Below are 56,077 nucleotides of genomic sequence, written 5' to 3' on the forward strand. Positions count from 1 at the left end.
CGTGGAAACGAGGCAGGGTCACTTCGCCCAGCTACAGCCATTGGGTGCTGGCAGTGGGTGTGATGTATGCCGATGGCAAGCCACATTCCTTGCTGGTGCTCGACCCCTTGATGGACGGTGTGCCGCTCACTCCCTGGAATGCCTTGCTGGAGCATTGGGGTAGCAAAAAGCTGCGCAACACCAACGCCCGCTGGTCAGAAAAAGCCACCTTGGACAAGGTGGTGCAAGTTGGTTTGCGCAGCCGCCGTGGCACGACCATCGCGCTGGCTTGAGTTTCAGTTTCTCGCTCTCTTTCTTCTGATTTCCCTTTGTGCACGTTGTGCGCCTGGTGCTTGGCTTTGGAAGCTGCACCCAGGTGCCGTAGCGGCGTGCCTGTTTTGAAAGTTTGACCATGCACCCTTATCACTTGAGGTGGTACCGCTACCGACGTTTGTTGGCGGCGGTGATGACATTGCCTGCACTGGATATCTCAACGCCTGTTCCGCATGAATTCAGTGGGCAGTGGCCGTGCTGCTTAAATGGCTGTGCCGAAGCTGGGCGCTATGTACATGCAGCAAGGCCATGCATGGAGCCGCAATCGGCCATGGTGCTGGAACTGGCCGATGCGGCGTTGCAGTCGGTTGAGCCAATCAGCCAGCGCACCGCTGCATGGCAGGCATTTGCACGGTGTGCCGTGCCTCAGTTGGGCTTGGGCAGCTTTGCACGGCTGGTGGCACTGCTGCAGCAATACGGGTCTGATGACGATGCCGAACTGGCCCTTTTGTTGTGGCAAGGTGAAATCACCCAACAAGCAGCCGTACTCAAGGCCGTGCAGCGTTTGCGCAGCCTGGTCGCATTCTTGCAAAGCCAGGGCATCGCGGATGCAGCCCGTTGGTTGCAGTGGCGGGATTCGGCAGATGCGCAAGCGGTTGTGCACGGTGCACCGCATCAGGCACCAGAAACGATCAACGCTTTGCTGTGGCACTTGGACAGCGTGCGCTGTGATGTGCCCTGGGTGCTGATGTTTGCCAAACGTGTGTTGGGGCAGGCTCCTGCGCATGGTCACGTCATGTTGGCTATGCAAGAAATGGCTGAGGCTATGAACCTGAGTGCCAAGGCTTTAGCCAGGCGTATTGCTTGGCATGAGCGGCTGTTTCAAGCTTTGGGCGATGTGCCCGAATTTCGACTGGCGTGGTGGCGATGCGTGAAGCGCACTTTGCAAGTGCAATTAACCAACGCTACAGCGGTCAAACTGCAAGTGCAGGGAGTCAAAGAGCCTTTGCCGCTGTCCTTGGCCGTGCACCTGCGCCAGGGACAACCCATGCTGACGATTCAGTTGCCCCGTGCATTTGGTGCGGCACCCGCATGGCCCAACTTGACCATGGTGCAGTTAAGGCAAGAAGGCTGGGGAGCTGGACTTAGGCTACGCTTGCTGCTGCAAGGCGAAGGCGTGTTGCCAGCTCAGCTGCAGTTGGACATCGCCAAGCGCTGGAAAGCGGCGCAGCTGCAGCCACCAGTGTTTGAGCGCATCAGTGCGACCAAGTGGGAAATCAGCTGCTGTTGGTGCGATGGGCTGTGGAAGCCCTCAAACCTAGATCAGGCTGAAGTTTCGACTTGGGCCATCGACACGGCGCTGCAGGTGATGGAATATGTGCTGGTGCTCAAGGGCATGTTCGGCGAGCTTCAGGCAACAAAAAAGCCCTGACCGGTTGTGTTCAGGGCTTTGAGTGCAGGGTAGCCAAGGAGTGATTGCTTATATTTTATGCAAACAATTCCGTATAACCAAGCGTATAACGATATGTTGATTTTTTGAAATTCCGTTATAAATCAATAACTTACACTGGATATTGGCGGAGGCTGTGAGATTCGAACTCACGGACGGTTGCCCGTCGGCAGTTTTCAAGACTGCTGGTTTAAACCACTCACCCAAACCTCCGAAGCTGCGTATTCTAGCCGGGCTTATGCCGCTCCTGCCGGGGCCGGGGGCGTAAAAAAGGCGCCCCTGTGAAGGGGCGCCTTTTTTGGGTGCGGCGCGGATCAGCCGCGGGCAGCGATGGCCTGGGCTGCGGCCAGGGCCGTCATGTTGACCACGCGGCGCACGGTGGCGGAGGGGGTCAGCACGTGTGCTGCCGCGGCGCCGCCCAGCAGGATGGGGCCGATGGTCGTGCCGTGGCCGCCCGTGGTCTTGAGCACGTTGAACAGGATGTTCGCGGCGTCGAGGTTGGGGCAGATCAGCACGTTGGCCTCGCCGTGCAGCGAGGACTCGAGCAGGGCGCGGTCGCGGATGGCTTCGGACAGGGCGGAGTCGCCGTGCATTTCGCCATCGCATTCCACGTCGGGGTTGGCGGCGGCGAACAGGTCGCGCGCAGCGCGCATCTTCAGCGCCGAGGGGCGGCTGGACGAGCCGTAGTTGCTGTGCGACAGGAAGGCCACCTTGGGCGGCAGGCCGAAGCGGGCCACTTCCTCGGCCGCCAGGCGGGCGATGTCGGCCAGCTCGGTGGCGTTGGGCGCCTCGTTGATGTAGGTGTCGGCGATGAACAGCGTGCCGCTGTCCAGCATCACGGCGTTGACGGTGGCGAACTCGCCAGCGCCTTGCTTGAGGCCGAGCACGTCGCGCACATGGGCCAGGTGGCTGTCGAACTTGCCGACCAGGCCGCAGAGCATGGCGTCGGCATCGCCCAGGTGGACCATGAGCGCGGCGATCAGCGTGTTGGAGCGGCGCACGGCGGCCTTGGCGGTCTCGGGCGTGACGCCGTTGCGGCCCATCAGGCGGTGGTAGGTTTCCCAGTACTGGCGGAAGCGCGGATCGTCCTCGGGGTTGCAGATCTCAACGTCCTTGCCCAGCACCAGGCGCAGGCCGGCCTTGGCGATGCGGGCCTCGATCACGGCGGGGCGGCCGATCAGGATGGGCTTGGCCAGGCCGTCATCGACAGCCACCTGGGCGGCGCGCAGCACGCGCTCGTCTTCGCCTTCGGCATAGGCCACGCGCTGCTGGTTGGCCTTGGCAGCGGCGAACACCGGACGCATGAACATGCTGGTCTGGTAGACGAAGCGGGTCAGGCTCTCGCGGTAGGCGTCGTAGTCGGCGATGGGGCGGGTGGCGACGCCGGACTCTTCGGCAGCCTTGGCCACGGCCGGCGCGATGCGCAGGATCAGGCGGGTGTCGAAGGGCGTGGGGATCAGGTAGTCGGGGCCGAACTTCAGCTCCTTGCCCTGGTAGGCGGCGGCGACTTCATCGCTGACGTCCTGCTTGGCCAGTGCGGCGATTTCGCGCACGCAGGCCAGCTTCATGGCTTCGGTGATCTTGGTGGCGCCGCAGTCCAGCGCGCCACGGAAGATGTAGGGGAAGCACAGGACGTTGTTGACCTGGTTGGGGTAGTCCGACCGGCCCGTGGCCATGATGCAGTCCGGGCGCACGGCCTTGGCCAGCTCGGGGCGGATCTCGGGTTCGGGGTTGGCCAGGGCCAGGATGATGGGCTTGTCGGCCATGGTCTTGACCATGTCGGCAGTGAGCACGCCGGGAGCCGAGCAGCCCAGGAAGACGTCGGCATCCTTGACGGCATCGGCCAGGGTGCGGGCGTCCGTCTTTTGCGCGTACTGGGCCTTGGAGGCGTCCAGGCCACCGGGGCGGCCTTCGTAGATCACGCCCTTGGAGTCGCACATGAAGACGTTTTCGCGCTTGACGCCCAGGCCCACCATCACGTTCACGCAGGCGATGGCGGCGGCGCCGGCACCGGAGACGGCGATCTTGACGTTGCCGATCTGCTTGTCCACCAGCTCCAGGCCGTTGAGCAGGGCGGCGCTGGAGATGATGGCCGTGCCGTGCTGGTCGTCATGGAACACGGGGATGTTCATGCGCTTGGACAGCTCCTGCTCGATGTAGAAGCACTCGGGCGCCTTGATGTCCTCGAGGTTGATGCCGCCCAGCGTGGGTTCGAGCGAGGCGATGATGTCGATCAGCTTGTCCGGATCGCGCTCGGCCAGTTCGATGTCGAACACGTCGACGCCGGCGAACTTCTTGAACAGGCAGCCCTTGCCTTCCATCACCGGCTTGCCGGCCAGCGGGCCGATGTCACCCAGGCCCAGCACGGCCGTGCCGTTGGTGATGACGCCGACCAGGTTGCCGCGCGCCGTGTATTCGGCGGCCAGCGAGGGGTCGGCCTGGATGTCCAGGCAGGGGTAGGCCACGCCGGGCGAATAGGCCAGCGACAGGTCGCGCTGGTTGGACAAGGGCTTGGTGGGCGTGACGGAGATCTTGCCCTTGTTGGGGCTGCGATGGTATTCGCGGGCTGCGTCGCGCAGGGCTTGTTCGGCGTTGGACAGGTTTTGGGTCATACAGGAATTCTCTGCAAATGCTCTCGGAGCTTACCGGATAGCTACAGCCTATGAGGGTCAGGACAGTTTTGCCTCAGGGATTTCGACAACAAGCCCCCTGGCGCCTATGGACGGCAGGGGGCGCACAGCCCGGCGGGTAGGCCGGGCGATTGTTGGGCGTGCCCGCCAGGGCGGGCACTGTTTCATCAGTGGGCGTCTGCCTGGCGTGCGGCCCGGACGGCAGCAGAGGTATCGCTGCTGGCTCCGTTGAAGAAAATGTTCAATGCCACCGCGGTAATCGAGGCCAGCAGGATACCGGATTCGATCAACGGATGAATGCCGTGGGGCATCCATTGGCGGAAATTCGGCGCTACCAGCGGAATCATGCCCACGCCGATGGACACGGCAACGATCATGGCGTTGTTGCGATTGGTCTGGAAATCCACGTTGCTCAGGATGCGGATGCCGGTGGAGGCCACCATGCCGAACATCACCAGGCCCGCGCCGCCCAGCACCACGGTGGGCAGGGACTCGACCAGGGCGCCCATCTTGGGCAGCACGCCCAGCACGATCAGGATCACGCCGCCGGCGACGCAGACCCAGCGGCTCTTGACGCCGGTGACGGCGACCAGGCCCACGTTCTGCGAGAAGCTGGTGTAGGGGAAGGTGTTGAAGATGCCACCGATCAGCGTGCCCAGGCCGTCGGTGCGCAGGCCGCGCGTCAGCTCGTCCTGGCTGATCTTGCGATCGGTCATGTCGCCCAGGGCCAGGAACATGCCGGTGGACTCGATCATCACCACCACCATCACCAGACTCATGGTGAGGATGAGGATGGGGTCGAACACCGGCGTGGCGATCTCGAAGGGCAGCACCATCGTGAACCATTCGGCCTTGGCGACCTTGCTGAAGTCCATCAGGCCCATGGCCACGGACAGCACGCCGCCGATCAGGATGCCCATGAGCACCGAGACGTTGGCCAGGAAGCCCTTGGCAAAGCGCGCGATCAGCAGAATGGACAGCAGCACGATGGCCGAGATGCCCACGCCGGTCAGGTCGCCGTACTTGGGGTTGGGAATGGTGGGCACCACCGCGAAGCCCTTGGGCACGGGCGGCAGCGAGGAGCCCGGCGCGCCGGCCGTGGCCTGGGCGTCGGCCAGCCATTTCAGGTGCTCGGGGTTGGGCACGCTGGGAGCGGTGGGGCCGACGGGGTTGCCGAAGATCCAGTTCACGCCCACGCGCATCAGGCTGATGCCGATGACGGCAATGATGGTGCCGGTCACCACGGGCGGGAAAAAGCGCAGCATGCGGCTGATCAGCGGGGCGATGAGGATGGACACGATCCCCGCCCCGATCACCGAGCCGAAGATCAGCCCCGCCCCCGCCGAGCCGCCCGTGCTCTGCGCCATGGACACCATGGGCGCCACGCTGGCGAAGGTCACGCCCATCATCACGGGCAGCTTGATGCCGAACCACTGGGTGGCTCCCATGGCCTGGATCAGCGTGATCAGGCCGCAGCAAAACAGGTCGGCCGAGATCAGGTGGGCCACCTGCTCGGGCGGCAGGTTGAGTGCGCGGCCGACGATCAGGGGCACGGCCACGGCGCCCGCATACATCACGAGAACGTGCTGCAGGCCCAGCGCCGTGAGCTTGCCTGCGGGCAGCATCTCATCGACGGGATGAACGGAAGATTGCATGGGGATTTGTCTCCTCGGGATTTATGGGAACGGACGCCGGCGTGGCAGGGTTCGGCGCCAACATCCATACAAAAAGTGTATACAGATCATGGGAAATTTCTGCTCCCGGTAAACCCTGTTGCGGCAGTCGCGCCAACCCGTTTTGGTGCGCGTCGCCTGCCAGGGCGGGAGTGCCATGGTGCATTGCAAGATGGATGCCAGCCGCTTGGCAAGCACCAGGCACCGTGCTGGTGCCTGGTGGCCGCTGCCGCGCGGCTTGGGCGCGGTTCGTGCGTGGCTCGTGCGCGGCTCTGGCGCACGGCATGGGCTGCGGCGGTGCATGTGCCCCGATGCGGTGCCCGGGCGCAAAAAAGCCCGGCGGCGCCGGGCTTGGGTGTCATGCCTTGATGCGGGCCGTCAGGCGGTCAGGCCGTCAGGTCGCACAGCATGCGCGCAATGACCTTGGTGGCGCGGCGCAGGTCCTCCAGCACCAGGCGCTCGTCGGCGCGCTTGGCATGGGACTCCAGCACGGTGCGCGGGCCGGCGCCGTAGATCACGCCGGGAATGCCGCGCTCCACGTACAGGCGCACGTCGGTGTACAGCGGCGTGCCCACGGCCGGAGGCTTTTCGCCGAACACGGCTTCGCCATGGGCCTGGATGGCGTCCACCAGGGGCTTGTTGCCCGCCAGCGGCGTCATGGCATTGGCCAGCAGCAGGCGCTTGATGTCCACGCGCACGGCATCCTCGCCCGTGTAGCCGCCCTTGGCATTGAAGTCGGCAATGGCCTGGGCGATGACAGCGCGGATGCTGGCCTCGACCTCGGCCGGGTTCTCCTCGGGGATCATGCGGCGGTCGATCTTGAGCACGACCTTGCCGGGCACCACGTTGGTGTTGGTGCCGCCTTCGATGCGGCCGATGTTCAGGTAGGGGTGCTTGATGCCCGGCACCTTGGAGGTCACCTGCTGGTACTTGGTGTTCTCGGCGTACAGCGCATTCATCAGCACCACGGCGGCCTGCAGCGCGTCCACGCCCGTGTGGGGCACGGCGGCGTGGGCCATCTTGCCCTGCACGGTCACTTCCATCTGCAGGCAGCCGTTGTGGGCGGTGACGACTTCGTAGCTGAAGCCGGCCGCGACCATCAGGTCGGGCTTGGTGAGGTTGTTGGCCAGCAGCCAGCCGGGGCCCAGGATGCCGCCGAATTCCTCGTCATAGGTGAAGTGCAGTTCCACCGCGCCCTTGGAGGGCCGGGCCACGGCTTCAAGCGCACGCACGGCGTAGGTGAAGGTGGCGAAGTCGCTCTTGCTCACGGCGGCGGCGCGGCCGTAGAGCTTGCCGTCCTCGATGGCGGCGCCATAGGGGTCCTGGGTCCAGCCTTCACCGGGCGGCACCACGTCGCCGTGGGCGTTCAGCGCGATGGTCAGGCCGCCGCCGGCGTCACCTGCGCTGCCGTAGGGGCGGCGCACGATCAGGTTGGTGATGGACTCCATGCCGTAGGCCTTGACGTCGGCCTCGGGCACGGTGTGCTTCTCGGCCTCGTAGCCCAGGGTCTTGAGCAGCTCGGCCGTGCGCTCGGCGTGGGGGGCGTTGTTGCCCGGCGGGGTGTCGGTCGGAACCTGGACCAGGGCCTGCAGGAATTGCACCTCTTCATCGAAATGCTGGTCGATCCAGGCGTCCAGGGCGGCGTAGGTGGCTTGCTTGTCTTGGTTCATGTCGGTCATTGCTGCTCTTGGGCCAGCTGGTTCAGTACGTGGGAGAAGGCATCGACGGACAGTTGCATGTCGTCGGCGGTGGAGCTTTCCAGCGGGTTGTGGCTGATGCCGGCGTTCAGGCCGCGCACGAACAGCATGGCCTGGGGCATGATTTCGTGCAGCTTCATGGCGTCGTGGCCGGCGCCGCTGGGCATGCGGTACAGGGGCACGCCCAGGGCGTCCACGGCGGCTTCCCAGCGCTGCTGCCATTCGGGGGCGCTGGGAGCGGCGGCGGCCTTCATGGCCAGCTCGGTGCTGTAGCGCAGGCCACGGCGCTGGGCGATGGCCTCGATCTCGGCCAGGATGTCGGCCACCATGGCGTCGCGCTGCTCGTTGGTGGGCGCGCGCAGGTCCAGGCTGAACTGGCAGCGGCCGGGAACCACGTTGACCGAGCCGCTGGGCACATTGAGCTGGCCCATGGTGGCCACCGAGGTGCCGTCGCGCGCGGCGCGCTTTTCGATGTACAGCGCCAGCTCGGCCACGCCGCAGGCGGCATCGCGGCGGCGGTCCATGGGCGTGGTGCCGGCGTGGCTGGCCATGCCGATCATCTCGCAGATGTAGCGCGCGCTGCCGTTGATGGAGGTGACGATGCCTAGCGGGATGTCCAGCTCGTTGAGCACCGGGCCCTGTTCGATGTGCACTTCGATGAAGCCCAGGTAGCGGGCCGGATCGCGCTGCAGCTTCGGAATGTCGTCAATGCACAGGCCGGCGTGCTGCATGGCCTCGCGCAGGGTGATGCCGTCGGCATCCTTTTGCTCCAGCCATTCCTGCCTGAAGTCGCCGATCAGTGCGCCCGAACCCAGGAAGGTGGCCTTGTAGCGCTGGCCTTCCTCTTCGGAAAAGCCCACGACCTCGATGTGGAACGGCAGGCGCTTGCCCTGGCGGTGCAGCTCGCGCACGCAGGCCATGGGCACGAAGATGCCCAGGCGGCCGTCGTACTTGCCGCCGTTGCGCACGGTGTCGTAGTGGCTGCCGGTCAGCAGGGTCTTGGCATCGTCGGTGGCCGCCTTGTAGCGGCCCACGACGTTGCCCACGGCGTCGATCTCGACCTCGTCGAAGCCGCAGTCGCGCATCCAGTGGCTGATGCGCTGGGCGCAGGCGCGGTGGGCATCGGTCAGGTAGGTGACGGTGAGCTGGCCCTTTTCGGCATAGCCGGGGTCGCTGTGCTGGGCCAGCTTTTCCTGCCAGTCCCAGACATCGTTGCCCAGCTCGGGCGTGTAGCCGAACTTGTCGTTCAGGCGGATCTCGGCAATGCGGTGGATGTTGCGCAGCGCCTCGCCCAGCTCGAAGTCGGGGTGGTTGTGCAGGCGGCGCTCGAAGGTCTCGATGATCTCGGCCTTGGCCAGACCCGCGCCGCGCGGACCGCGCACGGCCAGGATGAAGGGAAAGCCGAAGCGCTTGCCGTACTCGGCATTGAGCTTGCGGATGTGCTCCAGCTCCTCGGGCGTGCAGCGCGTCAGGCCGGCCTTGTTCTGCTCGTTGGTGGATTCGGCCGTGAGCGTATTGGTCTCCATGGCCTTGCCGGCCAGCTCCGGGTGGGCGCGGATCAGGTCGAGCTTGGCCTGCACCGGCGCCTTGTCCAGCACCTGGGCCATGGCGTACTTGATCTGTGCCAGCGAGCGGAAGGGGCGCTGGGCCAGCGCGGCCTCGGCAATCCAGGGCGAGTGTTCGTAGAGGCCGTCGAGCAGACTGGCGGCGGTGGCCAGGTCGGCGGCGTTGAGTTGTTCCAGCGTCAGAGCCATGCTGCGTTATTCCTTGTCGGGATGGTGGTGCGCCCAGTGGCGCGCGAGGTCGATGCGGCGGCAGACCCAGACCTTGTCATGCCGCTGAATGTGGTCCAGAAAGCGCTGCAGTGCCGTGATGCGGCCGGGGCGGCCCAGCAGGCGGCAGTGCATGCCAATGCTCATCATCTTGGGGGAGTCATCGCCGGCCGGATCGCCCTCGGCGTAGAGGGCGTCGAACGTGTCCTTCAGGTATTGGAAGAACGGGTCGGCGTGCGAGTAGCCCTGGGGCAGGGCGAAGCGCATGTCGTTGCAGTCCAGCGTGTAGGGCACGATGAGCTGGCTGCGGGTGCTGCCGTCGCTCTTGCCGACCTTCATCCAGAAGGGCAGGTCGTCGCCGTAGTAGTCGCTGTCGTAGGCGAAGCGGCCGTCGTCGGCCACCAGGCGGTGGGTGTTGGGGCTGTCGCGGCCCGTGTACCAGCCGAGGCCGTGGTCGCCATCGTGGCCGTACAGCTCGCCGAAGATCTCCATGCACTGCTGCATGTGGGCGCGCTCGACCTCGGCGGGAATGTTCTGATAGTGGATCCACTTGAGGCCGTGGCAGGCCACTTCATGGCCCAGCTCGTCGAAGGCCTGGGCCAGCTCACGGTGCTTTTGCAGGGCCGTGGCCACGCCGAACACGGTCAGCGGCAGGCCGCGCTTCTCGAACTCGCGCAGGATGCGCCAGACGCCTGCGCGCGAGCCGTATTCATAGATGCCTTCCATGCTCATGTGGCGCTCGGGGTAGGCGGCCGGGTTGAACATTTCGGACAGGAACTGCTCGCTGGCGGCATCGCCGTGCAGCACGCAGTTCTCGCCGCCCTCTTCATAGTTGAGGACGAACTGCACGGCCACGCGGGCCTGGCCTGGCCAGCGGGCGTGGGGGGGCGTGCGACCGTAGCCGATCAGGTCGCGGGGATAGGGGGCAGTGGCGTCGTAGGTCATGCGGATACGGAGGAAAGGGCCATCGAAAGATCGCTGGTCGGCATGTCGCGGTCGAAGGTCAGGCCGGCTTCCACGTGGTCCAGGTGCTGCTGCATGAGCTGCACGGCATGGTCGGCGTCGCCGCCGGCCAGGGCCGTGACGATTTCGGCATGCTCGTCATGGGAATGCTCGGCGGCCGTGCTGGACTGGTACATCAGCGTGATCAGCGCGCAGCGCGAGATCAGTTCGCCCAGCAACTGGGCCAGCACCTCGTTGCCCATGAGCTCGGCCATGCGCACGTGGAAGTCGCCCAGCAGCTCGGTACGCTGGCCGACGTCGTTGCCGTCCATGGCCTTTTTCTCGGCCGCCACGTGCTGCCGCAGCGCGCGGATCTTGGCCGGCGTGCTCTGGGCGATGAAGGCGCGCACCATCTCGGCTTCGAGCATGCGGCGCACGGCGAAGACCTGGCGCGCCTCGTCCACCGAGGGCGTGGCCACGAAGGCCCCGCGCGCGGGTTCGAGCCGGATCAGGCGGTTTTGCGACAGCTGGAACAGCGCCTGGCGCACCAGGGTGCGCGAGACGCCGAAATGGTCTGCCAATTTCTGCTCGGCCAGCTTGGTGCCGGGCAGAAGACGGTGTTCGACGATGGCCCGGGTCAGGCTCTCGACAATGAAACTGGTGGTGGAAGTCTCCATTCAGCCATCATAGCGGCTGGTCACAAGAGTTGTATACAGTTTCTGTCTACTGCTTATTGGCGTTTCCCCGCATACGGCATGCCTTTTCAGAAACCGGGCGCGGCCGTATCGAAGTGCCGTGCCAGGTGCTCGACAAAGCGCTGCACGCGCTGGGTTGCCGCATGCCGCTGCGGATAGACCACATGGATGTCGGCCGGCGCCGTGGCATGGTCGGCCAGCACCTGCACCAGGCGGCCGCTGCGCAGGTAGCGGGCGACATCCCATTCGGCGCGCATGACGATGCCCAGGCCGGCCAGGGCCCAGCCCACGGCGATCTCGCCATCGTTGGTGCTCAGGCTGTCGCGCAGGCGGATGGCCTCGGTCTTGCGGCCGGGGCCGTTGTGGGTGAAACGCCAGACGCCGTGGGTGTCGTCGCCCTGACGGATGTCGATGCAGTCGTGCTGCATCAGCTCGCGCGGGGTGGCCGGCGTGCCGCGCCGTGCCAGGTAGGCGGCAGACGCGCACAGCAGCCGCCGGTTGGGCGCCAGGCGCCGCGCGATGACGCGCGCGTCCGGCGGCTCGCCAAAGCGTATGCACAGGTCGAAGCTGTCATCGACCAGGGGCGGCGGCGAGGCCGACAGCTGCAGCTGCACCTGGATCTGCGGGTGCTTGCGCACGAAGCTGGCGATCAGGGGCGCGATATGGCTGCGCCCGAATCCCAGCGTGGCATTGATGCGCAGCAGGCCCTGCGGCTGCCCGGGCATGCCGGCCACGGCCTGCTCCATGGCGGCAATGTCGTCCAGGATGCGCCGCGCATGGGCCAGGTAGGTCTGGCCCTCATCGGTCAGGCCCAGGCGCCGCGTCGTGCGGCTGACCAGTTGCACGCCCAGCCGCGCCTCCATCTGGGACAGGCGCTTGCTGGCCGCCGGCGTGGTGATGCCCAGCTCGCGGGCCGTGGCCGACAGGCTGGCGCTGCGGGCCAGCAGGCAGAAGAAGGCCATCTCCGATGGCGCTGAGACGGGTGTGCTCATTGTTAAATCAAAGTGAACGATGCCATCACTCTAGAGGCGCGCGCGGCGTTGTTCCATCGATAGATTCACGGACAAGGCCATGGATCCGCATGGCGCTTCATCCACCGCAATCCAAGGAGCCCTCATGACAAAGACATACCGCATCGCCTGCATTCCCGGCGATGGCATCGGCAAGGAAGTGGTGCCCGCAGGGCAGGAGGTGCTGCAGGCGCTGGCCGAAACCCAGCCCGGCCTGGGCTTTGCCTTCACCAGTTTCGGCTGGGGCGGCGACTGGTACCGCGCGCACGGCGAGATGATGCCGGCCGACGGGCTGGACGCGCTGCGCGGCCAGGACGCCATCCTGTTCGGCTCGGCCGGCGACCCGCACATTCCCGACCATGTCACGCTGTGGGGCCTGCGCCTGAAGATCTGCCAGGGGTTCGATCAGTACGCCAATGTGCGGCCCACGCGCATCCTGCCCGGCATCGATGCGCCGCTCAAGCGCTGCGCACGCGAGGACCTGGACTGGGTCATCGTGCGCGAGAACTCCGAAGGCGAATACGCGGGCGTGGGCGGCCGCGCCCACCAGGGCCATCCCATCGAGGTGGCCACCGACGTGAGCATGATGACCCGTGCGGGCGTGGAGCGCATCATGCGCTTCGCCTTCCGCCTGGCGCAGTCGCGGCCGCGCAAGCTGCTGACGGTGATCACCAAGTCCAACGCCCAGCGCCACGCCATGGTGATGTGGGACGAGATTGCGGTGCAGGTGGCCGCCGAGTTCCCCGACGTGCGCTGGGACAAGGAGCTGGTGGACGCGGCCACGGCGCGCATGGTCAACCGCCCGGCCTCGCTGGACACCCTGGTCGCCACCAACCTGCATGCCGACATCCTCAGCGACCTGGCGGCCGCGCTGGCCGGCAGCCTGGGCATTGCGCCCACGGGCAACATCGACCCGGAGCGCCGCTATCCCAGCATGTTCGAGCCCATCCACGGATCGGCCTTCGACATCATGGGCCAGGGCCTGGCCAACCCCGTGGGCACCTTCTGGAGCTGCGTGATGCTGCTGGAGCACCTGGGCGAGCACAGCGCCGCGCAGCGGCTGATGCAGGCCGTGGAGCAGGTGACGGCCGATGCCGCGCTGCACACGCGCGACCTGGGCGGCAAGGCCACCACGCGCCAGGTCACCGACGCGGTCTGCGCACGGCTGCGCGCGCAGACCGCCGAGGTCCAGGCCGAGCCCGTGCCTGCCTGAGCGTGCGCTGCATGGTCCGATAACCCACAAAAGAACAGACAGGAGACAAACCATGAACCGCATCACCAGGGTTGCCGCAGCGTGCGCGCTGGCCGCCGCCACCATTGCAGCCGCCATGTCTTCGGCCTGGGCCCAGACCTGGCCGGCGCGTCCCGTCAACCTCATCGTGCCGTTTCCCGCAGGCGGCACCACCGATGTGCTGGCACGTGCGCTGGGCCAGGAGCTGTCCAAAAGTCTGGGCCAGCCCGTGGTCGTGGAAAACCGCCCCGGCGCGGGCGCCACCCTGGGCGCCGACCATGTGGCCAAGGCGAAACCTGACGGCTACACCCTGCTCATGGGCGCCGTGCACCACACCATTGCCACCAGCGTCTACCGCAGGCTGGGCTATGACTTCCAGAAGGACCTGGCGCCCATCACCGTGGTGGCCGTGGTCCCCAATGTGCTGGTGGTCAATCCGCAGGTGCCCGCCAAAACCGTGCAGGAGCTGCTGGCCCAGGCCCGCGCCCAGCCCGGCAAGCTGGCCTATGGTTCCAATGGCGCGGGCACGGGCCAGCACCTGATCGGCGCGCAGTTCGAGTCCATGGGCGGCGTGGAGCTGCTGCACGTGCCCTACAAGGGCAGCGGGCCGCTGACCACGGATCTGCTGGGCGGGCAGATTGCCATGTCCTTCGATACCGTCACGCCTGTGCTGCCCCACATCAAGGCCGGCAAGCTGCGCGCGCTGGCCGTGACCACGGCCAGGCGCTCGGTGGCCCTGCCCGATGTGCCCACGCTGGACGAGGCCGGCCTCAAGGGCTTCGACATGGGCACCTGGTTCGGCGTGCTGGCACCGGCCGCCACGCCCCGCGAGGTACTGGCGCGGCTGGGCGCGGACATGAACCGCATCATCGAGTCCCCGCAGTTCCGCAGGAAGATGGAAGAGATAGGCGCCGAGCCCATCGGCGGATCGCCCGAGCAGATGGCGCGCCAGATCCGCGACGACACCGACCGCTTTGCCAGGCTGGTGAAGGATGCCAAGGTGGCCCTGGATTGAGTTGAGTTGGCGCGAGGAACGAGGCCGGGCGAATCAGTTGTGACTTGACCGCATGCCACCGCCGGTGCAGGAAATTCCATAATGCCCGGCGGAGACAACACACCATGACCAGCACCACGGACCTGCACCTCACCGATCCCCAAGCCTTTCTGCTCGACCTCTACCGCGCTGCGGTCAAGGATGCGCAGCCCCTGTACAGCATGGCCCAATGCCTGCCAAAGCCTCCCAAGGGCCGCACCCTGGTGCTGGGCGCGGGCAAGGCCGGCGGCTCCATGGCCCAGGCGCTGGAGGCGCTGTGGCCAGCGGACGCGCCGCTGTCCGGCCTCGTGGTCACGCGCTACCACCACATCCCGCCGCGCCCCGAAGGGCTGGCGCAGCGCATCGAGGTGGTCGAGGCCGCCCACCCCGTGCCCGACGCGGCAGGCCTGGCCGCCGCCGAGCGCATCCTCGCGCTGACCGAAGGGCTGACCGAGGACGACCTCGTGCTGTGCCTGATCTCGGGCGGCGGCTCGGCCCTGCTGACCCTGCCGGCCGAAGGCATCGACCTGGAGGAAAAGCAGCGCATCAACCGCGCGCTGCTGGAAAGCGGAGCCGCCATCGGCGAGATGAACTGCGTGCGCAAGCACCTGTCGCGCATCAAGGGCGGGCGCCTGGGCGCGGCCTGCGCACCTGCGCGCGTTGTCACGCTGACCATCAGCGACGTGCCGGGCGACGACCCCTCCATCATCGCCAGCGGCCCCACCGTGCCCGATGCCAGCAGCTGCGCCGACGCGCTGGCCATCCTCGCGCGCTACCGCATCGACGTGCCCGAATCCGTGCGCCGCGCGCTGGAGGCGGGCGAGCTGGAAACACCCAAGCCCGGCGACGCGCGCTTTGCGGGCCACGAGGTCCACATGATCGCCACGCCCCAGCACTCGCTGGAGGCAGCCGCACGCGTGGCCGAGGCCGCAGGCCTGCGCACCCACGTGCTGTCCGACGAGATCGAGGGCGAATCGCGCGAAGTCGCCAAGGTCCACGCCGCCCTGGCGCGCGCCGTGTCCCGCCACGGCCAGCCGTTTGCAAAGCCCTGCGTGATCCTGTCCGGCGGCGAGACCACGGTCACGATCCGGCAGCGCCCGGCCGGCACGCCCAAGGGGCGCGGCGGGCGCGCGGGCGAGTTCTGCATGGGCCTGGCCCAGGCCCTGCAGGGGCAGGACAAGGTCTGGGCGCTGGCGGCCGATACCGATGGCATCGATGGTGTGGAGGACAACGCGGGGGCGCGCGTGTCACCGGATACGTTGGCGCGGGCACAGGCCCAGGGCATGCGGATTGCCGAGTACCTGGATCGCAATGATGCGTATGGGTTCTTTGATGCGTTGGGGGATCTGGTGGTGACCGGGCCCACGCATACCAACGTGAATGACTTCCGGGCGATTCTGGTTCTTTGAGAAGATCCGGGCCGTAGCCATTAGGGGCGTTGGCGTTCGCTTTTACCTTTTCTGGCTATGGCCGAAGTCGACGGTCTCCCCGGCATTCAGGCAGTTCTGAACATGGTTCATGACTGACTGAATGCCGACTTTCTGCGCCTCGGGATGGCCCGGCATCTGCGAGGCCAGGCGGGTCGCTGCTGCATGCACGGTCTTGTATGCCGCTTCCAGCTCGGGATGCTCGCTCAACGCTTCCCGCTCGTTCAGTTGCTCAAAGGCCACTGCGCGGCTCGGACGTACTGCGTCGCGCAGCAAGTCGGGCAGGGCGGGATGGACTTTCAGCCGGTCCTGCGTGCGCAGGATTTTTCGCATGGTATTTTCGTGCTGCACGTGCGGCTTCGCCAGCTCGTTCACGCTGCGGTCGCGTGCGATATAGAGAAGATCACGCCCGGTCTCACTGTGTCCGAATCGTGCCCAATCGACCTCATATCCAGCTTCCCTGGCGAGCTGCCTGGTGAAGGTGCGAAGCGTTCGGCTGTTGCCATCGCTGAATGGATGGGCGTAGTCCAACTCGATGTACATCCTGGCAAGCCGTGCCGTGAATTCCGTGGTCTTCAGGCCGCGCAGCTCGTCGGGGCTGGCTTCTTCGAGGGCCTTGTCGAGTCTGGCCATGGCCGCGTCGTCCATGCGTGAATAGACGACATGGAAAGTGCCTCCCATGGTCGATAGGCCGCGCTGCTTCATCCAGTCCTGGCCATGGGGCACCTGTGTTCTGAATTCGCCAGGCGTGACCTCGTGGAAGCCGGCGTCCGGCAAGTCCTGGAAGATGCGATGGTGGACTGCCTTCAGGTGGGCAGCGTCGAAGCTGCCGCGCACAGGCTCCAGCTCCAGCTCGACAAGCCGTTTGAATGTGTGATCGGCTTCGAGTTGCTGACGCTGCGCTGCAGTCAACGTGCTCGCGGATGCAGGCGGGACCTCATCGCGCATTGACCTTCACCTGGACGAAATCGGCAAGCTGGATATCACCCCGGATAAATTGGCGTGCGCCGGTCTCAGCAGCTTCGGAAGGCGTGAAGCCTTCCAGTCCGATGGACGCGCGGGCGAAGTTGACGGCTGCTTCGCGCCGACGTTTCTCCGTTGCGGAACTGGCGGCGTTCACAGGGCCGCTGACGCGCTCACGCGACTGGTTGACATAGGCGCGCATCAACTCGCGCAGCACCTGTGCTGCGGGGCGGTTTTCCAGCAAGGCAGCGTCGGCAAACTCTGAGCGCAGTTCGGGCTCGACACGAAATGTCATTTGCACTTCTTTGGACATGGCGGGCACCTCGCAAGACGGAAATCAGACATGCCGTTCGGGCGGCATTCTTCTCAATGTACATACATTGCATTGCCAATGCGCAGCGCCTGGCCTCACGCCCCGCGCGGCAGCGTCTCCCACCATTCGGCATCGAACCGCCCCTGCAGGAAGGCAATGAAGGACTGCACCTTCTGCGGCACCAGGCGCGGTGAGGGGTAGACGGCGTGGATTTCCTGCTCGGGCAGGCGGCAGGTCTTGAGGACTTCGACCACGCGGCCGGCTTCCAGGGAGTCATGGGCCACGTAGCGGGGCAGGGCGGCGATGCCCATGTGCGAGCGTGAGGCCGCCAGCAGGGCCGAGAGGTTGTTGGAGCGCAGCCGGCCCGTGACCGCCACCGAGACCGGCTCTCCGCTGGCGTTGCGCAGGCGCCAGATGTCGTTGCCCTGCACGCTGCTGTAGATCAGCGTGGCATGTTCCTTGAGGTCGGAGGGGCGGCGCGGCGTGCCGCGCTTGCGCAGGTAGGTGGGCGAGGCCACCAGCACCCAGGGGTTCACGCCCAGCGTGCGTGCGCCCAGGCTGGAGTCGGCCAGCTTGCCCAGGCGCAGGGCCACGTCGATGCCGTTGGCCACCAGGTCGGTGTAGCGGTCCTCGAAGCTCAGGTCGACCTGCACCTGGGGGTTGTGCGCCATGAATTCCAGCGCCAGCGGTATCAGCACGCGCCGGCCAAAGGCCACCGAGCTGCCAATGCGCAGCTGGCCCTGCACCTGGGTCTGGCGCACCTGGACCACCTTGTCCGCCTCGGCCACGTCGTTGACGATGGCCTTGCATTTCTCGTAGTACAGCGCGCCCGCTTCGGTCAGGCTCACGCCGCGCGTGTTGCGGTTGAGCAGGCGCACCTTCAGGCGCGCTTCCATGGCTGCGATCTGCTTGGTGACCGTGGGCTGCGTGGTGGCGAATTCGTGCGCGACCTTGGTGAAGCTGCTGGTCTCCACCACGCGCACGAACATGTGCATGGCATCGAGTCTGTCCATGGTGCTGTCTCCTTTTTCATTGGTAGTTATTCCTGTACGGAATAAATTTTATGGTCTGCGCAGGCGTTCCGCCAATCGGCCTGTCTGCCTAGAGTTGACTCCAATTTGAAGGAGACCTCCCATGGCAAAAATGAAAGCAATCGAAGCCGCAGTCCGCGTGCTGGAAAAAGAAGGCGTGACCGTCGCATTCGGCGTTCCCGGTGCCGCCATCAACCCGCTGTACGCAGCGCTCAAGGACCATGGCGGCATCGGCCATATCCTGGCGCGCCACGTCGAAGGCGCAAGCCACATGGCCGAGGGCTACACCCGCGCCGTGGCCGGCAACATCGGCGTGTGCATCGGCACCAGCGGCCCGGCCGGCACGGACATGATCACGGGCCTGTACTCGGCCAGCGCGGATTCGATACCGATTCTCTGCATCACGGGCCAGGCGCCGCGCTCGCGTCTGCACAAGGAAGATTTCCAGGCCGTGGACATTGCCTCCATCGCCAAGACCGTGACCAAGTGGGCCACCACGGTGCTGGAGCCGGCCCAGGTGCCGCGCGCCTTCCAGCAGGCCTTCCACCTGATGCGCTCGGGCCGCCCCGGCCCCGTGCTGATCGACCTGCCCATCGACGTGCAGCTGGCCGAGATCGAGTTCGACATCGACACCTACGAGCCCCTGCCTGTCTACAAGCCGGCTGCCACGCGCAAGCAGGTGGAAAAAGCCATCGCCATGCTCAACGAGTCCGAGCGTCCGCTGCTGGTCTCGGGCGGCGGCGTGATCAATGCCGATGCCTCCGAGCTGCTGGTGGAGTTCGCCGAACTGCTGGACGTGCCCGTGATTCCCACCCTGATGGGCTGGGGCACCATTCCCGATGACCACCGCCTGATGGCCGGCATGTGCGGCCTGCAGACCAGCCACCGCTACGGCAATGCCACCATGCTGGCCTCCGACTTCGTGCTGGGCATTGGCAACCGCTGGGCCAACCGCCACACGGGCTCGGTCGAGGTCTACACCAAGGGCCGCAAGTTCGTGCACGTGGACATCGAGCCCACGCAGATCGGCCGCGTGTTCGCGCCCGACTACGGCATCGTCTCGGACGCGGGCGCTGCGCTCAAGCTCTTCGTCGAGGTGGCGCGCGAGTGGAAGGCGGCTGGCCGCCTGAAGGACCGCAGCGGCTGGGTGGCCGAATGCCAGGCCCGCAAGAACAATGTGGAGTACCTGCGCAAGACCAATTTCGACAACGTGCCCATGAAGCCGCAGCGTGTCTACCAGTGCATGAACCGCAGCCTGGACAAGGACACCTGCTACGTCTCCACCATCGGCCTGTCGCAGATTGCCGGTGCGCAGTTCCTGCATGTCTACAAGCCGCGCAACTGGATCAACTGCGGCCAGGCCGGCCCGCTGGGCTGGACCGTGCCGGCCGCCCTGGGCGTGCGCGTGGCCGACCCGGCCCGCAAGATCGTGGCGCTGTCGGGCGACTATGACTTCCAGTTCATGATCGAGGAACTGGCCGTGGGTGCGCAGTTCAAGCTGCCCTACATCCATGTGCTGGTCAACAACAGCTACCTGGGCCTGATCCGCCAGGCGCAGCGCGCCTTCTCCATCGACTACTGCGTGCAACTGGCCTTCGACAACATCAATGTCGACGACAAGGAAGAGTCCAAAGGCTATGGCGTGGACCACGTCAAAGTGGTCGAGGGCCTGGGCTGCAAGGCCATCCGCGTGCACCGTCCCGAGGACTTCGCGCCCGCCATGCAGCAGGCCGAGGCCTGGATGGCAGAGCACTGCACGCCGGTCGTCGTCGAGGTCATCCTGGAGCGCGTGACCAACATCTCCATGGGCGCCGAGATCGACAACGTGATCGAGTTCGAAGATCTGGCCGCAGCGCCTGCCGACGTGCCCAGCGCGCTCGCACTGCTGGATTGACCGGCCCGCCACGGCACATCGCACGGCATTGCACTGCACTGCTTTTTCTATCGGCGGGGCGCCTTGCGCGCCCTGCCGCCACCCACCCACCAAACGACTACCGGAGACTTCTGACATGCCCCGTTTTGCTGCCAACCTCAGCATGCTGTTCACCGAGGTGCCCTTCCTCGACCGCTTCGAGCGCGCGGCGCGCGCCGGCTTCGAGGCCGTGGAATTCCTGTTTCCCTACGCTCATACGGTCGAAGAGATCAAGGAGCGCGTGGACGCCCACGGCCTGCAGATCGTGCTGCACAACCTGCCGGCCGGCGACTGGGATGCGGGCGAGCGCGGCATTGCCTGCCACCCCGACCGCGTGGACGAGTTCCGCGCCGGCGTGGCCAAGGCCGTGACCTATGGCCATGCATTGGGCGTGCCCCAGCTCAACTGCCTGGCCGGCAAGGCGCCTGCCGGTGCCGATGCCGCGCTGCTGCGCCGCACCTTCGTGGACAACCTGCGCTTTGCCGCATCGGCGCTGAGCGCGGCCAATCTGCGCCTGCTGATCGAGCCCATCAACCCCTTCGACATTCCCGGCTTCTATCTGAACCGCACGGACGAGGCCCTGTCCATCCTCGACGAGGTGGGTGCGCCCAACGCCTTCGTGCAGTACGACATCTACCACGCGCAGCGCACCGAGGGCGAACTGGCGGCCACGCTGCAAAAGCATCTGGCGCGCATCGGCCATGTGCAACTGGCCGACAACCCGGGCCGCAACGAGCCGGGCACGGGCGAGATCAACTACCCCTTCCTGTTCGCGCACCTGGACCGCATCGGCTACCAGGGCTGGGTGGGCTGCGAGTACAAGCCTGCGCGCGATACCGAATCGGGCCTGGGCTGGATCGAGGCCCACGCCGCAGTCGCCGCCTGAGCGGCCGTAGAACATCTTCGGATTTACCGAATTTCCCAAAAACGACAAGGAGTACACAGCATGAATGCATCCTCTCTCAAGCTTGGTTTCGTGGGCCTGGGCATCATGGGCGCGCCCATGGCGGGCCACCTGCTCACGGCAGGCCACCAGCTGTTCGTGAACACCCTGGGCAAGATCCCCGCGCAGATCGCCGAGAGCAGCGCCACCCAGTGCACCACCGCGCGCGGCGTGGCCGAGCGGGCCGACATCATCTTCCTGATGCTGCCCGACACGCCCGATGTCGAGAAGGTGCTGTTCGGCGAGGACGGCGTGGCCGCCGGCCTCAAGGGCAGCAGCGGCAAGGTGGTGGTGGACATGAGCTCCATCTCGCCCGTGGCCACCAAGGACTTCGCTCGCCGCATCGAGGCCATCGGCGCCCAGTACCTGGATGCGCCGGTCTCCGGCGGCGAGGTGGGCGCCAAGAACGCCACGCTGTCCATCATGGTCGGCGGCCCCGAGGACGTGTTCGCGCGCGTCAAGCCGCTGTTCGAGCGCCTGGGCAAGAACATCACCCTGGTGGGCGGCAACGGCGACGGCCAGACCGCCAAGGTGGCCAACCAGATCATCGTGGCGCTGAACATCGAGGCCGTGGCCGAGGCCCTGCTGTTCGCGTCGCGCGCCGGTGCCGACCCGGCCCGCGTGCGCGAGGCGCTGCTGGGCGGCTTTGCCTCGTCCAAGATCCTGGAAGTACATGCCGAGCGCATGATCAAGCGCACGTTCGACCCGGGCTTCCGCATCTCGCTGCACCAGAAGGACCTGAACCTGGCCCTGAGCAGCGCGCGCCAGCTCGGCGTGTCCCTGCCCAACACCGCCCAGGCCCAGGAGCTGTTCAACAGCTGCGTGGCCCACGGCGGCGCGAACTGGGATCACTCGGGCATGGTGCGTGCGCTGGAGATCCAGGCCAACTTCGAAGTGGGCCAGAAGGTCCAGGACTGATGGCCGGCCTTTGAGACAACGATTGGTGGGAGGGCGGCCTTGCGCCGCCCTGTTGTGAAAAGCCGCGCTCGGCAACGGGCGCGGCTTTTTCTTGCTTCAATATCCCAGTGTCTGCCCGTCGGGGTTGCGCGGGTCGGAGGCGCCGTAGAGCATGCCGTCGCGCAGCTCGATGGTCTGGGTGCGGCCCATCGACGCCTTCACGGCAACGTTGTGGCCGCGCGACTTGAGCAGGGCCACGGTGTCGGGGCTGATGCCCTTTTCCACGCGCAGCTCATCGGGCGTCCACTGGTGGTGAAAGCGCGGCGTGGCGGCGGCCTCGGCCGGGTTCATGCCGAAGTCGATGGTGTTGACCACGGTCTGCAGCACGGTGGTGATGATGCGTGCGCCGCCGGGGCTGCCGGTGACCAGCACGGGCTTGCCGCCCTTGAGCACCATGGTCGGCGTCATCGACGACAGCGGGCGCTTGCCTGCGGCCACCGCGTTGGCATCGCCGCCGACCAGTCCATACGCGTTGGCCACTCCGGGCTTGGCCGAGAAATCGTCCATCTCGTTGTTGAGCAGGATGCCCGTGCCCTTGGCCACGATGCCGCTGCCGAAGTTGGTGTTCAGCGTATAGGTCACGGCCACGGCGTTGCCCGCCTTGTCCACCACCGAGTAGTGCGTGGTCTGGTCGCTCTCGTAGGGCTGGGGCTTGCCGGGCCGGATGTCCTTGCCGGCGCGCGCCTGGTAGGGGTCGATGCCGGCGGCCAGTGCCTCGGCATAGCGCTTGGAGGTCAGGCCCTTGAGCGGCACGGTCACGAAGTCGGGATCACCCAGGTATTCGGCACGGTCGGCATAGGCCAGCTTCATGCTTTCCGCCATGTAGTGGATGCTCTGCGCGCTGTTGACGCCCCACTGGTTCATGGGCCAGCGTTCCATCATGTTGAGGATCTGGATCAGGTGGGCGCCGCCGGAGGACGGAGGCGGCATGGTCACGATCTCGTAGCCGCGGTAGGTGCCGCGCAGTGGCTCGCGCTCGGCGACCTTGTAGCTCTTGAGGTCCTGCAGCGAGAGGGCGCCTGCATGCGGCGCCATCTCGGCCGCGATCTTGCGGGCGATGGAGCCTTCGTAGAACACCTTGGAGCCCTGCTGGCCGATCAGGCGCAGCGACTGCGCCAGGTCCTTTTGCACCAGGCGGTCGCCGCGCTTGAGGGGCTCGCCGTTGCGCCAGAAGATGGCCTGGGTGGCGGGCCACTGGCCCATGTTCTTCTTTTCCTGCTGCAGGATCTGGGCCAGGGTCTCGCTGACGGGGAAGCCCTTGTCGGCCAGCTTTGCGGCCGGCGCAATCAACGTGGACAAAGGCAGCGATCCCCATTTCTTCAATGCATGCTCCATGCCGGCCACGGTGCCGGGCACGCCCACGGCGTAGTGGGTGTAGAGCGATTTGCCATCGATGACCTTGCCATCCGCACCCACGTACATGTCGCGCGTGGCCTTGGAGGGCGCGACCTCACGGAAGTCCAGCGCAATGTTCTTGCCGCTCTTGGCGTCATGCACCACCATGAAGCCGCCGCCGCCGATGTTGCCTGCGTTGGGCAGGGCCACGGCCAGCGCAAAGCCCATGGCCACGGCGGCGTCCACCGCATTGCCGCCGGACTTCAGGATCTGCAGGCCGATGCGCGAGGCCAGCTCCTGCTCGCTGGCCACCATGCCGCTCCTGCCCACGACGGGATGGAACACATCCATGTCGAAGTCATAGGCGGCGCTGGCGGCCTGGGCCGCGTTGCTCTGCGTGATGGGCGCCGTTGCCGGGGCAGGCGCTGCGGCCACGGGGGCTGGCGCCGCCGAAGCCGCGGGCGGCTGCGTGCTGCTGCAGGCGGCCAGGCTGGCAATGGCCAGCGCCAGGCTGGTTGCAAGCAAGGGGGAGCGAAGTTGCATCGGTATCTCCTTGGCAGATGAAACAGTGGAACAGTGGAAAAAGAGCGCGAGTCCTGTGCCGCCCTGTGTGCGCCGGCCGGAGGGTCCTGCGGCCAGGGCGGCGGCGGACCACAGTGTAGAAGCATGGCGTCGGCAGCCTTCCCGCGCGCCGGCCCGGGCACCGAAAGTGCGGGTATCTGCCTAGGTGTCGGCCGTGCAACGCCCTTCAAGGGCGTACAAAAACTGTATACACTTTGAGCATGCCGGGCAGGGCCGCGAGTGCTGTCGCGCGCCGCGCTCCGTGCATTGACCAACCAATGACAACCGGGCGGGCCAGCTCCCGCCGCACAGGAGATTTCCATGGGCCTGAGCACCCACGTCCTCGACACCATGAATGGCTGCCCCGCAGCCGGCATGGCTGTCGCGCTGTATTCCATCGATGGCGACCAGGCCACGCTGATCAAGAGCCTGGTGCTCAACCACGACGGCCGCACCGATGCGCCGCTGTTCGACAACAACAGCCTCAGGACCGGCACCTACCGCCTGACCTTCGACGTGGCGGCCTACTTCAAGGCCCGTGGCGTGCAACTGCCCGAGCCCAACTTCCTCAACAAGGTGAGCCTGGACTTCGGCGTGGCCCATGCCGACCAGCACTACCACGTGCCCCTGCTGGTCAGCCCCTGGAGCTATTCCACGTACCGGGGCTCCTGAGTCCTGTTGCAGGCAGGCTGTCGGGGGATGGCCTGGAGTGAGCCCTGAAACGAAGAACGGCCCGCATTGCGGGCCGTTGCTTTTGCTGCTTGAGCAAGAGGGCGGGCTACTTGCCCTTGGCGTGCCCCATGGCCACGACCAGGGCCGTGATGAAGAAGAAGGCCTGCAGCTCCAGCGCCCAGCCTCCCGAGCTGTGCAGCTGCATCACCTGGCCCGTGTGCACCAGCGCAAAGGCCACGACCATGTTGATCGCAATCACCAGCGCCGCAGGCACCACCCACAGGCCGACCAGCAGCAGCAGCGGCGCCACCACCTCACCCAGATAGACCGCATAGGCCAGCCAGCCCGGTGCGCCCGTGGACTCCACCATGCGCTCGATGCTGCCTATGCCGTAGCGCAGCTTGGCCCAGCCGTGAAAAAGCAACAGGACCGCGAGCGTGACGCGCAGCAGCACCATGGCTGCCTGGGGATGGTGAAAGTGGCTCCAGAACTTCATGAACTCCCTCGGTGTGGATAGGCCCGGTGGGCCGGGTGTTGCTGTGGGTGCATTCTGGCATCAGCGCGCTTTCGGTGTCGGCTGTGGCAGCCCGGCACGGGATTTTCAGACATTTCCTGCGGGCCTGTAGTCCTATGGCGCAACTTGTGACATGTCTCATCACAAGTACCGCAAAGCGGCCTAGCATCATCCCCAGCCTGTCTCAGAAACGGTTTGCGAGCACTGGAAGGGGTGCCCGGGACCGGGAGGCAAGGTGATCAATCCAATGAACCGATGGGGTCTCCCCAAAACGTCCAATCAAGAAAGGCAGGTTTTCCCATGCGTCAGTTTTCTTTGCGTACCGTCGTGATGGCCACTGCACTGGCGGCCGGCAGCATTGCCATGGTCGGCTGCACCACCACCAAGCCGGAAACCCAGTCCGCGCCGCGCGCTGATGCCACCACCGTCAATGCACGCGCCAACGCTGCGCTGGAGCGGCTGTACCAGACGGCGCCAGGCTCCAAGGAAATGGTGGCCCGCTCCAAGGGCGTGCTGATCTTCCCCTCGGTGATCGGCGGCAGCTTCGTCATCGGTGTCGAGCATGGCCGCGGCGTGCTGCGCGTCGGCGGCCAGAACAAGGGCTACTACAGCACGACCGGCGCCTCGGTGGGCTGGCAGGCCGGTGGCCAGTCCAAGGCTGTGATCTATGTGTTCAACACCCAGGAAGCGCTCGACAAGTTCCTGGCCAGCGAGGGCTGGTCCGTGGGCGCCGATGCCACGGTGGCTGCAGGCAAGGTAGGCGCCAATGGCAGCGTGGACACCACGACCGCCCAGGGCCCCGTGACCAGCTATGTGCTGACCAATGCGGGCCTGGAAGCCGGCGTGTCGCTGCAGGGCTCGAAGATCACCAAGGTGGTCGAGTGATCCAGGCCCTGAGGGGCCTTTGAACGAAACCGGCCTGCGGGCCGGTTTTTCTTTGTGCGGTCGTCTCAGTCGGTGCCAGCGGCGCCGTCTTCATTGGCGCTGCCCGGCGCAGCGGGCGGGAGCACGGCCTGCTCTATGCGTTCGAGGCGCTTTTCGATGCGCTCCACGGCTTCGGCGCTCATCTTGATGTCGTAGATGCTCACGGGCTCCTCGCATTCCAGCGCAGGGTCCGTCGCGGCCGACAGGCGGCCGAGCAGAGGTGCCTCGAACGTGGTCTGCAGCCGGGCCACGACTTCGGCGTTCATGGAACGGCCGGTGCGCTTGGCTGCCTCCTCGACGAGGTCCTTGAGTTCCTGCGGCAGGCGCAGCTTGTACTGAGGATCGGTCTGTTTCATCGCCGGCAATCATGGACCGGAAAGGTATTGACTGCAAGGGACCTGAAAGGTATTGTTGCTTCGGGACCAGCACGGTCCCGCGCAAGGGGAGCCATGAAGACAGTCAACCCACCGGGCCGCAGCCACCGAAGATACTCACCACAGCACCAGGAGGTGCTGGCGGTCGATGCGCTGTGCCACATGGGCGCGGCCCTGGGCGTGCTGGAGCTGCATGCAGAGCGCGCCGACTCGGCCATGGTGTGTGCCGCGCGTGATTTGCTGCGCGGCTACCACGCCAGCGCTGACCAGGCGGTGGCCAGCCTGCAGGCCGGCGACCGCGCGGCAGGCGTGCTGCCGCAGTTGTCGCAGGACCTGGGCTATGCCATCGAGGTCATCGACCGCGTGAACGATGACGCACCGGACGACCTGGTGCTGTATGCCGTGACCTGCCTGCTCAGAAGCGCCAGGAGCTTTGCCGACGGCCAGCCGCGTGAATCTGCCTGAACCGGCCTGAGCCAGCCTTTGGCGGCCTGAGGCTCAGAGCTGGCCTTCGGTCAGCGTGTCGAGCTGGAAGCGGCCGGACTTGTCCCAGAGCCAGGTATCGGTATAGGTGATGCGGGCGGCGCCGGCCGGGGCGGGGAAGGGCGCGGCGGCGCGCACCAGGCGCTCGATCTCGCTCACCACTTCGGGGGCATGGCTGGGCGCGCGCATCCAGTGCAGGCGCTGGACCTGGCCGTTGCGGTCGATCTGCACCTGCAGCACGCCGATCGCGTAGAGCATGGGCGGCAACTGGCCCTTGTAGATGCGCTCGGCATTGCGCGCATAAAGATGGTTGGCCGCCACCTTGCGGTACTGCAGCTGTGCGCTGGAGGTGGCCTCGTCGGGGCGCGGGCCGGGGCCGGGTGGCGACTTGCAGGCCGTGACCAGGGAGGCAATGGCGGCCATCAGTCCCGCCCACAGCCAGGGACGGCCGGAACGTGGCTTTTGCACGGAACTGTGCTGAGAGGAATCGGGGGAATCGGGCATGATTGCGAGCGTATCCTGAAACGCTGCGGCACCGGCAGTCGGAGCGCAAAACTCAAGTGCCGCAGCGGAAAATCCCGCAACAAATTCCAACGAAGCCCGCAGGCGCCACGACGGGCTGTCAGGTGCGCCCATGTGGAGTGACACGTTCAAGAAAGTCGAGCAAGGCCTTGCGCAGGGGCCGCTGTGCTGGGTCGAGGTGATGGAGTCACGCGGCTCGGTGCCGCGCGAGCGCGGCGCCTGGATGGCCGTGTTTGCCGACGGCGTGGCCGGCACCATTGGCGGCGGGCACCTGGAGTTCGACGCCATCGACCGCGCGCGCAGCTTGCTGCGCGACGCTGCGCTTCAGGCCGGATTGCCGGGACAGCCTGGGCAGGCCGGTCCCGCCCTTGCCGAGCACCAGCACCGCTATCCGCTGGGTCCCAGCCTGGGCCAGTGCTGCGGCGGCGTGGTGATGCTGAGGTTCGTGCTGGTGCCCCAGGGCCGCATGGACATGCTGCGCGAGCGGCTGCAGCCGCCGCGCGACTGCGTGGCGCTGTTTGGCGCAGGCCACGTCGGCCATGCGCTGGTGCGCCTGCTGTGCAATCTTCCCTACCGCGTGATGTGGGTGGACAGCCGCGATTCGGTCTTCCCCGAGGAGGAGCACGAGTTCGTGCAGTGTGAATACTCCGATCCCGTGCAGTCCGCCGTGGCCGACCTGCCCACCGGCTCCCAGGTGCTGATCATGAGCTTCAGCCATGCCGAGGACCTGGAGGTGGTCGCCCAATGCCTGAGCCGCCAGCGCCAGCACGGCGACCTGCCCTATGTGGGCCTGATCGGCAGCGCCACCAAATGGGCCACCTTCCGGCGCAGGCTGCGCGAGCGCGGCTTCAGCGATGCGGAGCTGGACCATGTGACCTGCCCCATCGGCGTGCCCGGCATCAAGGGCAAGGAGCCTGAGGTGATCGCGGTGGCCGTGGCAGCGCAGCTGCTGCAGCGGCGCAGTGCCGCGCCCGCGCAGAATCAGGGAAATCTCTAGTGAATTGATGTCGCGCAAACCGGCTGGCTATCGAAAAATTGCATACACTTTGTGTCTACGAAATGGTCGCAGCGGTGCACCGGCGGTATATCTACCGGGTGCGCGGCCTTTTTCTTCTGCTCAGAGCGCCCGCAGTGGTGAGCAGGTTGAACACCGGCGGCCCCCACGCTGCCAAGGTTGAGAGCTATGGAAAGCTACATTCTCGACTGGGCCAACCTGCTGTTGCGGTGGCTCCACGTCATTACGGCCATCGCCTGGGTCGGTTCCTCCTTCTATTTCGTCTTCCTCGACAGCAGCCTGACGCCGCCTGTCGATGACGACCTCAAGAAGCAGGGCGTCAGCGGCGAACTCTGGGCCGTGCACGGCGGTGGGTTCTACCACCCCGTCAAGTTCAATGTCTCCCCGCCCAAGCTGCCGGACCACCTGCACTGGTTCTACTGGGAAAGCTACACCACCTGGCTCAGCGGCTTTGCGCTGCTGACGGTGTCGTATCTGTGGAACGCCAAGATCTACCTCGTCAACCCGGCCGATCCCAACGCCATGGGCTCGGCTGCGGCCATTGCCTCGGCCCTGGCCTTCCTGGTCGTGTTCTGGCTGCTGTACGACGGCATCTGCCGCGTCTTCGGCCAGAAGAAGAACGGCGATGCCACGGTGGGCGCCATGGTGCTGGTGCTGGTGTGCATTGCGGCCTTCCTGGCCTGCCACATCTTCCCGGGCCAGGCCGCCTTCCTGCTGATGGGCGCCATGCTGGCGACCTCGATGAGCGCCAACGTGTTCTTCTGGATCATTCCCGGCCAGCGCACGGTGGTGAAGGCCCTGAAGGAAGGCCAGCCCGTGGACCCCATCCACGGCAAGCGCGGCAAGCAGCGCAGCGTGCACAACACGTACTTCACGCTGCCGGTGCTGTTCGCCATGCTGTCCAACCATTACGGCTGGCTGTACAGCCATGAGCTGAACTGGCTGGTGCTGATCCTGATGATGTTCGCGGGCGCTGCCATCCGCCAGTTCTTCGTGATGCGCCACGGCTTCAAGCTGGGCCGCAATGCCCATCCCTGGCCCTACGCTTTGGTCGGCGTGCTGGTGCTGATCGGCACGGCCGTCTGGCTCAAGCCTGCACCGGCGCCTGCCGCCGCCCCTGTGTCTGCGCCTGCCGCCGCCCCCGCACCGGCTCCCGCCGCCGTGCAGGCGCCTGCTGGTGCCGAGCCCGCTGCGACGGCGGCGCCCGTTGCGGCCGCTGCTCCTGCTCCCGCCGCCGACGGCGCCGTGGGCTACGCCCAGATGGCGCCCTTCTTGCAGCAGCATTGCGTGGTCTGCCACGGTGCCGCCCTGCAGCAAAAGAATGTGCGCCTGGACTCGCCCGAGCAGGTCAAGGCCCACGCCCAGCAGATCTACCAGCAGGTGGTGCAACTGCGCAAGATGCCCTTTGGCAATCCGGGTGCCCTGAACGATGACGAGCGCAGCATGGTCAAGCGCTGGTACGAGTCTGGTGCATCGGTGAATTGATCGCTGGGCCGCGCCCAGACGCTGTCGGCGTTTGCTGTCAGCGTTCGGCGGCCAGCCACCAGCCACCAGCCCGCAGCCTCGCAAGAGCCTGCGGGCTTTCTGTTTCAGGCAGGCCAGGCTGCTGCGGTGCCGTGCAGGGCCGGGCGCCGCGCTTCATCGCGCGGCGTGTGCAGCGCGATGGCGCCGCGCCCCGGCAGGCTTTGCGCCTTGGCCTGCTGCTTGGCCAGGGCCGCCAGGTTGGCAATGTCCTCGGGCGCCAGCACGCTGCCCGGCGTGACGCGCACCACGCCGATGGACAGCGTGGTGCAGGCAAAGAATCGCCGGATGCCGTGGCGGTCCTCGGCCCAGATGCCTCCGGCCTCGCGCGCCTGGTCGTCGAACAGCTGGCGCGCCTCGCCTGCGAAGGCGCCGACGATGTCCTCGCAGCGCCGCTGCCAGTCTTCGCTTTGCAGCAGCAGCATGAAGTCGTCCCCGCCCACATGGCCCACGAAGTCGCGCCGCGCATCGCAGTGCGCCACGGCCAGCCGCGCCACCAGGCGGATCATCTGGTCGCCGCGCCAGTAGCCGTAGTGGTCGTTGAAGGGCTTGAAGTGGTTGAGGTCGGCGTAGCAGGCCACGAAGCCGGCGCCGCTGTCCAGCAGTCGCTGCATGTGCAGGCTGATGGGGATGTTGCCGGGCAGGAAGGTCAGCGGGTTGGCATGGCGCGCGGCTTCGATGCGGGCCTCGGTCACGCGGCGCACCAGCTGCTCGCCCGTGCCCAGGCCCACATAGCGGCCGTTGTCGGTGACGATGAAGCCGTCGCTCAGGTAGCGCTGGTCCTGCGAGGTCAGGATGCCCACGAGCTGGTCCACATCGCAATCGAGCTCCACGATGCGCGGCTGCACGTTGGCAAAGGCCAGGCAGGGCTTGCGCCCGTGCACTTCGCGGAAGTACAGCGTGGCGTAGTGGTTCATGAACTGCTGGCGGTTGATGAGCGCCAGCGGCCGGCCGGCCTCCACGACGGCAATGGCATGCAGCTGCTGGCCGGCCTGGAACAGCTCGGCCACCTCGTCGTTGCTGGCCGTGGGTACCACGCAGGGCGCCTGCATCACCATCAGATTGCGCAGCACCCCCGGGCGCGCGCTGTGTCCCTGGTGGGGCATCACGGCCACGCGCGGGTCCTGCGCCACGCTGCGCGCCTGCGTGCTGATCTGGGGCTGGGCGGTTTCGGCAGGGCGGCCCAGCAGCCAGCCCTGGCCATACGGAATGCCCAGGTCGCGCAGGGTGCGCAGCTCATCCTCGGTCTCTATGCCTTCGGCGATCAGCGTGGTGCCGAAGACCTCGGCAATGCCCTTGATGGCCTGCAGCAGCTGCAGCGTGGCCGGGCGCTGCTCGATCTGGTGGATGAAGTATTTGTCGATCTTGACGAAGTCGGGCTTGGCCTCGGACCACAGGCGCAGGCTGGAGCGGCCGTCGCCAAAGTCATCCAGCGCCAGGCGCGCGCCCGTGGCATGCACGGCCTTCACGGCGGCGCAGACGGCGGGCATGTCGGTCACATGGTCGTGTTCGGTGATCTCCACCACCAGGGAGCGGGCCTGCACGCCGAAGCTGCGCACCGTGTCCCCGACCATGCCGGGGCCGCAGACCCCCACGGCCTGCACCAGCGCCTGGGCGCTGAGGTTGACGAACAGCCGGCCCGGCGCACTCTGCCGGCCCCAGTCCTGCAGCGCCACGCAGACCGCCAGCAGCTCGAATTCCCGAAGAATGCCCTCGGCCGCAGCGCCCTTGAGCAGGGCGTCGGGCGTGTGCAACGGCATGCCCCGGGGGCCGCGGATCAGCGCCTCATGCGCATAGATGCTGCCGCTGCGCAAGTCGGCCAGCGGCTGGAAGACGCAGTACAGGCCGCCCGCGCGCATGAGCTGCGCCACGGGGCCTGCGCCGGACCGCACGGCGGCGGAGAGCACGGCCGCGGCAGCGGGCAGGCTGGCGAGCATCTGGGGATCGATCATGGGCTCAACTTTTCAGTTGGATACATTACGTTTCACTGGTGACATGCTTGTGACAAGTATGCCGCCTGCGGACCGGTGTGCTGGCGGCGGATTGACATGGCTCAAAACGCGGCGGGAGCAAAGCCGGCAAAGTTGCATGCATGTTCGCCCTGTCTTCCTTGCAAGCTTTCGCCTTCGCGCCGGGTTCCGCCCAGGTGTTGGCCGCGGGTACCTGGCTCAGGCTGCGTCGGCAGTCGCCGGATACGGTGATGTATCTGGAGCGCGGTCGCGTGCTCCTGGGCATAGGCCAGGGTGGGCAGATGCGCCACCAGCTGGGTGTCGTGGAGGGGCCTGCCTGGCTGGACGCGGCCTTTGTGCTGCAGCGGCGCGGCAGCAGCCTGGACATGCTGGCCGACAGCGATGTCCGCGTGCAGCAACTGCCCCAGACCGACTTCCTGAAGGCCGTATCGCAGCTGCCGTCGCCCGCCCAGCAACTGCTGCAGGACATGGCCCAGGCCTACTGCGCGCAGACCGAGCTGGCGGTGAGCCGCCTGTCCAAGGACGCCGAGGCGCGCTGCGCCCAGTGGCTGCTGCGCCATGCCATGCCGCACGAAGCTGGCGGCCTGCGCGTGACGCTGCACCTGCGCAAGCGGCTCATCGCCGCCCAGCTCGGCATTGCACCCGAGACCTTCTCGCGCGTGCTGCGCCAGTTGCGTGAGCACGGGCTCATCGCGGGCCGGGGCAATGTCATCGATCTGCCCAAGCCTGCGGCCCTCGAAGTGCTCGCCGTAGGCTGATTCCCACGCCGCTGACGGGTGCCGGCCTGCAAGCGCCGGGCCTTGCGGGGCGGGGTAACCACTGGTTCGCGGGTTCCACCCAGTGGGACGGCTTTCGGGCCTGCATATATTGATGGCGTCATGTCACTGGACGCCCGCCGATCTCCCTTTTTCCAGGCACTGCTGGCATCCCAGGATGCTCCGCAGCTGTCGGGTTCACCCTCGCGGCCGCGCGCGGCCCCAGGCTGGGGCGCCATGCGCTGCACGGTGCTGGCGCTGGCCGCTGCGGCCGTGCTGCTGGCGGGCCTTGGCAGTGCCTGGTGGGTCTCGCACAACATGCGCCAGCAGACGCTGGAGCGCGCCATGGCCCGGCAGGCCGACGAGGTCGATACCGTGGCGCGCATGCTGGCCGCTCGGCTGGAGCAGCAGCAGCGCCTGCTGTGGGTGCTGGCCCAGGGCATTGCCGATCAGGGCAGCGACCCGAGCCGGCTGATGGGCGAGATGCTGCGCGGAGACGCATCCGTGCGTCTGTTCGACACCCTGCAACTGGCCGACGCGCGTGGCCAGTTGCAGCTCAGCCTGCGCGGCGGCCGTTCCGAGCCCCTGGCCGATCTGGACGAAGGCGTGCGCGACGTGATGCGGCGCAGCCTGGCCGATGGCCGGCCCGTGGTCTCCACCATGGTGCGCAAGGGCGCTGATCCCGGAATGATGGAGTTGCTGTACGCCGTGCCGCTGCGCACCGGCAACGGCACGGTCAGCGGCGTGCTGTCGGCCGGCGTGCGCATGTCCGCCCAGGCCCTGCTGCCGCCCAGCATCGATCCCTCGCGCTCCGGCGGGCGCCTGCTGGTCATGCAGCGCGACGGGCAGATCCTGGCCCATTCCGACCCCTCGCGCTGGTCGGCGCGCGCCGAGGCCGAGCCCGGGCTGGGCGCGGACTGGCTGCAGGACCCCGCGGCCGGCGCAGTGCAGGTGGGCCCCGACACCCAGCGGCGCGCAGGCTACCTGGTGACGACGGCAGGCATGCCGCTGCCGCAGTGGCTGGTGGTCAGGATCACCCCCGAGGAAGCCATCGCGCCCAGCCTGGCGCCGCGCGTGCTGTGGTGGCTGCTGGCCGCCGTGGCCGGTGTCGCTGGCCTGCTGGTCCTGCTGCTGATCCTGGTCACCGAACCCATGGCGGCCCTGCACCGCACTGCACGCCAATGGCTGGCGAGCCAGGGAAGACTCATGGCCGAGGAGCCCGATCCCGCGCCCGAACCCGAGCCGGGCCATGCAGAGGAAGGCGGCTGGCGCATGCCCTGGACCCATGCCTGGGGCGAAGCCTCCACGCTGTGGCAGGCCCTGCATCGCCTGGGGCAGATGGGGCAGGAGCAGGCGCACGAGGTCGGCCGGCTGCAACTGCAGCTGCAGACGCTGATGGACTACGCGCCCGTGGGCCTGGTGGTCACGCGGTCGGCGCATCTGGAGCTGGTGGGCCTGCAGGCCGCGCGCATGCTCGGCTATCCGCCGCGCGAGCTGCAGGGGCAGGCGATACGCCAGCTGTGCGCCTCCGACGCGGCGCACATCCAATTGCTGGAGCGCGTGCGCAAGGACCTGGACATGTACGGCCAGTTCGACAGCGAGCAGTGCTTTGTCCGCAAGGACGGCCGCCCCATCTGGGTGCGCCTGCACGGCCAGAGCCTGCAGCGCCTGCAGCGCGGCCTGGAGCCGCGCGCCGTGGTGCCGGCAGACCCCACCCTGGTCTGGGTGGTCGAGGACGTGACCATGCAGCGACTGGTGCGCGAGCAGCCGGGCTGGAAGGCCATGCACGATCCGCTGACCCTGCTGCCCAATCGCGAGGCCTTTGCCATGCGCCTGCATGAATGGCTGCAGGAATGCAGTGCCGCCCAGCGCCTGCCGGCCGAGGCGCTGCAGCGGGGTGAATCCGCCCTGCTGCAGAGCGACAACACCGCCGTTGCCACGGTAGAGGAGGCGCAAGAGGCGGAGGAAGAGGCGGTGGAGGAGACCGTCGGCCTGCCGCAGCATGGCGTGATCCTGTTCCTGGACCTGGACCACTTCGCCCACGTCAACCAGCAGGGAGGCCATGCGGCCGGCGACGAGGTGCTGTGCCACATGGCCCGGCTGATCGACAGCGTGGTCCGGCCGCTGGGCTGGGTGGCGCGCCTGGGCGGTGATGAATTCGCCGTGCTGCTGGCGGGCACCTCGGCGGAGCAGGGCATGCTGCTGGCGCAAAGCCTGTGCATGGCCGTGCAGGACTGGGAAGGCGCGCACGAGGGCCAGCGCTACCTGATGGGTGTGAGCGTCGGCATGGTGGTGCTCGATGCCCGCCAGCACACGGTCAGCAGCGCGCTGCGCTCGGCCGACATGGCCTGCTATGCGGCCAAGCGCAAGGGCCGCAACCGCGTCGAGGTGCTGGAGGCCGCCTGAGCGCCGGGGCCGTGCCTCACTCGAAGGATTCGCTGAAGCGCCGCAGTCCCTCGGGATCGATCAGGGTCAATGCGCCATAGGAGACGCGGACCGCTCCGATGTCCTCCAGCTCCCCCAGGGTGCGATTGACGATCTGGCGCGACACGCCGGCCAGGCTGGCCAACTCCTCCTGCGACATGCCCAGGTGCCGGTTGCCGGTGTCCGGATACAGCCTCGAATCGGTCAGCTCCGAGATGCAGTGCGCCACATGGCGGCTGGAATGGTGCAGCCGCGCATGCTCGCAGCGGCCGATGAACTGGCCCAGGCGCGCATTGAGCTGGTCCAGCAGGAAGCGGTTGAAGCCGAGGCTGCGCTCCAGCAGCCAGTGAAAGGTGCTGGCCGGCATCAGTGCCACCAGCGTATCCTCGATCGCCGTCGCGTCGAACGGCCAGCATTCGTGCTTGAGCAGTGTGCCCTCGCCGAACCAGCAACCCGGGGTAAAGGTGGCCAGCGTGGTGCTGCGCCCGGTAGGCGACAGCGCATGGATCTTGACCGCTCCCTGGACGACGCCGGCCCAGTGGCCGGCCTGGTGCGTCTTGTGGCAAAGCGGGGTGCCGGCCGGTATGTGCCGCAACAGCACCTCCCGCCGCAACCTGAGCAGGTGGGCCCTGCTCAGGTGGGGCGCAAAGGGCGCGGACTTGAGGACGGCGTTGATCGTGGGCGGGGGCATGGTGCTTGATGCGAATCTTCAATGAAAGTCTGCTGCTTCATTGCATGAATTGGCACGCTGCAAACCCTGATCACCGGCCCCCGGACCCCTGCGGGACTTCGCGCAGGGTGCAACTCAATCGTTGCGCGAGACCGGCGCAGGCCCGGCCTTGGTGCCCGCCGGGCCGGCACTGAAATCGGTCAGGAAGGCCGCCTCCTGGCTCTGGCCCGTTCCAGCCTGGCTCCAGTCGCACACTCCCGCCACAAACACTGCGGCAAGGCGCTTTTGCTGGGCCGGGCTGAAGGTGATGCCGGCGTACTCCGGGCTGGTGAACGAAAGGGGCTTGAGCTGGCACTGGTAGATGTCCTCCGCGAGCGGACCTCCAGCCACCTGGCGTGGCGACAGGGTCGGCTTGAGGGGACAGGCTGGGTCGTCCAGGGCCAGGACTTTGTCGAGATCCGAAGGGGCGGCTCCCGTTGCGGCGATGCATCCATCCCTGGCATCCGAAGGCCTGTTGCGCACCACTTTCTGTGCCAGCGCAGCGCCGGTGGTGTCGCGCTCCACGGCGGTCAGCCAGCGGTCCATCATGACAAAGGCCTCGCGTCGCATGGCCGGGGCGATCAGCAGCGGGACCATACCCTTGCTGGCGCGGATCACATGGTTGTCATGGTGGCCGTTGGCGGCATCCAGCCGTGCGCGTTGCTGCAGGCTGCGCCAGGTCATGTGGATGTCGCTGCCGCCCTCGGGCCGCAGGTCAATGATGGCCACCTGGGACAGGTTCCTGCCGTTGCTGGTGAGGCCACTGCTGTAGAGCCTGGGCAACAGGCTGGCCACGGCCCGCTCGCGGGCTGCCGGCCGGGACGCAGTGCCGCCGGTCCAGTCCATGTCGTTGGTGTAGCTGCCGATGCCTTCGTTGAGCTGCACGAAAGCCTCCGCGTCGATGGCGCCCGACTGCAGCGCCTTGAGTCCGTACTGCAGGCCCGTGTTGTCATACGGCAGCTGCGGCTTGGTGTGGCCGTCGGTGTCCTTGAACGTCCCGAACACCGGGACCAGCATGTCGTGGATCGAGCAGCGCACGCCCTGGCCGCGTGTGCGCGGGTCGTAGACGATGGAGGCGGGAAAGCCCACGCCGCAGTTGTCGGGCAGCCGGGGGTTCTGGGGGGCGATGAAGCTCCCTACCCATTTGTCGCAGTAGCTGGCCGGATGGCCATTGATGGCGGCCTTCGCGGTGTCGCTCAGTGCCTGTCCTGCGGCGGTCCTGTAGTAGCTGGACAGCAGGCCGCAGTCGCGTGTTTCCATCCAGGTGGACACCGCATCGGGATAGCTCAGCCCCGTCTGTATGCCCTGCAGCAGACCCGGCATGGCGGAGGCGATCACTGTCTGCATCATGGAGCCACCCGAGTCGCCGTCGCCCATGGTGTAGCGCACTTCGCCGTAGTTCTCGATCAGATGCTCCTTGATGCGCATCATGTTCTCGGCGGCCAGCAACTCGTTGTTGTTGTGCAGGTGGTTGGTCAGCATGGCTTTCACGACCATGTGTCCTGCCGCGAGCGCGTTGGGGTCGAACGGCAGGCTGCCGCTGAACTGGTCGAGGAGGTTGACCGCCGGCTCCTGGAAGCGATTGCCGGAAGCGGCTGCGCCGAATCGCCACAGCACCTTGCCGTTCCATCCCTTTTGCGGCTCCCAGGGCGTCCAGGCCTGCGCGGGGTCATGGTAGGCCAGGATCTGGAAGGTGCCGCGGCCCATGACGCCAGTTTCCATGCGCAGCAGGTGCTTGACCGTATCTCCGCGGTCGTTGGTGAAGTCGGCGATCTCGCTGTCGGCCGGGCGCTGCGATGGGTCGTAGGCCACATGGCAGGGCGTGGCGCCTGCCGGACCCATCGTGCAGGCGCTGCCTTGCCTGGCCTTGGGCATGTAGTAGTAGGTGTACTGGGTCCTGGTATTGCACTGGACATCCACCGGATCGGTATCGAGACCGCTGACGCGCGTGGTCACGGTCGCCGAAAGTGCCGTGCCCGGCACGGAAACGGTGGCTTGCGCGCCATTGCGCGTGGCGCAGATCCACGGCGCGGTCTGCGGCCCGGCGAAGATGGGATCGCCCCGGCCATGGTTGGTGATGTCCAGCCGTGCCCTCGCGCTGCCGGCCGCCGTGGCGGTGAGAGTGTTGGCGCCCGCCTTCAATCCCTCGACCCGGCCCAGAATCCGGCCATTGGCGCGCTGGGCGAACCGGGCGGTGACATCCGTGCCATTGAGCGCCACCTTCAGGGCACCGGGCGGGCTGCCCTTGGGCAGCACAATTTCAATATAGGCATTGCCGTCGCTGATCATGTCGGCCCGGTTGGACAGGCTGCGTATCTCGATGACACCCAGGCCTGAGTCACCGCTGCCGCCGCAGGCGGTCAGCACACTGGCGAGCGTGGCTGCGGCCACGATGCCCGAAAAAGGGGTTGGCTGTTTCATCGTCTTGTCTCCTGCAATCCACTTCCTTTTGAAGCGATTTCATTGAATCACGCTAACAGTCAGCAAGTCTGTATAGGTTTGGACAATGGTTTGCCGGCGACTGGCTCGCATATTGCATGTGCTGCGTGCACAAGTGTTTAACCGCCCCTGCCCAGGGCATTCTTGGTGCTTGTATCTAGCTGGCGGGGGTCACGGCTGGGTTACGCTGCGGGCTCCCCATGACCTGCGGCGCGTCCCCGGCGCGACCGCTCTTTTTTTCGCTGATTGCTTCGCTACATGCGCGACCAGGCCCTGTTCGACAAGATTGATCTGCACCTGATACGGGTGCTGCACACGGTGCTGACCGAGCGCAGCGTCTCGCGTGCCGCATTGCGCCTGGGCATGCACCAGCCGGCGGTGTCCGCTGCGCTCAAGCGCCTGCGCGACCTGGCCGGCGATTCGCTGCTGGTGCGCTCGGGCGCGCACATGCAGCCCACCGAGGCCGGGCTGCGCATGGTGCAGCCGGCCGCCGACATCCTGCGCGCGGCCGAGGGCCTGTTCAGCGATGCGCGCCATTTCGATCCCCGTACCTCCACGCGCACCTTCCGCATCGCCGCCAGCGACTACCTGGACCCGCTGTTCCTGCCGCGCCTGGTGGCCCATCTCAAGACCGAGGCGCCCGGCTGCCCCGTGGACATCCTGGCGCTCAACGGCGACGCGCACTACGAGGTGCAGCTGGCCCAGGGCGATGTGGACGTGGTGATCGGCAACTGGCCCGAGCCGCCGCAGGGCCTGCACATGGCCAGCCTGTTCGAGGACGAGGTGGTCTGCCTGGTCAGCCCCCAGCACCCGGCCGTGCGCCGCGGCTGGGACGTGGCCCAGTGGCTGGAGGCCGAGCACATCGCGCCCACGCCCACCTACCCGGGCGCGCGCGGCGTGATCGACGACCAGCTGTCCCGCATGGGCCTGCAGCGCCAGGTGGCGGCGCGCTGCGCGCATTTCAGCCTGATTCCCGACATCGTGGCCACCAGCCTGCTGGTGCTGACCACGGGGCGGCTGTTCTGCGAGCGCTTCAGCCAGCGCCTGCCCCTGGTGATCTTGCCCTGCCCGGTGGAGTTTGCGCCGCTGGTGTACTACCAGCTGTGGCACGCCCGCACGCACATGGGCGCCTCCACGCGCTGGCTGCGCGACGCCGTGCGGCATGTGGCCCTGATGTCCCGTGCCCGCTAGGCGATGGCGGCAGGAACCGCCTTTTGGGTGATCAAAGTGGTGGTCGATATGAGGGCCGCCGAGGCGGTTTCAAGGACTTGTGTTCCAGTTTGTTGCAGAAATTGAAAGACAATCCCAGCCATGAATCCCCCCGATACAGTCCCCCTGCCAGCCGCCGCGCCGCCCCGGCTGCAGCTGACAGGCATCACCAAGCGCTATCCGGCGGTGGTGGCCAACAACGGTATTTCGCTGACCGTGGGCGCCGGCGAAGTGCATGCCATCCTGGGTGAGAACGGTGCCGGCAAGTCCACGCTGATGAAGATCATCTACGGCGCCGTCAAGCCTGACGAGGGCCGCATCGAGGTCGATGGCAAGCCGGTCCACATCCGCAACCCGCAGGAGGCGCGCCAGCTGGGCATCGCCATGGTGTTCCAGCATTTCAGCCTGTTCGACACGCTGTCCGTGGCCGAGAACGTCTGGCTGGGCCTGGACAAGAGCCTGCCGCTGGCCGAGGTGGTGAAGCGCATCGAGTCCACGGCGCATGACTACGGGCTGGAGGTCGATCCCCACCGCCCCGTGCACACGCTGAGCGTGGGCGAGATGCAGCGCGTGGAAATCATCCGCGCCCTGCTCACGCACCCGCGCGTGCTCATTCTTGACGAGCCCACCTCGGTGCTCACGCCGCAGGCGGTGGAAAAGCTCTTCGTGGTGCTGCGCCGCCTGGCGTCCGAGGGCTGCTCCATCCTCTACATCAGCCACAAGCTGCACGAGATCCGTTCGCTGTGCACGGCCTGTACCGTGCTGCGCGGCGGGCAGGTGACGGGCGTGTGCAACCCGGCCGTGGAGAGCAATGCCTCGCTGTCGCGGCTGATGATCGGCTCGGAGCCGCCCGAGCTCACGCACCGCGAATCCCAGGTCGGCGCCAGCGTGCTGCGCGTGCAGGGCCTGGCGCTGCCGCGCTCGGAGCCCTTCGGCGTGGACCTGCATGGCATCCAGCTCGATGTGCGCGCGGGCGAAGTCGTGGGCATCGCCGGTGTCTCGGGCAATGGCCAGAAGGAATTGCTGTACGCCCTGTCCGGCGAGGACACGCGCGCAGCGCCCGAAATGGTGCAGATTGCCGGCCGGGAGGCGGGGCGCCTGGGGCCCGGCCGGCGCCGTGCGCTGGGCCTGCACTTCGTGCCGGAGGAACGCCTTGGCCGTGGCGCCGTCCCCAGCATGGGCCTGGCGCACAACCTGCTGCTGACCCGCAAGACCGCGCTGGGCGCGGGCGGCTGGATCCGCATGGGCCAGTTGCAGGAGCAGGCGCGCGCCATCATCGCGCGCTTCAACGTCAAGGCCGGTGGCCCCAACGCGGCGGCGCAGTCGCTGTCGGGCGGCAACCTGCAGAAATTCATCGTGGGCCGCGAGATCGATGCCAGGCCCAAGCTGCTCATCATCTCCCAGCCTACCTGGGGGGTGGACGTGGGGGCGGCCGCGCAGATCCGCGGCGCCATCCTGCAATTGCGTGACGAGGGCTGCGCCGTGCTGGTGCTCAGCGAGGAGTTGGACGAATTGTTCGAAATATGTGACCGCCTGCATGTGGTGGCCAAGGGCCGGCTGTCGCCCTCGGTGGCGCGGGCCGATGCCACCGTGCAGCAGATCGGCGAGTGGATGAGCGGCCTGTGGGACGGTGCTGCCGCCCCGAACGCCTCCCAGAATGCCGCCAGGGGAGGCGCCCATGTTCAAGCTTGAGCAACGCCCCCAGGCCTCGAAGCTGTGGACCTACGGTTCGCCCGTGCTGGCGCTGGCCATCACGGTGCTGATCGGCGTGTGCCTGTTCGTGATGCTGGGCAAGGACCCGGTGCGCGGCCTGCAGGCCTTCTTCTGGGACCCCGTCAAGTCCACCTATGCGCTGGGCGAGCTGGCCGTCAAGGCCACGCCGCTGCTGCTGATCGCGCTGGGGCTGGCCGTGTGCTTTCGCTCCAATGTCTGGAACATCGGTGCCGAAGGCCAGTTCGTAATCGGCGCCGTGGCCGCAGGCGGCGTGGCGCTGCTGGCGGACAAGACCACGGGGCCGTGGATCGTGCCCGCCATCCTGGTGGCCGGCATGCTCGGCGGCATGGTCTGGGCAGGCATCGTGGCCCTGCTGCGCGACCGCTTCAATGCCAATGAAATCCTGGTCAGCCTGATGCTGGTCTACGTGGCCACCCTGGTGCTGGGCTTTCTGGTCTACGGGCCGTGGAAGGACCCCATGGGCTACAACTTCCCGCAGACCAAGACCTTCGAGCGCGTCACGCAGATCCCCAAGCTCATGCAGGGCATGCGCACCAATATCGGCCTGCTGCTGGCGCTGGCTGCGGCGGCCATGCTGTGGGTCTTCCTGTTCCGTACCCGTGCCGGCTTTGCGCTGCAGGTCGGTGGCCTGGCCCCGGCTGCCGCGCGCTACGCGGGCTTTTCCTCGCGCCGCGCGCTGTGGACGGCGCTGCTGATCTCGGGCGCCGCCGCCGGCCTGGCCGGTGCGCTGGAAGTGGCCGGCCCGCTGGGCCAGCTCACGCCCTATGTCCCGGCTGGCTACGGCTTCGCCGCCATCATCGTGGCCTTCGTCGGCCGCCTGCATCCCGTGGGCATGATCTTTTCAGCGATTCTCATGAGCATGTTCTATATCGGGGGCGAGCTCGCCCAGTCGCGCCTGGGCCTGCCCAAGGCGCTGACCGGCGTGTTCCAGGGCCTGCTGCTGTTCACGCTGCTGGCCTGCGACACGCTGGTGGCCTACCGCGTGCGCTGGGTGTCCCGCACGCCCGTGGTTCCGCCCGCAGCGGCGCCTGCCGTCAAGGAGGCCCGCTGATGGAATCCTATGCACTGCTGCTGGGCTCCACGCTCAGCGCCGGCACCGTGCTGGCGCTGGCCGCGCTGGGCCTGCTGATCAATGAAAAGGCCGGCATCGTCAACCTGGGTGCCGAGGGCATGATGCTGTGCGCCGCCATCGCGGGCTTTGCCGCCGTGGTCCACACGGGCAGCACCACCGTGGGCTTTCTGGCCGGCATGGGTGCGGGCGCGCTGCTGGCCGCCATCTTCGGCGTGCTGGTGATCTGGCTGAACACCAACCAGTACGCGACGGGGCTGGCCCTGTCGCTGTTCGGCACGGGCTTCTCGGCCTTCCTGGGCCTGGGCTATGTGCAGGCGCGCCTGCCCGAGCTGCCCAAGTTCGCCGTGCCCTGGCTGTCCGACCTGCCCGTGGTCGGCACGGCGCTGTTTCGCCTGCATCCGCTGGTCTATGGGGCAGTGGCCATTGCGGCGGCCTTGGTCTGGTTCCTCTACCGCACGCGGGCCGGCCTGGTGCTGCGCGCCGTGGGTGAGTCGCCCCAGTCGGCCCATGCGCTGGGCTACCCGGTGCGCCGCATCCGCCTGGCGGCCGTGGTCTTCGGCGGCGCCATGTGCGGGCTGGCCGGTGCCTACATCTCCACCGTCTACACGCCGCTGTGGGTGGAGGGCATGGTGTCGGGCCGGGGCTGGATCGCGCTGGCGCTGACCACCTTTGCCACCTGGCGCCCTGCGCGCGTGCTGCTGGGCGCCTACCTGTTCGGCGGCGTGACCATGCTGCAGTTTCACCTGCAGGCCACGGGCGTGCAGGTGGCCAGCCAGCTGCTGTCCATGCTGCCCTACCTGGCGACCATCGTCGTGCTGGTGCTGATCTCGCGCAATCCGGCCTGGATCCGTGCCAACATGCCGGCCTCGCTGGGCAAGCCCTTCTACCCGGGCTCCTGACGCTTTCATTTTTTCCCTCTCCCTCCAGAACCACAAAAGGACAAACGCATGCCCGCTTTGCGCGAACGCACCCTGAAACCTGGCCTGAAAAGCACGCTTGTGAAGATGATCGGCCTGTCGGCCATCTCTGTGGCGGCCCTGACCGCCTGCGGCAAGAAGGAAGAGGCCGCAGCGCCCGCTCCCGCTGCCGCGCCTGCCGCCCAGGCGCCGGCTGAGAAGCTCAAGATCGGCTTCATGTACGTCAGCCCCATCGGCGACGGCGGCTGGACCTTCCAGCACGAGCTGGGCCGCAAGGCCATCCAGGAGAAGTTCGGCGACAAGGTGGAAACCTCCTTCGTCGAAAGCGTGCCCGAGAGCGCTGATGCCGAGCGCGTGATGCGCGACATGGCCGGCCAGGGCAACAAGCTGATCTTCGCGACCAGCTTCGGCTACCAGGAGTTCGTGCAGAAGGTCGCGGCCGACCTCAAGGACGTGAAGTTCGAGCACGCCACCGGCTACAAGAACGCCGACAACGTGGCCACCTACGACACCAAGACCTTCGAGGGCGCCTACCTGGCCGGCATCGTGGCTGGCGGCATGACCAAGACCAAGACCGTCGGCGTCGTGGCCTCGGTGCCGATTCCTGAAGTGGTGCGCAACATCAACAGCTTCGTGCTGGGTGCGCAAAGCGTCGATCCCTCGATCAAGGCCAAGGTGGTCTGGGTGAACGAATGGTTCGCCCCGCCCAAGGAGTCCGAGGCCGCCACCTCGCTGATCAACGGCGGCGTGGACGTGCTCTACCAGAACACCAACTCCCCGGCCGTGCTCAAGACGGCCGAGGAACGCGGTGCGCGCGCCTTCGGCAAGGACGGCGACATGAGCGCCTTCGCGCCCAAGGCCCACCTGGGCTCGGCCGTGATCGACTGGACGCCCTACTACAGCAAGGTCACCCAGGACACGCTGGACGGCAAGTGGCAGGGCGGCTCGTTCTGGTGGGGCGTGAAGGAAGGCGCCATCGACCTCGTGAAGATCGCCGACGACGTGCCCCAGGACATCAAGGACAAGGTCGCCAAGGCACGCGACGGCTTGAAGGACGGCAGCTTCGCCGTCTGGACCGGCCCCATCAAGGACAACACCGGCAAGGAAGTGCTGACGGCAGGCCAGGTCGGCGATCTGGGCTTCATGACCAGCATCAACTTTTTCGTCAACGGCGTCGAAGGCAAGGTGCCGGGCGCCAAGTGATCCGACGGCAGTCCATGCACCAAGGGCCCTTCGGGGCCCTTTTTTCTGCCGCGATCCGCCAGACGGGTCCGCCCTATGCACCACGATTGTGCAAAGCCCCCAAAATGTGGTTTTCCCGCATGCTTGGTGGCTCTGGCGCAGCCGGCTGGCGCCATTCTTGCTTTATTCTCGGGACCCATCGCGGCGGGTCTGCGCCCCTGCGGACACCGCCTTCTTCCTGCCTGCCGCAGGACCACTTGAGGAAACTTCGATGACTGATCTTCACAAACGCTCCCTGATCAAGGTGGCAGCGCTGTCGGCCGTGGCCGCCGCCGCGCTGGCCGGCTGTGGCAAGAAGGAGGAGGCCGCGCCTGCGCCCGCTCCCGTTGCCGAGGCCCCTGCTGCCGCTGCAACCGAGCCTTTGAAGATCGCCTTCGCCTACGTGGGCCCCGTCGGTGACGGCGGATACACCTTTGCCCACGACCAGGGCCGCCTGGCGCTGGAGAAGGAATTCGGCGACAAGATCAAGACCTCCTATGTGGAGAGCGTGCCCGAGGGCGCCGACGCCGAGCGCGTGCTGCGCGACATGGCCGCCAACGGCAACAAGCTGGTCTTCGGCACCACCTTCGGCTACATGGAACCCATCCAGAAGATCGCTCCCGACTTCCCCGATGTGAAGTTCGAGCACGCCACCGGCTACAAGACCGCCGCCAACGTCAGCACCTACGACAGCCGCACCTACGAAGGCGCCTACCTGGCCGGCATCATCGCGGGCTCCATGACCAAGTCCAACGTGCTGGGCGTGGTCGGCTCCGTGCCGATTCCCGAAGTGCTGCGCAACATCAACAGCTTCACGCTGGGCGCGCAGTCCATGAACCCCAAGATCAAGACCAAGGTGGTCTGGGTCAACGAGTGGTTCGCACCCCCGAAGGAAACCGAGGCTGCGACTTCGCTGATCAACGGCGGCGCCGACATCCTGTTCCAGAACACCGACTCCGCCGCCGTGCTCAAGACGGCCGAGGAAAAGGGCAAGCGCGCCTTCGGCTGGGACTCCGACATGACGGCCTACGGCCCCAAGGCCCACCTGGGCTCGGCCATCATCAACTGGACGCCCTACTACACCAAGACCGTGCGCGAGATGCTGGATGGCAAGTGGAGCAGCCAGCAGACCTGGTGGGGCGTGAAGGAAGGCGCGATCGACATCGTCTCGCTGGCCGATGACGTGCCCGCCGAAGCCAAGGCGAAGATCGAAGAGGTCAAGAAGGGCCTGAAGGACGGCACCTTCCACATCTGGAAGGGCCCGATCGCAGGCCAGGACGGCAAGGAACTGCTGGCCGCCGACGCCGTGGCCGAGGACAAGTTCCTCACGGGCATCAACTTCTACGTCAAGGGCGTGGAAGGCAAGGTGCCGGGCCAGGACAGCAAGTAAGACAGACGCCATGCAACCCGGCGCAGGCCGGGTTGCATGCTGCCGCCAGGGCCGCCTTCGGGCGGCCTTGGCGTTCATGCGCCGCACAGGTGCTGAACAGGTGCCGCACCTTTACCGTACTTGTGCCGTACCTGTGCTGCGCATCGAGTGGGTTTATGCTCGCTCCCAGCCGCGGCCTGCCCGCCGCCGCGGCACAGACAGACAGCAAGAGATTCCCCCCATGATCGAAAACTCCCTCTGGCATCCCGTGGCCCAGGCCCACGAAGTTGTCGATGCGCCGCTGGGCGTGCAACTGCTGGACCAGCCCCTGGTGCTGTGGCGCGATCCGCAAGGCCTGGTCCGCGTCTTCGTGGACCGCTGCCCGCATCGTGGCGCACGCCTGTCCATGGGCCGTGTCGAAAACGGCCACCTTGAATGCCCCTACCACGGCTGGCAGTTCGCCGACAGCGGCCAGTGCGTCAAGGTGCCGGCCCTGCCCAGCTTCACGCCCCCGCCCTCGCAATGCGTGAAGGCCTTCGAGGCACAGGAAGCCTACGGCCTGGTCTGGGTGCGGCTGGCCACGGGCGAGGAGCTCTCGGCGGCTCCGGCCCTGGCGGCACTTCCAGCCTTTGAAGCCGAGGCGGACGCGCACCTGCGCAAGCTCAACTGCGGTCCCTACGATGTGGCCGCCAGCGCGCCGCGCATCATCGAGAACTTCCTGGACATGTCGCACTTCGGCTTTGTCCACGAAGGCTGGCTGGGCAGCCGCGACGCCACGGCCATCGAAGCCTATGCCGTGGAGACCACGCCCACGGGCGTGCTGGCCACGGGCTGCAAGGCCGTGCAGCCCCAGTCCAACCTGCACTCCACCAGCGCGGCCGAGGTCGAGTACACCTACGAAGTCACGGCGCCCTATGCCGCCGTGCTGACCAAGCTGCCCGAGTCCGGCACCACCCGTGCCGGCTGGCGCGAGTCCATCGCCCTGTTCATCTGCCCCGTCACGCCCGAGACCAGCCGCGTCTGGTTCCGGCTGGCCGTGGCAGACTTCGATTCGCCCGACGCACAGCTGCAGGAATTCCAGCACACCATCTTCTGCCAGGACCAGCCCGTGCTGGAGTCGCAGCAGCCCAAGTGCCTGCCGCTGGACCCGCGCGCCGAAATGCACTCTGCGGCCGACCGCATGTCGTCCGCCTACCGCCGCTACCTCCGGGCCAGCGGCATCACCTTCGGAGTCTGCTGATGCACACCGTACCCGCCGTGGATGCCGCGCATCTGCCCCAATTGCTCCAGGCCATGCCCAAGGCCGAGTTGCACATGCACATCGAAGGCTCGCTGGAGCCCGAGCTGATCTTCGCCCTGGCCCAGCGCAACGGCGTGAAGCTGCCCTACGCCAGCGTGGAAGACCTGCGCCGCGCCTATGCCTTCACCGACCTGCAAAGCTTTCTGGACATCTACTACGCCGGCGCCAGCGTGCTGCTGTACGAGCAGGATTTCTACGACATGGGCCGCGCCTACCTGACGCGCGCCGCGCAGGACAACGTGGTCCATGCCGAGATCTTCTTCGACCCCCAGACCCACACCCAGCGCGGCGTGGGCATGGAGACCGTGATCAACGGCCTGTACCGCGCCTGCCGCGATGCGGAGATAGAGCAGGGCATCTCGTCCGCGCTGATCCTGAGCTTTCTGCGCCACCTCAGCGAAGAGGACGCCTTCGCCACGCTGGAGGCCGCGCTGCCGCTGCGCGACCGCTTCATCGGCGTAGGGCTGGACAGCAGCGAGGTCGGCAACCCGCCCGAGAAGTTCGCCCGCGTGTTCGCGCGCTGCCGCGAGCTGGGCCTGCACCTGGTCGCGCATGCGGGCGAGGAGGGACCTCCCGCCTATATCTGGGGTGCGCTGGACGTGCTGCATTCCGAGCGCATAGACCACGGCGTGCAGGCCGCGCGCGACGAGGCCCTGATGCAGCGCCTGGTCCGCGACGGCGTGCCGCTGACCGTGTGCCCGCTGTCCAACCTCAAGCTGTGCGTGGTGTCCGACCTGGCCCAGCACAACCTGCCCCAGCTCTTGGAGGCAGGGCTCAAGGTCACGGTCAACTCCGATGATCCGGCGTACTTCGGCGGCTATGTGAACGAGAACTACCTGCAGCTGTTCGCCGCCACCGGCATGAACTCGCAGCAGGCCTGGCAACTGGCGGTCAACAGTTTTGACGCCAGCTTCGTCACACCCCAGCAGCGCGCCCACTGGATGCGCCAGCTGGAGGCCGTGTTCGCCCGCTACGCCGCCCTGGCCTGAGTCCGTTCAGGCCAGCGCCTGCCTGAGGCGCTCGGCATAGTCCTGCAGCGCCTGCATGCCGGGCTCCTTGCGCGGCCAGCCCAGGCCCACGCCGTCCCCCTCGTGGCGCGGCAGCACATGCAGGTGGAAGTGGAAGACGGTCTGCCCGCCCGCCGCGCCGTTGGCCTGGAACAGGCTGATGCCTTCGGGGTCGAACGCCGCCTGCACGGCCTGCGCCACGCGCTGGGCCGTGCGCATCACGGCACCGGCCTCGTCGGGCGTGAGGTCCAGCAGGGTCACGGCATGGCGCTTGCTGGCCACCAGCACATGGCCGGGATTGACCTGGCCGATGTCCATGAAGGCGATGGTCTGCTCGTCCTCGAACACCTTGGCGGACGGAATCTCGCCCGCCACGAGGCGGCAAAAAAGGCACTGCCCCGGGGGCGAGGTATCGACGAACATCGGCATGGTCTTGTGCTCCTTGGTGGTTGCTTGGGGTTGGAATTTGCCGACGATCTTAGTGGACGGTATCTGCCGTCCCTTATGGAGGCCATAAGCGCAGGCCCAGGCAGCCCTCAGGGCCGCTGCCTATAATCGCGCCCCGCACCGGCCGCTGCCCACGGCAGGTGCGTTTTCATTTCCGGGCCATGTAGAGGAACACCATGTACAAAAACCTCGCAGCCGCAGTCGCGGCCGCAAGTCTTGTATCCACGGCCTTGTCCCAAGGCCATCCCGCCCCTTCATCCCCCGCAGGTTCCGCGCCCCTCAAGGCTGCCTTCGTCTATCTGACGCCCGTGCTCGACGCCGGCTGGACGCGCCAGCACGACGAGGGCCGGCGCGCATTGCAGGCGGCGCTGGGCCCGCGCGTGCAGACCCGTGCGGTGGACAGCGTGCCCGAGGGCCCCGATGCCGAGCGCGTGCTGCGCGACCTGGCCGCCTTGGGCAACCAGCTGATCTTCACCACCAGCTTCGGCTACACCGAGTCCGTGATGCGCGTGGCGCGTGACTTCCCGCAGGTGAAGTTCGAGTCGGTCACGGGCTTCAAGCGCGCCGACAACGTGGCCACCTCGAATGCGCGCTACTACGAGGGCCGCTATCTGTCGGGTATTGCCGCAGGCCGTGCCAGCAAGACGGGCGTGGCCGGCTTCGTGGTCGGCTTTCCGATTCCCGAGGTGCTGCAGGGCATCAACGCCTTCACGCTGGGCATGCGTTCGGTCAATCCCAAGGCCACGGTCAAGGTGGTCTGGCTGGATACCTGGTTCGACCCGCCGCGCGAGCGCGATGCGGCCATGGCGCTGTTCAACGGCGGCGTGGACGTGGTGTCCTTCCAGGTCGCATCCACCGCCGTGATGCAGGCCGCCCAGGAGCGCGGCCGCATGGCGATTGCCTACCACTCCGACATGCGCAAGGACGGGCCCGACGCCCAGTTGCTGGCCGTCACCCACCAGTGGGGCGACTACTACACTGCGCGCGCCCGCGCCGTGCTGGACGGCAGCTGGAAGAGCCAGGACACCTGGGGCGGCGTGCGTGAGGGCATGATCCGCGTGGAGGGCTTCGGCCCCAAGCTGCCGACCGCCGTGCGCGAGGAAGTGCTGCAGCGCCAAAAGGACATGGCCCAGGGCCGTCTGCAGCCCTTCAAGGCCGGCGACCAGCCGGTGCGCGACAACCAGGGCCAGGTGCGCATTCCAGCCGGCAAGCAGCTGGATGATGCGCAGATCCTGCAGATGAACTGGCTGGTGGAAGGCGTGCAGGCCACCCTGCCCAAGTGATGCGGCCTGCGGGTGATGCGGCCTGCGGGGCGTCCGGTCCTGGCGTAAACCCTAGGATGGCGCCTGCCGATGGCGCCTATAGCGCTGCGGATATGGCATCTGCCTGTCCGCCCGCTAAGCTTGGCGGCATGCAAATCTACCGTTCCTCATTGCTGCGTTTTGCCGACGATGGCCAGGCGCTCTACGACGAAGACGGCCTGCTGGCCGTCGCCCCGGATGACAGGGGGCAGCAGCGCGTCGTCGCCGCCGGCAGCTGGCAGGCGCTGCAGGCGCAGTTCACCGGACAGCCGGGCGCCGAAGTCACCCATCTGCCGGACCGCATCCTGGCGCCAGGCTTCATCGACCTGCACATTCACTATCCGCAGACCGATGTGATCGGCGCGCCTGCCGCCGGCCTGCTGCCCTGGCTGGAGAAATACACCTTTCCGCACGAGTCTGCCTTTTGCGAACGCGCCCATGCCGACAGCGTGGCCGAGTTCTTCCTGGACGAGCTGCAGCGCAACGGCGTGACCACGGCGCTGGCCTTTGCCACCTCGCACCCCGGGTCGGTCGATGCGCTCATGGGCGCGTCGCAGGCGCGCGGCATGCGCATGATCACGGGCAAGGTGCTGCAGGACCGCCACAGCCCCGACGGCGTGCGCGACCAGACCGAGCAAAGCCTGATCGACACCGAAAACCTGATCCAGCGCTGGCATGGCGTGGACCGCCTGGGCTACGCCATCACGCCGCGCTTTGCCCCCACCAGCACGCACGAGCAGCTGCGCGGCGCGGGCGAACTCGCCGCACGCTACGCCGATGTCTGGATCCAGTCCCATGTGGCCGAGAACCTGGACGAAGTGCGCTGGGTGGCCGAGCTCTTTCCGAAGGCGCGCAGCTACCTGTCGGTCTACGACGACTTCGGCCTGATGCGCGAGCGCGCCGTCTACGCGCACTGCATCCACCTGGACGACGAAGACCGCGCACTGATGCGTGAACGCAGCACCGCTGCGGCCGTCAGCCCCACCAGCAACCTGTTCCTGGGCAGCGGCTTCTTCGACTTTGCGCGGGCCGATGCCGCGCAGTTCCTCTACGGCCTGGCCAGCGACGTGGGCGGCGGCATGAGCTTCAGCCCCTTCCGCACCATGCAGGCCGCCTATGTGGCGGGCCGTGAGGGCCAGACCAAGCAGGGCCTGAGCCTGTCGCCCGGCAACCTGTGGTGGCAGCACACGGCGGGCGCGGCGCGCGCCCTGGGCCTGGCGGGCCAGGTGGGCAACCTGCAGCCGGGCTGCGAGGCCGACTTCGTGGTCATCAACCCGGCCTGCACGCCGCTGCTCGAGCGCAAGACCCGCCAGGCCGAGAGCCTGGACGAGCTGCTGTTCGCCATGATCATCCTGGGCGATGACCGCCTGATCGAGCGCACCGTCGTTTCTCAAGCAAAATAGCGCCTTTGCGCCAGTGCCCTGCCGGGTGCTGGCGCCTGACAAGTGCAGCTAGGGAACGAGGAATTGCCATGAGCATCAAGAGCGACAAGTGGATCCGTCGCATGGCCGAGGATCACGGCATGATCGAGCCTTTCGAGCCGGCCCAGGTTCGCAACGTCGATGGCCGCAAGATCATCAGCTACGGCACCAGCAGCTATGGCTACGACATCCGCTGCGCACCCGAATTCAAGGTGTTCACCAACATCCACAGCACCGTGGTGGACCCCAAGAACTTCGATGAGAAAAGCTTCGTCGATTTCGAGGGTGACAGCTGCATCATCCCGCCCAACAGCTTCGCGCTGGCGCGCACGGTCGAGTACTTCCGCATCCCGCGCAACGTGCTGACCATCTGCCTGGGCAAGAGCACCTACGCGCGCTGCGGCATCATCGTCAACGTCACCCCCTTCGAGCCCGAATGGGAAGGCTATGTGACGCTGGAGTTCTCCAACACCACGCCGCTGCCCGCCCGCATCTATGCCGGCGAGGGCTGTGCCCAGGTGCTGTTCTTCGAGAGCGATCCCGACGATGTCTGCGAGGTCAGCTACCGGGACCGTGGCGGCAAGTACCAGGGGCAGGTGGGCGTGACGCTTCCCAAGGCCTGACGGCTTTGGCCCGGAAGACAAGGCCCGCAGCGAAAGCTGCGGGCCTTTTTCATCGCCGGGCCGCCCCAAGATGAAAAGCAGCCCCCTCGGGGGGCAGCGGACCTTACGCAGCAAGGGTAGCGTGGGGGCCATTTTTCATTTCACACTGACTTCAGTACCGTAATTCGCTGGACTACGCCGAAGCCAGATACAGCAGGTTTATCAATAACTTAGGCGCGTTCATCATATGCCGGTGCTTTCTGAAACCTGATCCGGCTTCCTGCCTCGTGGCTCCCATGTGGCCCCTGGAAACCGGGTCTTTCCGAGGAGTCATCGTGGCAAAAATCAAGCTCACCAAGTCCGCAGTGGATGCGGCACAACCCCAGGCGCAGGCCGTCGAACTGCGGGACACGCTGGTGCCCGGCTTCCTGTGCAAGATTACACCAGCGGGCCGCAAGGTGTTCATGCTCCAGTACCGCACGAACGCCGGCGAGCGCCGCAAACCCGCTTTGGGCCTGTATGGCGAACTGACCGTCGAGCAGGCCCGCTCGCTGGCCCAGGAATGGCTGGCCCAGGTACGCCGGGGCGGCGACCCGGCCGCCGACAAGGCGGCGGCGCGCAAGGCGCCCACGGTCACGGAACTGTGCGTGAAGTTCATGGAGGATCACTCCAAGCAACGCAACAAGCCCAGCACCCGCCGGGGCTACCAGGGCGTCATCGACCGCTGCATCGTCCCCTTCCTGGGCCGCATCAAGGTTCAGGACGTGAAGCGCCCGGACGTGGCCGGGGCGATGAAGAAGATGGCGCACAAGCCCGCCGAGGCGAACCGCGCTTTCAGCGTCATGCGCAAGATGTTCAACCTGGCCGAGGTCTGGGGTTATCGGCCGGACGGCACCAACCCATGCCGCCACGTCCCGGTGTACCCCGACGGCAAGGCCACCCACCTCATCAGCGACGAGGACATGGGCAAGCTGTTCCGGCACCTTGACGGTATCGAGGCCGAAGGGCTGGAGAACTACGTCATCCCGCTGGCGATCCGCCTGCAATTCGAGTTTGCCGGGCGGCGCTCCGAGATCATCTCGCTGGAATGGGCATGGGTGGATCTGGACAACCGCCGCGTGGTCTGGCCCGATAGCAAGACAGGTGGCATGTCCAAGCCCTTGAGCGAGGAAGCCTACCGGCTGCTGTCCACCGCGCCGCGCCGGGACGGCTGCCCCTACGTGCTGCCGTCGCCGAACGACCCGGCCAAGCATCTCACCGAGGGCGAGTATTACGGTGCCTGGTGCCGCATCCTGAAGGCGGCGGGCGCTACGCACGTGGGCACGCATGGCATCCGCCACCGTTCGGCCACTGACATCGCCAACTCGGGGATTCCGGTGAAGGTGGGCATGGCGCTGACGGCGCACAAGACCGTGGCGATGTTCATGCGGTACGTCCACACGGAGGACGATCCGGTGCGGCAGGCCGCCGAGCTGGTGGCGAACCGGCGCAAGACGATCACCGGGGCGCAACGCACCGAGCAGGCGTCCGCATGAACGGCAAGATGCCGTCGGCTGCGGCAGGCGCGGCGTTGCCAGCCTTTCGTGTCGGAAATCAGGCCCGCCGAATTGTCGCGACGCTGTCGCGACAATTCGAGCGTGGGTCACCAAGCCTTGCAGCAAGGTTGTCACTTGACAACCTTGCGCATCATCCCCATACTGGAGGTCGCTGATGGCCCGTTCCTCTCACCCGAAGAAAGAGGTCGAGGATGCGCTGCGACACGCCGAAGGGCAAGGCTGGCGTGTCGAAGTCGGCGGTAGCCATGCCTGGGGGCGGATGTACTGCCCGTACAACGATGAGGAATGCCGTTGCGGCGAGTTCTGCATTACCAGTGTATGGAGCACGCCGAAGAACCCCGGCAACCATGCCCGCGCCTTACGGCGCGCCGTGGACAACTGCACCATGGACCGCCAGCAGCGCGAGGCGGATGACGATGGCACCCAGGAATAGCGCGATGGAATACACCTTTACCCTCAAATACCAGCTCACCGATGACGACCGCGATTCGCAGACACTGGTCGAGCGCCTGGGTGAAGCCGGCTGCGACGATGCCCTGGTCGGCATCGGGCAGCCGGGGCGGCTGGCGCTGGAATTTACCCGCGAGGCGGTGGATGCAGATGAGGCAGTGCGCAGCGCGCTGGCCGATGTGCGCCGTGCCGCACCCTCGGCCCGGCTGATCGAAGTGGCGCCTGATCTGGTTGGGCTGACCGATGTGGCCGACATCGTGGGCGTGTCGCGGCAGAATATGCGCAAGCTGATGCTGGCCCATCCGGGTAGCTTCCCGGCGCCGGTGCATGAGGGCAGCGCGTCGATCTGGCATCTGGCGGATGTGCTGGGCTGGATGCAGGCCAAGGGCGGTTATGCCCTGGCGCGGGAGGTGCTGGACGTGGCGCGGGCCGCCCTGCAGGTCAACGTGGCCAAGGAAGGCCGGCGCTTGCCGCGCCTGGCGTTCGAGGAACTGGAAGCGCTGGTGGGCTGATGAAAAGCAGACCCCATGACGAAGCGATGGCCGAGCTGTACCGCAGCGACCCGGCGCTCGCGCTCGAAGTCATCAACGGTGTTCTGGAGGACGGCGACCAGGCCGAACTGCCGACTGTGCTGCGCCAGATGGCGCGGACGTTCGGTGCTGACGCTCGATCTTCCGCAGCCGATGAATTCTCGTATCGCTGATACGAGAATTTCGGCTCGGAGGTGCCACCAGCTTCCCATCAGAAAAGGTCGTCCTCGCACGCTTGCGGCGCTGTCGGACGATCCATTGATGGCTTCTTGACCATGGCCTCCAGTGCGTCAAGGGCCGCTTCGCGGAGCTTTCGGACGCGGGGCAGCAAATCGAACAGGGACAGCCCGAGCTGTGGCGACAGCAGTTCGACGATCAGCCGGTAATGCTCGTCCTCCCGCAAAACTTTCGTCTGGAACAACAGCCAAAAGCAGGACTCGCCCAGTTCCTGCCTGGAGGGCAAGTCCTCTATGGACCGCGACTCAGCGGCCTCGATGTAGGTGTCCACGATGGCTTCTGCCTCAAGCCACAATTCCGAAGCCGTCTCGTCATCGACGGGTTCCTTTTCTGCGAGCTCCCTGATATGCGCAAACGCAGCGGCCTCATCGGCCTGCTTGTAGACCTTGCTGCTGGAAATTCCCATTCTGTTCTCCGATCCGTTTCTGTCGCTGCGATGGCGCATCAGATTAGCGTCACGACGGATTGGTGAGTGAAGTGCTTGTTTTTTAGGGGGAGTGTTCAGATAGCCGTCTGCTGGACGCGCCGGCTCAGTGCTTCCGCACTTTCCTTGCGCTCGCTGTAGCGGTCCACGAGGTACGGCGCCGCATCGCGCGTGAGCAGGGTGAACTTCATCAGCTCCTCCATCACGTCCGCGATGCGGTCATAGTAGGCCGAGGGCTTCATGCGCCCGGCCTCGTCGAACTCCTGGTACGCCTTGGCGACCGAGGACTGGTTGGGGATGGTCAGCATCCGCATCCAGCGGCCCAGCACGCGCATCTGGTTGACGGCGTTGAAGGACTGCGAGCCGCCCGAGACCTGCATCACCGCCAGCGTCTTGCCCTGCGTCGGGCGCACTGCGCCGGCCGACAGCGGAATCCAGTCGATCTGCGTCTTCATCAACCCCGTCATGGCCCCATGGCGCTCGGGCGAACTCCACACCATGCCTTCGGCCCACTGGGCCAGCTCGTGCAGTTCCTTGACCTTGGGATGGTCGGCGGGTGCATCGTCCACCAGTGGCAGGCCCGAGGGATTGAACATGCGCGTCTCACCGCCGAGCGCGCGCAGGATGCGAGCCGCTTCCTCAGCGGCCAAGCGACTGAACGAGCGCTCGCGTAGCGAGCCATAGAGCAATAGGAAGCGCGGCGCGTGCGTGGCGCGCTCGGGTGTCAGCAGCCGTTGGGTATCGGGCAGTTGGAATAGCGCGGTGTCGATATTGGGTAGGTCGATTCTGGATTCAGACACGGCGGCCTTCCGCGTCCACGACCGCTTCGCCGTCTTCCTTGTTGAACGCGCCGCGCTGTGATTGCGGCAGGATGTCCAGCACGGCCTCCGAAGGCCGGCACAGCCGCGTGCCCAGCGGCGTCACCACGATAGGGCGGTTGATCAGAATGGGATGCTGGAGCATGCAGTCGATCAACTGCGCATCGCTCCACTTCGGGTCATCGAGGCCGAGTTCCGCGTAGGGCGTGCCCTTCTCGCGCAATACCGCGCGCACCGGCACGCCCATGTCCGTGATCAGGCGTTGCAGGGTTTCGCGGTCGGGCGGTGTCTTCAGGTATTCGATGACCGTGGG

49 protein-coding genes, 1 tRNA gene and 2 pseudogenes (1 of these 52 cut by a window edge) are annotated in these 56,077 nt (G+C 66.7%); 30 read left to right on the top strand and 22 right to left on the bottom strand.

All coding sequences use genetic code 11. The features are described 5' to 3' along the window. Both KDK82_RS26795 and KDK82_RS26800 read left to right on the top strand, forming a co-directional pair. Positions 1–272: pseudogene (locus tag KDK82_RS26795) on the top strand (hypothetical protein); the annotation flags it as partial. A 119-nt stretch (positions 273–391) separates the two neighbouring features. Next, positions 392–1,684 (top strand): hypothetical protein, encoded by a 1,293-nt coding sequence (locus KDK82_RS26800; protein WP_256974559.1) that lies wholly within the window; start codon positions 392–394, stop codon positions 1,682–1,684. A gap of 143 nt (positions 1,685–1,827) precedes the next feature. Here KDK82_RS26800 and KDK82_RS26805 read toward each other — a convergent pair. The 8 genes from KDK82_RS26805 to KDK82_RS26840 all read right to left on the bottom strand — a co-directional run bounded on the left by KDK82_RS26805 (position 1,828) and on the right by KDK82_RS26840 (position 12,103). Continuing rightward, positions 1,828–1,915, bottom strand: a tRNA-Ser gene (locus KDK82_RS26805). A 101-nt stretch (positions 1,916–2,016) separates the two neighbouring features. Next, positions 2,017–4,314, bottom strand: a complete 2,298-nt coding sequence (locus tag KDK82_RS26810; RefSeq protein ID WP_071954638.1) for an NADP-dependent malic enzyme — start codon at positions 4,312–4,314, stop codon at positions 2,017–2,019. Positions 4,315–4,499: 185 nt separating this feature from the next. Continuing rightward, the gene (locus KDK82_RS26815; protein ID WP_013803717.1) at positions 4,500–5,987 is read right to left on the bottom strand and encodes a nucleobase:cation symporter-2 family protein; all 1,488 of its coding nucleotides are present in this window, start codon (positions 5,985–5,987) and stop codon (positions 4,500–4,502) included. Between the two features lie 404 nt (positions 5,988–6,391). Continuing rightward, entirely contained in the window at positions 6,392–7,684 is a 1,293-nt protein-coding gene (locus KDK82_RS26820) for a M20/M25/M40 family metallo-hydrolase (RefSeq protein ID WP_063326941.1), read from the bottom strand. Continuing rightward, a complete protein-coding gene (gene uraD / locus KDK82_RS26825) occupies positions 7,681–9,456 on the bottom strand; it encodes a 2-oxo-4-hydroxy-4-carboxy-5-ureidoimidazoline decarboxylase (RefSeq protein WP_088166711.1) in 1,776 nt (591 codons plus the stop codon). The genes KDK82_RS26820 and uraD overlap by 4 nt, the downstream gene beginning before the upstream one ends. A gap of 6 nt (positions 9,457–9,462) precedes the next feature. Then, positions 9,463–10,419 carry an allantoinase PuuE gene (gene puuE / locus KDK82_RS26830; protein WP_071954639.1) on the bottom strand — a complete coding sequence of 319 codons (957 nt, stop codon included), beginning with the start codon at positions 10,417–10,419 and terminating at the stop codon, positions 9,463–9,465. Then, on the bottom strand, positions 10,416–11,093 hold the full coding sequence (locus KDK82_RS26835; protein WP_012204034.1) for a GntR family transcriptional regulator: 678 nt from the start codon (positions 11,091–11,093) through the stop codon (positions 10,416–10,418). Before KDK82_RS26835 ends, puuE begins: the two co-directional genes overlap by 4 nt. 86 nt (positions 11,094–11,179) lie before the next feature. Continuing rightward, on the bottom strand, positions 11,180–12,103 hold the full coding sequence (locus KDK82_RS26840; RefSeq protein ID WP_088166712.1) for a LysR family transcriptional regulator: 924 nt from the start codon (positions 12,101–12,103) through the stop codon (positions 11,180–11,182). Between the two features lie 124 nt (positions 12,104–12,227). Between KDK82_RS26840 and KDK82_RS26845 the strand changes: the two genes are divergently transcribed. The 3 genes from KDK82_RS26845 (at position 12,228) to KDK82_RS26855 (ending at position 15,794) form a co-directional block, all read left to right on the top strand. Further along, positions 12,228–13,334 carry a tartrate dehydrogenase gene (locus tag KDK82_RS26845; RefSeq protein WP_088166713.1) on the top strand — a complete coding sequence of 369 codons (1,107 nt, stop codon included), beginning with the start codon at positions 12,228–12,230 and terminating at the stop codon, positions 13,332–13,334. 52 nt (positions 13,335–13,386) lie between these two features. Next, a complete protein-coding gene (locus KDK82_RS26850) occupies positions 13,387–14,367 on the top strand; it encodes a tripartite tricarboxylate transporter substrate binding protein (protein WP_088166714.1) in 981 nt (326 codons plus the stop codon). A 104-nt stretch (positions 14,368–14,471) separates the two neighbouring features. After that, positions 14,472–15,794, top strand: coding sequence for a glycerate kinase (locus KDK82_RS26855; protein ID WP_088166715.1), 1,323 nt, complete (start codon positions 14,472–14,474; stop codon positions 15,792–15,794). Positions 15,795–15,836: 42 nt separating this feature from the next. Here the strand turns inward: KDK82_RS26855 and KDK82_RS26860 are convergent, their stop codons facing one another. The 3 genes from KDK82_RS26860 to KDK82_RS26870 all read right to left on the bottom strand — a co-directional run bounded on the left by KDK82_RS26860 (position 15,837) and on the right by KDK82_RS26870 (position 18,101). Beyond that, positions 15,837–16,760 (bottom strand): Fic family protein, encoded by a 924-nt coding sequence (locus KDK82_RS26860; RefSeq protein ID WP_088166716.1) that lies wholly within the window; start codon positions 16,758–16,760, stop codon positions 15,837–15,839. Further along, positions 16,750–17,088, bottom strand: coding sequence for an antitoxin VbhA family protein (locus KDK82_RS26865; RefSeq protein WP_256974561.1), 339 nt, complete (start codon positions 17,086–17,088; stop codon positions 16,750–16,752). Before KDK82_RS26865 ends, KDK82_RS26860 begins: the two co-directional genes overlap by 11 nt. A gap of 95 nt (positions 17,089–17,183) precedes the next feature. Further along, positions 17,184–18,101 (bottom strand): LysR family transcriptional regulator, encoded by a 918-nt coding sequence (locus KDK82_RS26870; RefSeq protein ID WP_013803709.1) that lies wholly within the window; start codon positions 18,099–18,101, stop codon positions 17,184–17,186. 121 nt (positions 18,102–18,222) lie between these two features. On the opposite strand from KDK82_RS26870, the gene gcl reads away from it, so the two are divergent. From gcl to glxR, 3 genes are all read left to right on the top strand, one after another. Beyond that, the gene (gene gcl / locus KDK82_RS26875; protein ID WP_088166717.1) at positions 18,223–20,013 is read left to right on the top strand and encodes a glyoxylate carboligase; all 1,791 of its coding nucleotides are present in this window, start codon (positions 18,223–18,225) and stop codon (positions 20,011–20,013) included. Between the two features lie 115 nt (positions 20,014–20,128). Next, positions 20,129–20,917: a hydroxypyruvate isomerase gene (gene hyi, locus KDK82_RS26880; protein ID WP_088166718.1), complete on the top strand. Its 789-nt coding sequence runs from the start codon at positions 20,129–20,131 to the stop codon at positions 20,915–20,917. Between the two features lie 60 nt (positions 20,918–20,977). Then, positions 20,978–21,892, top strand: a complete 915-nt coding sequence (gene glxR / locus KDK82_RS26885; protein ID WP_034391108.1) for a 2-hydroxy-3-oxopropionate reductase — start codon at positions 20,978–20,980, stop codon at positions 21,890–21,892. Between the two features lie 96 nt (positions 21,893–21,988). On the opposite strand, the gene ggt is transcribed toward glxR, so the two are convergent. Then, on the bottom strand, positions 21,989–23,809 hold the full coding sequence (ggt, locus tag KDK82_RS26890; RefSeq protein WP_088166719.1) for a gamma-glutamyltransferase: 1,821 nt from the start codon (positions 23,807–23,809) through the stop codon (positions 21,989–21,991). A 339-nt stretch (positions 23,810–24,148) separates the two neighbouring features. Between ggt and uraH the strand changes: the two genes are divergently transcribed. After that, positions 24,149–24,499, top strand: coding sequence for a hydroxyisourate hydrolase (uraH, locus tag KDK82_RS26895; RefSeq protein ID WP_088166720.1), 351 nt, complete (start codon positions 24,149–24,151; stop codon positions 24,497–24,499). Between the two features lie 106 nt (positions 24,500–24,605). On the opposite strand, the gene KDK82_RS26900 is transcribed toward uraH, so the two are convergent. Next, on the bottom strand, positions 24,606–24,995 hold the full coding sequence (locus tag KDK82_RS26900; RefSeq protein WP_034391114.1) for a DoxX family protein: 390 nt from the start codon (positions 24,993–24,995) through the stop codon (positions 24,606–24,608). 318 nt (positions 24,996–25,313) lie between these two features. On the opposite strand from KDK82_RS26900, the gene KDK82_RS26905 reads away from it, so the two are divergent. Beyond that, a complete protein-coding gene (locus KDK82_RS26905; protein ID WP_013803704.1) occupies positions 25,314–25,898 on the top strand; it encodes a YSC84-related protein in 585 nt (194 codons plus the stop codon). Positions 25,899–25,963: 65 nt separating this feature from the next. Here KDK82_RS26905 and KDK82_RS26910 read toward each other — a convergent pair whose 3' ends face one another. Further along, positions 25,964–26,293 (bottom strand): Arc family DNA-binding protein, encoded by a 330-nt coding sequence (locus KDK82_RS26910; protein ID WP_088166721.1) that lies wholly within the window; start codon positions 26,291–26,293, stop codon positions 25,964–25,966. Positions 26,294–26,386: 93 nt separating this feature from the next. Here KDK82_RS26910 and KDK82_RS26915 point away from each other — a divergent pair, with 93 nt between their 5' ends. Further along, on the top strand, positions 26,387–26,776 hold the full coding sequence (locus tag KDK82_RS26915) for a hypothetical protein (RefSeq protein WP_088166722.1): 390 nt from the start codon (positions 26,387–26,389) through the stop codon (positions 26,774–26,776). A 33-nt stretch (positions 26,777–26,809) separates the two neighbouring features. Here KDK82_RS26915 and KDK82_RS26920 read toward each other — a convergent pair whose 3' ends face one another. Beyond that, on the bottom strand, positions 26,810–27,298 hold the full coding sequence (locus KDK82_RS26920) for a hypothetical protein (RefSeq protein ID WP_065346741.1): 489 nt from the start codon (positions 27,296–27,298) through the stop codon (positions 26,810–26,812). 130 nt (positions 27,299–27,428) lie between these two features. On the opposite strand from KDK82_RS26920, the gene xdhC reads away from it, so the two are divergent. Together xdhC and KDK82_RS26930 are read left to right on the top strand one after the other, a co-directional pair. Continuing rightward, the gene (gene xdhC, locus KDK82_RS26925) at positions 27,429–28,313 is read left to right on the top strand and encodes a xanthine dehydrogenase accessory protein XdhC (protein WP_088166723.1); all 885 of its coding nucleotides are present in this window, start codon (positions 27,429–27,431) and stop codon (positions 28,311–28,313) included. Positions 28,314–28,499: 186 nt separating this feature from the next. Continuing rightward, complete coding sequence (locus KDK82_RS26930; RefSeq protein WP_088166724.1) at positions 28,500–29,816, top strand: urate hydroxylase PuuD; 1,317 nt, start codon at positions 28,500–28,502, stop codon at positions 29,814–29,816. Between the two features lie 104 nt (positions 29,817–29,920). Here the strand turns inward: KDK82_RS26930 and KDK82_RS26935 are convergent, their stop codons facing one another. Continuing rightward, the gene (locus KDK82_RS26935) at positions 29,921–31,804 is read right to left on the bottom strand and encodes a phosphodiesterase (RefSeq protein ID WP_088166725.1); all 1,884 of its coding nucleotides are present in this window, start codon (positions 31,802–31,804) and stop codon (positions 29,921–29,923) included. A 140-nt stretch (positions 31,805–31,944) separates the two neighbouring features. Here KDK82_RS26935 and KDK82_RS26940 point away from each other — a divergent pair, with 140 nt between their 5' ends. Both KDK82_RS26940 and KDK82_RS26945 read left to right on the top strand, forming a co-directional pair. After that, positions 31,945–32,580, top strand: coding sequence for a Crp/Fnr family transcriptional regulator (locus KDK82_RS26940; protein ID WP_088166726.1), 636 nt, complete (start codon positions 31,945–31,947; stop codon positions 32,578–32,580). Between the two features lie 120 nt (positions 32,581–32,700). Then, on the top strand, positions 32,701–34,983 hold the full coding sequence (locus KDK82_RS26945; protein WP_088166727.1) for a diguanylate cyclase: 2,283 nt from the start codon (positions 32,701–32,703) through the stop codon (positions 34,981–34,983). A 16-nt stretch (positions 34,984–34,999) separates the two neighbouring features. Here the strand turns inward: KDK82_RS26945 and KDK82_RS26950 are convergent, their stop codons facing one another. Together KDK82_RS26950 and KDK82_RS26955 are read right to left on the bottom strand one after the other, a co-directional pair. Then, the gene (locus KDK82_RS26950) at positions 35,000–35,692 is read right to left on the bottom strand and encodes a Crp/Fnr family transcriptional regulator (RefSeq protein ID WP_088166728.1); all 693 of its coding nucleotides are present in this window, start codon (positions 35,690–35,692) and stop codon (positions 35,000–35,002) included. A gap of 114 nt (positions 35,693–35,806) precedes the next feature. Next, positions 35,807–38,131 carry a DUF6351 family protein gene (locus KDK82_RS26955; RefSeq protein ID WP_088166729.1) on the bottom strand — a complete coding sequence of 775 codons (2,325 nt, stop codon included), beginning with the start codon at positions 38,129–38,131 and terminating at the stop codon, positions 35,807–35,809. Positions 38,132–38,407: 276 nt separating this feature from the next. On the opposite strand from KDK82_RS26955, the gene KDK82_RS26960 reads away from it, so the two are divergent. The 8 genes from KDK82_RS26960 (at position 38,408) to KDK82_RS26995 (ending at position 47,960) form a co-directional block, all read left to right on the top strand. Further along, a complete protein-coding gene (locus KDK82_RS26960; RefSeq protein WP_012204057.1) occupies positions 38,408–39,340 on the top strand; it encodes a LysR family transcriptional regulator in 933 nt (310 codons plus the stop codon). Between the two features lie 120 nt (positions 39,341–39,460). After that, entirely contained in the window at positions 39,461–41,050 is a 1,590-nt protein-coding gene (locus KDK82_RS26965) for an ABC transporter ATP-binding protein (protein ID WP_034391134.1), read from the top strand. Beyond that, on the top strand, positions 41,037–42,143 hold the full coding sequence (locus KDK82_RS26970) for an ABC transporter permease (protein WP_012204059.1): 1,107 nt from the start codon (positions 41,037–41,039) through the stop codon (positions 42,141–42,143). The genes KDK82_RS26965 and KDK82_RS26970 overlap by 14 nt, the downstream gene beginning before the upstream one ends. Then, positions 42,143–43,063, top strand: a complete 921-nt coding sequence (locus KDK82_RS26975; protein WP_016452615.1) for an ABC transporter permease — start codon at positions 42,143–42,145, stop codon at positions 43,061–43,063. The genes KDK82_RS26970 and KDK82_RS26975 overlap by 1 nt, the downstream gene beginning before the upstream one ends. Positions 43,064–43,111: 48 nt before the next feature. Then, the gene (locus tag KDK82_RS26980; protein ID WP_012204061.1) at positions 43,112–44,284 is read left to right on the top strand and encodes a BMP family ABC transporter substrate-binding protein; all 1,173 of its coding nucleotides are present in this window, start codon (positions 43,112–43,114) and stop codon (positions 44,282–44,284) included. Between the two features lie 250 nt (positions 44,285–44,534). Next, a complete protein-coding gene (locus KDK82_RS26985) occupies positions 44,535–45,692 on the top strand; it encodes a BMP family ABC transporter substrate-binding protein (protein ID WP_012204065.1) in 1,158 nt (385 codons plus the stop codon). Positions 45,693–45,912: 220 nt separating this feature from the next. After that, positions 45,913–46,911, top strand: a complete 999-nt coding sequence (locus KDK82_RS26990; protein ID WP_088166730.1) for an aromatic ring-hydroxylating dioxygenase subunit alpha — start codon at positions 45,913–45,915, stop codon at positions 46,909–46,911. Then, positions 46,911–47,960, top strand: coding sequence for an adenosine deaminase (locus KDK82_RS26995; protein ID WP_034391139.1), 1,050 nt, complete (start codon positions 46,911–46,913; stop codon positions 47,958–47,960). The genes KDK82_RS26990 and KDK82_RS26995 overlap by 1 nt, the downstream gene beginning before the upstream one ends. A 6-nt stretch (positions 47,961–47,966) precedes the next feature. On the opposite strand, the gene KDK82_RS27000 is transcribed toward KDK82_RS26995, so the two are convergent. After that, on the bottom strand, positions 47,967–48,407 hold the full coding sequence (locus KDK82_RS27000) for an HIT family protein (RefSeq protein ID WP_034391141.1): 441 nt from the start codon (positions 48,405–48,407) through the stop codon (positions 47,967–47,969). Between the two features lie 194 nt (positions 48,408–48,601). On the opposite strand from KDK82_RS27000, the gene KDK82_RS27005 reads away from it, so the two are divergent. From KDK82_RS27005 to KDK82_RS27035, 7 genes and pseudogenes are all read left to right on the top strand, one after another. Beyond that, on the top strand, positions 48,602–49,708 hold the full coding sequence (locus KDK82_RS27005) for a BMP family ABC transporter substrate-binding protein (protein WP_088166731.1): 1,107 nt from the start codon (positions 48,602–48,604) through the stop codon (positions 49,706–49,708). Between the two features lie 128 nt (positions 49,709–49,836). Continuing rightward, a complete protein-coding gene (gene guaD / locus KDK82_RS27010; protein WP_088166732.1) occupies positions 49,837–51,129 on the top strand; it encodes a guanine deaminase in 1,293 nt (430 codons plus the stop codon). A gap of 68 nt (positions 51,130–51,197) precedes the next feature. Continuing rightward, positions 51,198–51,770 carry a dCTP deaminase gene (gene dcd / locus KDK82_RS27015; protein ID WP_013803686.1) on the top strand — a complete coding sequence of 191 codons (573 nt, stop codon included), beginning with the start codon at positions 51,198–51,200 and terminating at the stop codon, positions 51,768–51,770. A 314-nt stretch (positions 51,771–52,084) separates the two neighbouring features. Then, on the top strand, positions 52,085–53,284 hold the full coding sequence (locus tag KDK82_RS27020) for a site-specific integrase (protein WP_016451583.1): 1,200 nt from the start codon (positions 52,085–52,087) through the stop codon (positions 53,282–53,284). Positions 53,285–53,459: 175 nt separating this feature from the next. Continuing rightward, positions 53,460–53,738 (top strand): hypothetical protein, encoded by a 279-nt coding sequence (locus tag KDK82_RS27025; RefSeq protein ID WP_012202428.1) that lies wholly within the window; start codon positions 53,460–53,462, stop codon positions 53,736–53,738. Positions 53,739–53,742: 4 nt separating this feature from the next. Further along, entirely contained in the window at positions 53,743–54,267 is a 525-nt protein-coding gene (locus tag KDK82_RS27030) for an AlpA family transcriptional regulator (RefSeq protein ID WP_012202427.1), read from the top strand. Next, a pseudogene (locus KDK82_RS27035) lies at positions 54,267–54,407 on the top strand (transcriptional regulator); the annotation flags it as partial. The gene KDK82_RS27030 and the pseudogene KDK82_RS27035, both read left to right, overlap by 1 nt. A gap of 89 nt (positions 54,408–54,496) precedes the next feature. Here KDK82_RS27035 and KDK82_RS27040 read toward each other — a convergent pair. The 3 genes from KDK82_RS27040 to arsC all read right to left on the bottom strand — a co-directional run. After that, on the bottom strand, positions 54,497–54,928 hold the full coding sequence (locus KDK82_RS27040) for a hypothetical protein (RefSeq protein ID WP_012202425.1): 432 nt from the start codon (positions 54,926–54,928) through the stop codon (positions 54,497–54,499). Positions 54,929–55,023: 95 nt separating this feature from the next. Then, on the bottom strand, positions 55,024–55,746 hold the full coding sequence (gene arsH / locus KDK82_RS27045) for an arsenical resistance protein ArsH (RefSeq protein WP_012202424.1): 723 nt from the start codon (positions 55,744–55,746) through the stop codon (positions 55,024–55,026). Beyond that, a protein-coding gene (gene arsC, locus KDK82_RS27050) for an arsenate reductase (glutaredoxin) (protein ID WP_012202423.1) crosses the window boundary here: on the bottom strand, positions 55,739–56,077 show its 3' portion. Its footprint extends 84 nt past the window's final position; 339 of the gene's 423 nt are visible here — the last part of the coding sequence; the start codon falls outside the window, past its right edge; it ends in the stop codon at positions 55,739–55,741. Before arsC ends, arsH begins: the two co-directional genes overlap by 8 nt.

The sequence above is a fragment of the Delftia sp. K82 genome (assembly GCF_002193035.1).
GTDB classification, from domain to species: Bacteria; Pseudomonadota; Gammaproteobacteria; order Burkholderiales; family Burkholderiaceae_C; genus Comamonas; species Comamonas acidovorans.

Excerpts from the sequence above, each read along its gene's own strand:
- KDK82_RS26800 (WP_256974559.1), top strand. The coding sequence starts at position 392 with ATGCACCCTTATCACTTGAGGTGGTACCGCTACCGACGTTTGTTGGCG.
- KDK82_RS26810 (WP_071954638.1), bottom strand. The coding sequence starts at position 4,314 with ATGACCCAAAACCTGTCCAACGCCGAACAAGCCCTGCGCGACGCAGCC.
- KDK82_RS26815 (WP_013803717.1), bottom strand. The coding sequence starts at position 5,987 with ATGCAATCTTCCGTTCATCCCGTCGATGAGATGCTGCCCGCAGGCAAG.
- KDK82_RS26820 (WP_063326941.1), bottom strand. The coding sequence starts at position 7,684 with ATGACCGACATGAACCAAGACAAGCAAGCCACCTACGCCGCCCTGGAC.
- uraD (WP_088166711.1), bottom strand. The coding sequence starts at position 9,456 with ATGGCTCTGACGCTGGAACAACTCAACGCCGCCGACCTGGCCACCGCC.
- puuE (WP_071954639.1), bottom strand. The coding sequence starts at position 10,419 with ATGACCTACGACGCCACTGCCCCCTATCCCCGCGACCTGATCGGCTAC.
- KDK82_RS26835 (WP_012204034.1), bottom strand. The coding sequence starts at position 11,093 with ATGGAGACTTCCACCACCAGTTTCATTGTCGAGAGCCTGACCCGGGCC.
- KDK82_RS26840 (WP_088166712.1), bottom strand. The coding sequence starts at position 12,103 with ATGAGCACACCCGTCTCAGCGCCATCGGAGATGGCCTTCTTCTGCCTG.
- KDK82_RS26845 (WP_088166713.1), top strand. The coding sequence starts at position 12,228 with ATGACAAAGACATACCGCATCGCCTGCATTCCCGGCGATGGCATCGGC.
- KDK82_RS26850 (WP_088166714.1), top strand. The coding sequence starts at position 13,387 with ATGAACCGCATCACCAGGGTTGCCGCAGCGTGCGCGCTGGCCGCCGCC.
- KDK82_RS26855 (WP_088166715.1), top strand. The coding sequence starts at position 14,472 with ATGACCAGCACCACGGACCTGCACCTCACCGATCCCCAAGCCTTTCTG.
- KDK82_RS26860 (WP_088166716.1), bottom strand. The coding sequence starts at position 16,760 with ATGCGCGATGAGGTCCCGCCTGCATCCGCGAGCACGTTGACTGCAGCG.
- KDK82_RS26865 (WP_256974561.1), bottom strand. The coding sequence starts at position 17,088 with ATGTCCAAAGAAGTGCAAATGACATTTCGTGTCGAGCCCGAACTGCGC.
- KDK82_RS26870 (WP_013803709.1), bottom strand. The coding sequence starts at position 18,101 with ATGGACAGACTCGATGCCATGCACATGTTCGTGCGCGTGGTGGAGACC.
- gcl (WP_088166717.1), top strand. The coding sequence starts at position 18,223 with ATGGCAAAAATGAAAGCAATCGAAGCCGCAGTCCGCGTGCTGGAAAAA.
- hyi (WP_088166718.1), top strand. The coding sequence starts at position 20,129 with ATGCCCCGTTTTGCTGCCAACCTCAGCATGCTGTTCACCGAGGTGCCC.
- glxR (WP_034391108.1), top strand. The coding sequence starts at position 20,978 with ATGAATGCATCCTCTCTCAAGCTTGGTTTCGTGGGCCTGGGCATCATG.
- ggt (WP_088166719.1), bottom strand. The coding sequence starts at position 23,809 with ATGCAACTTCGCTCCCCCTTGCTTGCAACCAGCCTGGCGCTGGCCATT.
- uraH (WP_088166720.1), top strand. The coding sequence starts at position 24,149 with ATGGGCCTGAGCACCCACGTCCTCGACACCATGAATGGCTGCCCCGCA.
- KDK82_RS26900 (WP_034391114.1), bottom strand. The coding sequence starts at position 24,995 with ATGAAGTTCTGGAGCCACTTTCACCATCCCCAGGCAGCCATGGTGCTG.
- KDK82_RS26905 (WP_013803704.1), top strand. The coding sequence starts at position 25,314 with ATGCGTCAGTTTTCTTTGCGTACCGTCGTGATGGCCACTGCACTGGCG.
- KDK82_RS26910 (WP_088166721.1), bottom strand. The coding sequence starts at position 26,293 with ATGAAACAGACCGATCCTCAGTACAAGCTGCGCCTGCCGCAGGAACTC.
- KDK82_RS26915 (WP_088166722.1), top strand. The coding sequence starts at position 26,387 with ATGAAGACAGTCAACCCACCGGGCCGCAGCCACCGAAGATACTCACCA.
- KDK82_RS26920 (WP_065346741.1), bottom strand. The coding sequence starts at position 27,298 with ATGCCCGATTCCCCCGATTCCTCTCAGCACAGTTCCGTGCAAAAGCCA.
- xdhC (WP_088166723.1), top strand. The coding sequence starts at position 27,429 with ATGTGGAGTGACACGTTCAAGAAAGTCGAGCAAGGCCTTGCGCAGGGG.
- KDK82_RS26930 (WP_088166724.1), top strand. The coding sequence starts at position 28,500 with ATGGAAAGCTACATTCTCGACTGGGCCAACCTGCTGTTGCGGTGGCTC.
- KDK82_RS26935 (WP_088166725.1), bottom strand. The coding sequence starts at position 31,804 with ATGATCGATCCCCAGATGCTCGCCAGCCTGCCCGCTGCCGCGGCCGTG.
- KDK82_RS26940 (WP_088166726.1), top strand. The coding sequence starts at position 31,945 with ATGTTCGCCCTGTCTTCCTTGCAAGCTTTCGCCTTCGCGCCGGGTTCC.
- KDK82_RS26945 (WP_088166727.1), top strand. The coding sequence starts at position 32,701 with ATGTCACTGGACGCCCGCCGATCTCCCTTTTTCCAGGCACTGCTGGCA.
- KDK82_RS26950 (WP_088166728.1), bottom strand. The coding sequence starts at position 35,692 with ATGCCCCCGCCCACGATCAACGCCGTCCTCAAGTCCGCGCCCTTTGCG.
- KDK82_RS26955 (WP_088166729.1), bottom strand. The coding sequence starts at position 38,131 with ATGAAACAGCCAACCCCTTTTTCGGGCATCGTGGCCGCAGCCACGCTC.
- KDK82_RS26960 (WP_012204057.1), top strand. The coding sequence starts at position 38,408 with ATGCGCGACCAGGCCCTGTTCGACAAGATTGATCTGCACCTGATACGG.
- KDK82_RS26965 (WP_034391134.1), top strand. The coding sequence starts at position 39,461 with ATGAATCCCCCCGATACAGTCCCCCTGCCAGCCGCCGCGCCGCCCCGG.
- KDK82_RS26970 (WP_012204059.1), top strand. The coding sequence starts at position 41,037 with ATGTTCAAGCTTGAGCAACGCCCCCAGGCCTCGAAGCTGTGGACCTAC.
- KDK82_RS26975 (WP_016452615.1), top strand. The coding sequence starts at position 42,143 with ATGGAATCCTATGCACTGCTGCTGGGCTCCACGCTCAGCGCCGGCACC.
- KDK82_RS26980 (WP_012204061.1), top strand. The coding sequence starts at position 43,112 with ATGCCCGCTTTGCGCGAACGCACCCTGAAACCTGGCCTGAAAAGCACG.
- KDK82_RS26985 (WP_012204065.1), top strand. The coding sequence starts at position 44,535 with ATGACTGATCTTCACAAACGCTCCCTGATCAAGGTGGCAGCGCTGTCG.
- KDK82_RS26990 (WP_088166730.1), top strand. The coding sequence starts at position 45,913 with ATGATCGAAAACTCCCTCTGGCATCCCGTGGCCCAGGCCCACGAAGTT.
- KDK82_RS26995 (WP_034391139.1), top strand. The coding sequence starts at position 46,911 with ATGCACACCGTACCCGCCGTGGATGCCGCGCATCTGCCCCAATTGCTC.
- KDK82_RS27000 (WP_034391141.1), bottom strand. The coding sequence starts at position 48,407 with ATGCCGATGTTCGTCGATACCTCGCCCCCGGGGCAGTGCCTTTTTTGC.
- KDK82_RS27005 (WP_088166731.1), top strand. The coding sequence starts at position 48,602 with ATGTACAAAAACCTCGCAGCCGCAGTCGCGGCCGCAAGTCTTGTATCC.
- guaD (WP_088166732.1), top strand. The coding sequence starts at position 49,837 with ATGCAAATCTACCGTTCCTCATTGCTGCGTTTTGCCGACGATGGCCAG.
- dcd (WP_013803686.1), top strand. The coding sequence starts at position 51,198 with ATGAGCATCAAGAGCGACAAGTGGATCCGTCGCATGGCCGAGGATCAC.
- KDK82_RS27025 (WP_012202428.1), top strand. The coding sequence starts at position 53,460 with ATGGCCCGTTCCTCTCACCCGAAGAAAGAGGTCGAGGATGCGCTGCGA.
- KDK82_RS27030 (WP_012202427.1), top strand. The coding sequence starts at position 53,743 with ATGGAATACACCTTTACCCTCAAATACCAGCTCACCGATGACGACCGC.
- KDK82_RS27040 (WP_012202425.1), bottom strand. The coding sequence starts at position 54,928 with ATGGGAATTTCCAGCAGCAAGGTCTACAAGCAGGCCGATGAGGCCGCT.